This window comes from Bacillus sp. NPDC094064 (assembly GCF_050279585.1).
GTDB lineage: Bacteria > Bacillota > Bacilli > Bacillales > Bacillaceae_G > Bacillus_A.
In genome coordinates, this window is sequence record NZ_JBNNUI010000007.1 from 231,498 (window position 1) to 272,579 (window position 41,082).

At 36.1% G+C, this 41,082-nt stretch carries 36 protein-coding genes and 3 pseudogenes (2 of these 39 running past the window's edge); 27 read left to right on the top strand and 12 right to left on the bottom strand.

Going from position 1 to position 41,082, the window contains the following annotated elements; translation table 11 throughout:
* On the top strand, window position 1 holds a 1-nt sliver of the coding sequence (locus ACQKNI_RS17715) for a hypothetical protein (RefSeq protein WP_088232679.1). It extends 389 nt beyond the left edge of the window; only 1 of the gene's 390 nt is visible here; its start codon lies beyond the left edge, outside the window; the stop codon is cut by the window's left edge — 1 of its three bases falls inside, at window position 1.
* Window positions 1-215, top strand: a pseudogene (locus tag ACQKNI_RS17720) (DAK2 domain-containing protein) (its annotated part extends 4 nt beyond the left edge of the window); the annotation flags it as partial. The gene ACQKNI_RS17715 and the pseudogene ACQKNI_RS17720, both read left to right, overlap by 5 nt.
* A gap of 227 nt (window positions 216-442) precedes the next feature.
* Window positions 443-625 (top strand): annotated as a pseudogene (locus ACQKNI_RS17725) (GMC family oxidoreductase); the annotation flags it as partial.
* Window positions 626-781: 156 nt separating this feature from the next.
* Complete coding sequence (locus ACQKNI_RS17730) at window positions 782-2,521, top strand: S-layer homology domain-containing protein (RefSeq protein WP_427282563.1); 1,740 nt, start codon at window positions 782-784, stop codon at window positions 2,519-2,521.
* Between the two features lie 412 nt (window positions 2,522-2,933).
* Window positions 2,934-3,566: a DUF6241 domain-containing protein gene (locus tag ACQKNI_RS17735; protein WP_098357207.1), complete on the top strand. Its 633-nt coding sequence runs from the start codon at window positions 2,934-2,936 to the stop codon at window positions 3,564-3,566.
* A 294-nt stretch (window positions 3,567-3,860) separates the two neighbouring features.
* Entirely contained in the window at window positions 3,861-4,982 is a 1,122-nt protein-coding gene (locus ACQKNI_RS17740; RefSeq protein ID WP_098357206.1) for an S-layer homology domain-containing protein, read from the top strand.
* 90 nt (window positions 4,983-5,072) lie between these two features.
* On the opposite strand, the gene ACQKNI_RS17745 is transcribed toward ACQKNI_RS17740, so the two are convergent.
* Complete coding sequence (locus tag ACQKNI_RS17745) at window positions 5,073-5,537, bottom strand: hypothetical protein (RefSeq protein ID WP_098357205.1); 465 nt, start codon at window positions 5,535-5,537, stop codon at window positions 5,073-5,075.
* 205 nt (window positions 5,538-5,742) lie between these two features.
* Here ACQKNI_RS17745 and ACQKNI_RS17750 point away from each other — a divergent pair, with 205 nt between their 5' ends.
* The 3 genes from ACQKNI_RS17750 (at window position 5,743) to ACQKNI_RS17760 (ending at window position 8,845) form a co-directional block, all read left to right on the top strand.
* The gene (locus ACQKNI_RS17750) at window positions 5,743-6,054 is read left to right on the top strand and encodes a YbjQ family protein (RefSeq protein ID WP_088232674.1); all 312 of its coding nucleotides are present in this window, start codon (window positions 5,743-5,745) and stop codon (window positions 6,052-6,054) included.
* Between the two features lie 512 nt (window positions 6,055-6,566).
* Entirely contained in the window at window positions 6,567-7,757 is a 1,191-nt protein-coding gene (locus ACQKNI_RS17755) for a hypothetical protein (protein WP_088232673.1), read from the top strand.
* On the top strand, window positions 7,754-8,845 hold the full coding sequence (locus ACQKNI_RS17760; protein ID WP_088232672.1) for a hypothetical protein: 1,092 nt from the start codon (window positions 7,754-7,756) through the stop codon (window positions 8,843-8,845). Before ACQKNI_RS17755 ends, ACQKNI_RS17760 begins: the two co-directional genes overlap by 4 nt.
* 135 nt (window positions 8,846-8,980) lie before the next feature.
* Here the strand turns inward: ACQKNI_RS17760 and ACQKNI_RS17765 are convergent, their stop codons facing one another.
* Together ACQKNI_RS17765 and ACQKNI_RS17770 are read right to left on the bottom strand one after the other, a co-directional pair.
* Complete coding sequence (locus tag ACQKNI_RS17765) at window positions 8,981-9,286, bottom strand: hypothetical protein (RefSeq protein WP_088232671.1); 306 nt, start codon at window positions 9,284-9,286, stop codon at window positions 8,981-8,983.
* Window positions 9,287-9,401: 115 nt separating this feature from the next.
* Complete coding sequence (locus ACQKNI_RS17770; protein WP_141552104.1) at window positions 9,402-10,394, bottom strand: zinc-dependent alcohol dehydrogenase family protein; 993 nt, start codon at window positions 10,392-10,394, stop codon at window positions 9,402-9,404.
* A 162-nt stretch (window positions 10,395-10,556) separates the two neighbouring features.
* Between ACQKNI_RS17770 and ACQKNI_RS17775 the strand changes: the two genes are divergently transcribed.
* Together ACQKNI_RS17775 and ACQKNI_RS17780 are read left to right on the top strand one after the other, a co-directional pair.
* A complete protein-coding gene (locus tag ACQKNI_RS17775) occupies window positions 10,557-10,751 on the top strand; it encodes a hypothetical protein (RefSeq protein WP_098357203.1) in 195 nt (64 codons plus the stop codon).
* A 154-nt stretch (window positions 10,752-10,905) separates the two neighbouring features.
* Window positions 10,906-11,154 (top strand): 3'-5' exonuclease, encoded by a 249-nt coding sequence (locus tag ACQKNI_RS17780; RefSeq protein ID WP_098357202.1) that lies wholly within the window; start codon window positions 10,906-10,908, stop codon window positions 11,152-11,154.
* A 55-nt stretch (window positions 11,155-11,209) separates the two neighbouring features.
* On the opposite strand, the gene ACQKNI_RS17785 is transcribed toward ACQKNI_RS17780, so the two are convergent.
* Window positions 11,210-11,350 (bottom strand): YflJ family protein, encoded by a 141-nt coding sequence (locus tag ACQKNI_RS17785; RefSeq protein ID WP_000273535.1) that lies wholly within the window; start codon window positions 11,348-11,350, stop codon window positions 11,210-11,212.
* A gap of 151 nt (window positions 11,351-11,501) precedes the next feature.
* Between ACQKNI_RS17785 and ACQKNI_RS17790 the strand changes: the two genes are divergently transcribed.
* On the top strand, window positions 11,502-11,864 hold the full coding sequence (locus tag ACQKNI_RS17790) for a hypothetical protein (RefSeq protein ID WP_141536072.1): 363 nt from the start codon (window positions 11,502-11,504) through the stop codon (window positions 11,862-11,864).
* A 26-nt stretch (window positions 11,865-11,890) separates the two neighbouring features.
* On the opposite strand, the gene ACQKNI_RS17795 is transcribed toward ACQKNI_RS17790, so the two are convergent.
* A complete protein-coding gene (locus ACQKNI_RS17795) occupies window positions 11,891-12,076 on the bottom strand; it encodes a YhzD family protein (protein ID WP_000539550.1) in 186 nt (61 codons plus the stop codon).
* Between the two features lie 208 nt (window positions 12,077-12,284).
* Between ACQKNI_RS17795 and ACQKNI_RS17800 the strand changes: the two genes are divergently transcribed.
* The 3 genes from ACQKNI_RS17800 to yhaM are packed head-to-tail and all read left to right on the top strand — an operon-like array spanning window position 12,285 to window position 17,433.
* Window positions 12,285-13,526, top strand: a complete 1,242-nt coding sequence (locus ACQKNI_RS17800; protein WP_088232668.1) for a metallophosphoesterase family protein — start codon at window positions 12,285-12,287, stop codon at window positions 13,524-13,526.
* Window positions 13,523-16,447, top strand: coding sequence for an AAA family ATPase (locus ACQKNI_RS17805; protein ID WP_427282564.1), 2,925 nt, complete (start codon window positions 13,523-13,525; stop codon window positions 16,445-16,447). Before ACQKNI_RS17800 ends, ACQKNI_RS17805 begins: the two co-directional genes overlap by 4 nt.
* 41 nt (window positions 16,448-16,488) lie before the next feature.
* A complete protein-coding gene (gene yhaM / locus ACQKNI_RS17810; protein WP_071711193.1) occupies window positions 16,489-17,433 on the top strand; it encodes a 3'-5' exoribonuclease YhaM in 945 nt (314 codons plus the stop codon).
* Between the two features lie 54 nt (window positions 17,434-17,487).
* Here the strand turns inward: yhaM and ACQKNI_RS17815 are convergent, their stop codons facing one another.
* Window positions 17,488-18,369: a helix-turn-helix domain-containing protein gene (locus tag ACQKNI_RS17815; protein WP_088232666.1), complete on the bottom strand. Its 882-nt coding sequence runs from the start codon at window positions 18,367-18,369 to the stop codon at window positions 17,488-17,490.
* 971 nt (window positions 18,370-19,340) lie between these two features.
* On the opposite strand from ACQKNI_RS17815, the gene ACQKNI_RS17820 reads away from it, so the two are divergent.
* Window positions 19,341-20,285, top strand: coding sequence for a ring-cleaving dioxygenase (locus tag ACQKNI_RS17820; RefSeq protein ID WP_088232665.1), 945 nt, complete (start codon window positions 19,341-19,343; stop codon window positions 20,283-20,285).
* 46 nt (window positions 20,286-20,331) lie between these two features.
* The gene (locus ACQKNI_RS17825) at window positions 20,332-21,309 is read left to right on the top strand and encodes a ring-cleaving dioxygenase (RefSeq protein ID WP_088232664.1); all 978 of its coding nucleotides are present in this window, start codon (window positions 20,332-20,334) and stop codon (window positions 21,307-21,309) included.
* 498 nt (window positions 21,310-21,807) lie between these two features.
* Here ACQKNI_RS17825 and ACQKNI_RS17830 read toward each other — a convergent pair whose 3' ends face one another.
* The gene (locus tag ACQKNI_RS17830) at window positions 21,808-22,773 is read right to left on the bottom strand and encodes a hypothetical protein (RefSeq protein ID WP_088232663.1); all 966 of its coding nucleotides are present in this window, start codon (window positions 22,771-22,773) and stop codon (window positions 21,808-21,810) included.
* A gap of 828 nt (window positions 22,774-23,601) precedes the next feature.
* On the opposite strand from ACQKNI_RS17830, the gene ACQKNI_RS17835 reads away from it, so the two are divergent.
* On the top strand, window positions 23,602-25,554 hold the full coding sequence (locus tag ACQKNI_RS17835; RefSeq protein ID WP_088232662.1) for a bifunctional metallophosphatase/5'-nucleotidase: 1,953 nt from the start codon (window positions 23,602-23,604) through the stop codon (window positions 25,552-25,554).
* A 325-nt stretch (window positions 25,555-25,879) separates the two neighbouring features.
* On the opposite strand, the gene ACQKNI_RS17840 is transcribed toward ACQKNI_RS17835, so the two are convergent.
* Window positions 25,880-26,044 carry a Tn3 family transposase gene (locus ACQKNI_RS17840; protein ID WP_140417494.1) on the bottom strand — a complete coding sequence of 55 codons (165 nt, stop codon included), beginning with the start codon at window positions 26,042-26,044 and terminating at the stop codon, window positions 25,880-25,882.
* Between the two features lie 158 nt (window positions 26,045-26,202).
* Between ACQKNI_RS17840 and ACQKNI_RS17845 the strand changes: the two genes are divergently transcribed.
* Together ACQKNI_RS17845 and ACQKNI_RS17850 are read left to right on the top strand one after the other, a co-directional pair.
* Window positions 26,203-27,075, top strand: coding sequence for an alpha/beta fold hydrolase (locus tag ACQKNI_RS17845; RefSeq protein ID WP_140417493.1), 873 nt, complete (start codon window positions 26,203-26,205; stop codon window positions 27,073-27,075).
* A 79-nt stretch (window positions 27,076-27,154) separates the two neighbouring features.
* Window positions 27,155-27,355 (top strand): sporulation YhaL family protein, encoded by a 201-nt coding sequence (locus ACQKNI_RS17850; RefSeq protein WP_088232660.1) that lies wholly within the window; start codon window positions 27,155-27,157, stop codon window positions 27,353-27,355.
* A gap of 219 nt (window positions 27,356-27,574) precedes the next feature.
* Here ACQKNI_RS17850 and ACQKNI_RS17855 read toward each other — a convergent pair whose 3' ends face one another.
* Window positions 27,575-28,075, bottom strand: coding sequence for a DUF1269 domain-containing protein (locus tag ACQKNI_RS17855; protein WP_088232659.1), 501 nt, complete (start codon window positions 28,073-28,075; stop codon window positions 27,575-27,577).
* 295 nt (window positions 28,076-28,370) lie between these two features.
* Between ACQKNI_RS17855 and glpP the strand changes: the two genes are divergently transcribed.
* The 7 genes from glpP (at window position 28,371) to ACQKNI_RS17890 (ending at window position 36,689) form a co-directional block, all read left to right on the top strand.
* Window positions 28,371-28,931, top strand: a complete 561-nt coding sequence (gene glpP / locus ACQKNI_RS17860; RefSeq protein WP_088232658.1) for a glycerol uptake operon antiterminator GlpP — start codon at window positions 28,371-28,373, stop codon at window positions 28,929-28,931.
* Between the two features lie 227 nt (window positions 28,932-29,158).
* On the top strand, window positions 29,159-29,980 hold the full coding sequence (glpF, locus tag ACQKNI_RS17865; RefSeq protein ID WP_088232657.1) for a glycerol uptake facilitator protein GlpF: 822 nt from the start codon (window positions 29,159-29,161) through the stop codon (window positions 29,978-29,980).
* 13 nt (window positions 29,981-29,993) lie between these two features.
* Entirely contained in the window at window positions 29,994-31,484 is a 1,491-nt protein-coding gene (glpK, locus tag ACQKNI_RS17870; RefSeq protein WP_427282565.1) for a glycerol kinase GlpK, read from the top strand.
* Window positions 31,485-31,617: 133 nt separating this feature from the next.
* Window positions 31,618-33,300 (top strand): aerobic glycerol-3-phosphate dehydrogenase, encoded by a 1,683-nt coding sequence (gene glpD / locus ACQKNI_RS17875; protein WP_427282566.1) that lies wholly within the window; start codon window positions 31,618-31,620, stop codon window positions 33,298-33,300.
* 1,164 nt (window positions 33,301-34,464) lie between these two features.
* Entirely contained in the window at window positions 34,465-34,998 is a 534-nt protein-coding gene (locus tag ACQKNI_RS17880) for a sigma-70 family RNA polymerase sigma factor (RefSeq protein ID WP_427282567.1), read from the top strand.
* Between the two features lie 4 nt (window positions 34,999-35,002).
* Window positions 35,003-35,410 carry a PadR family transcriptional regulator gene (locus tag ACQKNI_RS17885; RefSeq protein ID WP_088232652.1) on the top strand — a complete coding sequence of 136 codons (408 nt, stop codon included), beginning with the start codon at window positions 35,003-35,005 and terminating at the stop codon, window positions 35,408-35,410.
* Window positions 35,411-35,417: 7 nt separating this feature from the next.
* Window positions 35,418-36,689, top strand: coding sequence for an FtsW/RodA/SpoVE family cell cycle protein (locus tag ACQKNI_RS17890; RefSeq protein ID WP_088232651.1), 1,272 nt, complete (start codon window positions 35,418-35,420; stop codon window positions 36,687-36,689).
* A 98-nt stretch (window positions 36,690-36,787) separates the two neighbouring features.
* Here ACQKNI_RS17890 and ACQKNI_RS17895 read toward each other — a convergent pair whose 3' ends face one another.
* The 3 genes and pseudogenes from ACQKNI_RS17895 to ACQKNI_RS17905 all read right to left on the bottom strand — a co-directional run.
* Window positions 36,788-37,351, bottom strand: coding sequence for a hypothetical protein (locus tag ACQKNI_RS17895; protein WP_088232650.1), 564 nt, complete (start codon window positions 37,349-37,351; stop codon window positions 36,788-36,790).
* An 86-nt stretch (window positions 37,352-37,437) separates the two neighbouring features.
* Window positions 37,438-39,771, bottom strand: coding sequence for an RNA polymerase recycling motor HelD (gene helD / locus ACQKNI_RS17900; protein WP_088232649.1), 2,334 nt, complete (start codon window positions 39,769-39,771; stop codon window positions 37,438-37,440).
* A 780-nt stretch (window positions 39,772-40,551) separates the two neighbouring features.
* Window positions 40,552-41,082 (bottom strand): annotated as a pseudogene (locus ACQKNI_RS17905) (hypothetical protein); the annotation flags it as partial.

Sequence of the window (41,082 nt, forward strand, 5' to 3'; positions counted from 1 at the left end):
ATGCGCTTGCTCCATGTGTAGACTCTTGGCTAGACAGCGCCTGAAACGAAGTAGACGTAAAAACTGCCTTTGAAAAAGGCGCAGAGTATACGAAAGAAATCGTAGCTCGCATCGGCCGCGCTGGTACCGTTGACGAAAGAAGTTTAGGATATCCAGATGCAGGTGCGCATGCGCTTGGGGTTATCTTTACGGAGATTGCTAGTAGTTTGAGATAGGAATTAGAAGATCCCTTCTACCTTTAGGTGGAAGGTTTTTTTAGTTGATTTCTCATCCTGTAATGGTAGTTTACGTTAACTTCACATCAATACGATATACAAAAATCCGCAAGAACTGTTACTAAGACATGCTGACAAATTATGCTGGACAAGCATAGATAAACATACAAGCAAAACAGTCTATTTCACATTGAATATACTATCATGAATTAAGGAGGTTATTGATTTTGTCTTCACATTGTGAAAATGAATTTGATTATATCGTGATTGGTGCGGGAACTACCGGAGGGGTAATCGCTAAAAAATTAACGGATGATACATGTACATCCGTGCTAGTGCTTGAAGCGGGAACGAATATGGAGAATAGCAGTCCTTCTATTGCAGTAGCAGAAGTTCGAGCGAATGATAATGAGGTTTTATGTTAACTCAATAAAATATACAATATGAATTTTTGCATATTTTAAAATTTAATGTATCCTCTAAAAACTATTGATTGTATAATGTGTCTTGGCATAGCCTTTTAGATTTTTCGACAAAAAATAGAAGACGTATTGGGAGAAGACATTATGTACACAAAACTATTAAAATCAATTACATCATTATCACTTATTGGTGGTGCTTTATTATATACAAATGGCAGTGATGTGAAGGCTGCGGAGGCGGGCATTTTTTCTGATGTGCCCACATCACATTGGTCGTATACTGCGATTCAAGATTTAGCGAGTAAAAATATTATTTCTGGTTATGGAAATGGGATATTTGGTTTTGGAGATGTTGCGACGAGGGAGCAAGTAGCGGCTTTAGTGTATCGTGTTATGCTTCCGAATAAACAAGGTGGAACGTTTAGTAGCAATAATTCTCTTTATATATTAAAAGACGGATCTAAGTTTAATAATCCTTATGGCGATATTAACCAAAACTCTACGATGTTCCCTGAGGAAATTTTAATGTTAACGAATGCAGGGGTATTTAAAGGGGATGAGAAAGGGAATTTTAGACCGAAAGCTCCTGTGAATCGTGCAGAAATGGCGCAAATTCTTACAAATGCTTTTCATCTTTCGGCGAAACAAAACCACACATTTAGCGATGTTCCAAAAGATTTTTGGGGCGGAAATGCGATTAGTACGGTACAGTCAAACGGGATTGCATCTGGTACAGGCGAAGGGAAATTTGAGCCATATAGTGTGGTAAAACGTGAACAATATGCACAGTTTTTATATAATACTTTGAAATATAAAAAGCCTGAAGTTGCGGGGCAAGATACAGGGGATGCGGCGTTATTAGCAGCGTTTAAAGAGGAAGTACAAACGCGTATTAATGCATACGAAACGAACATTACACTTCCGTATAAAACGAAAAATAGTAATACACAAGAAGTGATGAATACACTTTTTAACGCATACAAAGAAATGGCAAGTAAAAATGAGTATACAAATTATAATAGATCGAATGTTTCATACGGACTTTCTGGATCACCTGGAAATTATACATTTACGCTAAAAATTACATATCGTGAAACGAAAGAACAAACGGAATATGTAATGCAACAAGCGAAGGCGATCGTTTCTTCTATTACTCAAGTTGGAATGGATGATCACGAAAAGGTGAAGGCGATTCATGATTATGTCGTAAAACATGTTTCTTACGATACGTCTTATAAAGCTTACACAGCATATGAAGCACTCGTAAATCGTTCTGCGGTTTGCCAAGGTTACGCACTATTAACCTATCAATTATTAAAAGAAGCTGGTATTGAAAATCATTTTGTGACAGGAACTGGGGACGGACAACCTCATGCTTGGAATTTAGTGAAAATCGAAAATAAATGGTACCACCTTGATACGACATTCGATGATCCAGTGCCAGATGAGCAGGGCCGCGTAACGTATTCATATTTCAACTTATCAGATGAACAAATTGCAAGAAATCATGAGTGGAACAGAAGTGATTATCCGCAAGCTACAACGAATTATTATGGTACATTAACAAATAAAATTGCGGCAGGTAGTACGAAAACTCCTGTATATGAGCAAATATTAAAAGACACGAAGCTGAGCTATTTAGGAAATAAATACATCGCAAATAACTACAATGAATTAAAAACTAAAATGCAGCAGCGTTATAGCGCAAAGCCAGAGAAAATTGAAGTGCTTTATAAGCAATCAATGAATGGTGCACTGCAAGATGTGAAAAAGGCAATTGGAGAAATCGGTTATCCGAAAGGGTCAAATCGAGTTTCTTATAAAGCAGAGCCGTATAATGCGAAAGAAGGATATTCTTTAGTGACGATTACGTTTACGTACTAAGAAAGAAAAACTCGCTTATCATAAGATCACGGATTCGGTTTTGAAGTGCAAAATTGCAATTTGCGGATAAATAATAAAATTAGCTTTCGAATTAACAAGATACACAATCATTAGCGTTAAAATTGCTCAGGGCATAAAAGCTCTGAGCGTTTATTATACATTGACTTATTGAACTAACGTCACGTTAATCACTTAAATATTGCCAGGATGGATAGAAAAATACATATAACTGCTGAAGTAAATAAGATGACAGAAGTTACAAGATTTCTCCTGACGTTAGTAAGCGCTTTCTTTTTTTATATATTTCGACAAAATATAACAATGTAAAAATGAATCGTTTGTTACTATAAGATGAGAAATCTTACATTTTAAAAAGCTATTGAAAATAACTACTACAGATAGGCGGAAAAAAATGAAACGAAAGTTACTTCCGGTGTTAACATGCGGTACATTGCTTATGGGAATGGCTGCTTGTAGCTCAAATGAGAAGACTACAACTGAATCAAAATTTAAACAAGAAGAAAATGTTCAGGAAAAAACGAAAGTTCAAACCGTTCAAAAGCAACAAAAAGATAGTTATGTAGTAAGTGAAGATGAATTATCTAAAGCGGCACAGTCGATTGGAGAAATCAAAAACGAGCAAAATATAAATGACATGATGATACATATGTCTTTACAAAAACTAACATTCAATGGGAATAATCTTCATGTTCCTGGTACCCGTGATGTAGGGCGATGCCAAATGACGAAAGAAAACATTCAATACTTAAAAAATAACTTAAATATTATTAATAATAATGAAAGACCAAAATATGAATCTATTCTGAACAAATGGTACGATGGAAAATTCGAATCTGCAGTTGAAGACTTTAGAGAAATTCATTATTTACGTTCTGGAACAAAGCAAATTATGGAGGGATCTAAACTAGCTAAAAAAACTGATAGTGACGAAAAAGAGTTTATTTTCCATTTCTTTGGTCAAGAAGGATTATATATTCATGATAAAGAGTGGGAATATGGAAAGTCATCTCGCGATAACGGGTAGTAAAACTCCCACCAAAGCTTATAACAGTTCCATCTTTATATAGAAGGAGAAAAATAAAGGTTCACTCATATATTTTAACGGATTCAATTTACTTTATCCCGGTTGCGATTGGTATGTTTTTCGTTTTCTTGTATAAAGAAAATTGGTTATATGAAGAGAGAAAATATTAAGAAAGATCCTCTTTGGATATTTCCAAAATTAACCTGAAACAAACGTTTTTATATGTTAATATGGAAAAGGGTGTTTTCAGTATTTTCTATCAATATATTATTTTAAGGATAAGGGGATTCAATTATGAATTTTAAACAACTCATCTTAGCAGGGACAGTTATTGTATCAACAACACTAATCCCTCTAACAAATGTGCAAGCAGAAAACACGTTAGGATTTAAAGATGTTCCTGAAGATCACTGGTCTTATAAAGCAATTATGGATTTACAACAGAAAAATATTGTAGCGGGTTATGGAAATGGTATATTTGGTTTTGGTGATAGTATTACACGTGGACAAGTAGCTAGAATGATATATCTTTATTTGAATCCAGCAAATGAACCTAATACACCAAACACTTTCACTGATACTAAAGGTCATATGTTTGAAAACGAAATTTTAACTCTTAGTAAAGCAGGTATTATGAGTGGATTCGGCGATGGCACATTTGGTCCGGATAATATTTTAACACGCGAACAATTGGCTGCTGTATTAGCAAAGGCTTTTAACTTAAAAGCGACATCTACTACCACGTTCAAAGATGTAAATAAAAATTACTGGGCAACAAATGCTATCAGCGCATTACAAGAAAATGAAATTGCTGCTGGCACGGGCGATAATATGTTTGAACCTTACAAGATTGTAACTCGTGAGCAATATGCGCAATTCTTATACAATACAATTAATAAATCAGAAAAAGAGTCTACAGCTATACCGGAAGAGTTAGCAGACGATGATATTTATTATTATGAAGGTTGGATGGAGAGCTCATCTGTTCTGAAAAAATCTGTATCTAAGGAAGCACAAAATCTTGTTACTCAAATCAACACAAAATATAATGCGGAATTAAAGTATGCAGCGATAGGCGGTCCAGGTTCAGAGGTTGTTTTATTCTCTCCGGTATTAGAGGGGATTCCAGAATTTTATGGGAATTTCACTGTCGAGGGTGATGATGAAAATAACTTTACTGTTAACTTTGTAATTGATAGAGGTCAAGGTAATAAGGCATTAATGGATTTAGGGAAAAAGTGGATCACAATGATAAATCCAAACTTAGATTTGAGTACAGAGATTGATAATATAGTGGCTTCTAATACACGCACAGGTAAATTTGATATAAATAAAAACAATCTTAAAATAGAGATAAGCTTAGAGAAGCAAAATTCTAGTAGCGATCTAATGCGTGTTGAAATACATAACAAGTAAAAGAGAGTATACTTTGATATTGTGTAATAAAGATAAGGCCCACCTAGGGAAATAGGTAGGCCTTTTTAATGTACAAAGAGAAGACATCTTTTAAGATGTTTTCTTAAAAAAATCCTTCATCATTTTAACGTCTTCAATATTCAATATTACACCATCAATTTTATCTTTTTTCTCATCTTTAGCAATCGTAATTTGTTCCTTATTATCAACCCATACAAGAAACTCTTCTTTTGAGTCATCTTTATATGTAACGGTTATAGTAGAATGAGCAGATGCTCTCTTTTTTTGATCTAATGTGATTGTTTTAGGGGTGCCATTTTGTACTGCTGAAACGATAGATTGTATCATTTCTTCATTGTCTGTTTGAGATTTGGAAATATCATTATTGCTTGTGTTAAGTATTTCAATGTCTGTAATATTTGCGGAGTTTAATTGAATGGTTTGTGTATGTTCTTGCTTAGCTTGTGAAGCTTTATTTGTAGCTGAGGTGCTTGTGCAACCGATTAAAGTGAAAGATAGAACGCTAAGGGCGCATATATAAGTTATTTTCTTCATTTTATCCCCTCCTTCAATTTAATTATAACAATTTTCTGTCAATTAATGTAGTTATTGTAAGAGATAGGTAGAATAATATTTCATTCTTACAAAATTGTCACATTCATGTAAGGTAATTCAATAGATTAGATACTTTTTCCATGTCATAATAAAGACATAAGAAAACGCATTAAAAAAACTACAATGTATTAGGAGCGTGTCAGTCATGATCGTAACAACAACGTCTGGAATCCAAGGTAAAGAAATTATTGAGTATATTGATATTGTAAATGGTGAAGCTATTATGGGTGCAAATATTGTTCGTGATTTATTTGCTTCAGTTCGCGATGTTGTCGGTGGTCGTTCTGGTGCTTATGAAAGCAAACTAAAGGAAGCTCGTGATATTGCAATGAATGAAATGAAAGAACTTGCAAAACAAAAAGGTGCGAACGCTATCGTTGGTGTTGACGTAGATTACGAAGTAGTTCGTGATGGAATGTTAATGGTTGCTGTAAGTGGTACAGCTGTACGTATATAAGAAAACAAAAAAATCCCCTCGAAGCTTATGCTTTGAGGGGATTTTTTTGTAAACAATATGTATCATTTGTTCAACGCACAGCAATTAAACTAGGAGAATTATTATCATATAAAATTAGGTTATGATAGTGAGGGGGAAGCGTGGGAGAGGGGTGAGATATTTATATATTGAATTCCTCTTTAGTATTTGAGTAAAATAAGGTGTCTTAAATGTGAGTTAATTGTTGCCTTAAGTAAAAAAGGAATAGTGAAGAGGTTAATGTGACAATATAAATCTTTACACAATATAGAGATAACAAATATATAATTATATTTAATAGATTTTATTGTATGTTATACATAATAAATATATAAGAGAAAATCACTAATAATGCAATTGTAAGAAGGAGAGTAATTTAAAAATATTGAAGAAAAGAGTTATACTTAGATTTAAATGAATTAAAAATAATTGATTATAAATTATAAAGAATCCAAAAGAGACATTTGTGAATATAAAATAGGAGGAAGATTAATATGGATGTTTTGAAAGACTTGAGAGTAGACTGTTTTTCATTAATGAAGACCTATCAAATTAAAGAATATTTAGGAATAATCGAAACGGCTTATACACAAAAAGGCAATGTTGAAGGTCAACGTGTTGCTTTAAAAACGAAATCTGCCGTTACTATTAGAAACCGAATGAAATCCGATATAGTAAGAGGTACTATATTACCTCCAGTTGTAGTAGGTATTGTTGTAGGGGAAGAGGGATTTAATAAAATTGAGAAAATGCATGAAGCGGGAGAGTATGCAGAGCTAGAGGAACTAATTAATGCTGCTGACGCGAATACTATTTCGATAATAGATGGTATGCAAAGAACGACATCTATTATGGAAGCGATTGAAGAAAGTGAAGATGTGTTAGAAAGAGAAATTCGAGTGGAATTTTGGATTACAAAGAATGTAAATAGCTTACTTTATAGAATGTTAATACTTAATACTGGACAAGTGCCATGGAATTTAAAGAGACAAATTGAAGTTGTATATAACCCATTGATAAAAGAACTAACTGATCATGTAGAAGCAATGACTTTATTGAGTGTTGAGAATCCATCTAATCGTACAAAACCTGGTGAATATCAAGCTGAAAAGATAGTAGAATTATTTTTAGTATTTGGTACGAGGGAAGCGAAGGTTGATACAAAATCTGCATTAGCTGACGAATTTACTAAGTTAGATTTTATTGGAGTTACATCTGAAAATCAATTAAATAACCTATTTATTGAATTCTTGAAAATCATGATTCAATTTGATGAAATAGTTTTCAAATTAACTTTAGATTCTGAAGTGGTAGAAGACGAGAAGTTTAAGAGCGGGAAAGATTTATTTGGTAGTCAAACGTTAAAAGCAGGATTTATGTCTGCAATTGCTCAATATATTTTTGGTATCCCAGGAGAAGAGTATTCAAAAGAAAAGCAAAATGAAAAAGCGACTTATTTAATGGACTTATTTGAGCATTACTTTGAAAAATTAAAAGAGAAAAATGAAGAAGAACTAATTGAGTATATAGATTTCATAACATTAAATGAGTATATGAAAACTGTAAATAGAGGAATTGGTGATTTTGAAAGGAAATTCTTTAATAAAGCATTTGAAACATTAATAGATAAGAAATTTGAACTTGAAAACTTAACTCCATGCTGGAGAGCAGCTGGTTCAAAATGAAACGCATGACAAATTTTATCCGTATGAATAAATTGATTTTTCAAGGATTTTATGACCTTATGAATGAATACCCTAGGGAAGTTCATTTATATACCCCTAGATGGATAAGTTTGAATGATGAGGAAAAAGCCCGTTGTAATGGTCTCTATGTAAAAGATTTTTTTAGATTAGAAAATGGGCTTATTTCTTGTTTAATTGAGGATTCGATAAATAACGATAGATACTTCGCTATTATTGGTGTTGAGAAAGATATTGAGTTTTACTCTGAAATTTTAATACCGAAAAGTGTAACAAAAGAATTCTTTTTTAGAATTGTGTGTGACCTAGCAATTCAACCGAGGGAATCATCAGATAAATATAGTATTGAAAATGAATTGTTATTTGAGAGTAGTGATACAGAAGGGTATGCAGGTCATGAATATGATGTTGTGAAGAAATATTTCCCATCTGTTCATTTATTTAAAGTTCAAGAAGGTTATGTCGAATCAGATCTGCCATTAATAAATTTAACTGGTTATTTTTTATGTGAAAATAAAGAAGGAATTGGTGTAGGATATTGTGAAGAAGCGTTGGTTCAATATAAAGAGATTTTCACATTGAACTTTGAAACTTTAAATTACAATGCTTTAGTGAGAAGTTTAATAAATCTTTATTATAAAGATGTTTTTATGGATATTTATAGATGTATAGAGTATTTATATAGAGCTTATAACATAAATGAAATTAAGAAGAAGTTAGAGACAACGTTAAATTTAGACGATGTGTATAGTATGGTAACAAGCCAGTTGAGTTACAAGTTTACAGAATCAGCGAGTATAAATAAGATCTTTCAGGATATGCCTAGTAGAGTAACAACAAAGCTTAGAAATATTGAGGCTTTTGAAGGCGAAAGTAAGGAAGATGAATGGTTCTATAAGGTAAGAAATTCTTTAGTACACGGTAGAAGAATGGGAAAAGAACTACAATTAGAGGAGAAAGATTGGTTTGTTTTATTAGGTGTTAGTCTAGAAATATTAAAAATGGTTCATCAATATGCAAAAGACCATAATATTTCAGTGGATTTTATTCATCAAATTCAAAAAAATTGATGTCTTTGCGCTTACAGTCGCCCCTCAAAGTATATGCTTTGAGGGGATTTTTTCTTTTCAAGTTAAGGGTATTACATATCTTATATACAACACCATATTCTATCACCTTATCTGTTGTTTCTGAATGACAACTATTTATGAATAACTGTTTCCTGTCTTACTATAAAATTCATAGGCGAAAAAACCAAATAAATAGCCGATTCCAGCTCCTAAACCAATTGTAAACAATGAATAATTCGGGAAAAATATGTCGAGCATTATACCGATTAAACACCCTAACAGCATTCCCATTGGTATGAGACTATCTAATAAAACTTGAGCGTTTTTTGATTTTTTCTTACCTAAGGTGCCGTTATTATATTTATGTTTAAGCCTTCCAATCACATATACTACAATTCCCCCGGCTATTAAAACAGGCGCAATTGCTGTAAGTAACCACATGTTAGAGTCTCCTTTCACCTTTTAATATAATTATACCAGATACTTACAATTGGGTATTCCTGAACGTACTATCTAGTTTATTTAAAAGGCCAATCAAAAAAACTTTCAATTGTATTTAAAAACTAGTCAAAAACACTTTCCCTTTTGTTTTCTCAGCAGACTGCACAACATCAACCGCTGTTTTCACATCCGCTAAGTCATACGTAGAATGTACCGTCATAAAACGTAATTGCTTATTTTCTACTAAGCGAATTAAGTGACGAAACGTTTCTTGCCATTTGTGTGGTGACACATCTTTATTCCAATGTCGTAAATGAAATATGTTTGTGTGCACTTTTGCTTTCGTGACAATCTCTGCCCAGTTTACTTGTACGCCCGATAGAAGACCGATAGTCAAAAAATGTCCATTTGGACGTACACAAAACGCCAATTCATTTCCGTCAGGTCCTCCAATAGAATCAATCGCAGCATCTGCACCAGCTCCGTTTGTTAATTCCATAACTGTTTCGTGAAGCGGAGCAGTGGAAGTATTTATTACATAATCGGCACCCAGTTGAAGTAATTCCTCTGTATGTTTACTATTTCTTGTCACTGCAATGAGTCGGAAATTCAAAATTTGCGATAACTGTGCAAAAAGGTGACCAATAGCGGATCCGCAAGCATTCACTAATAACACGCTACCCTGTTTTAAGTTTAGTGTTTCTGTACATGTAATCCACGCCGTAAGAGGATTAATATACATTTGTGCTGCTGTAAAATCATCAATAGAATCAGGAATAGGGACTACAAAGTCAGCTGACGTCTTCACATATTCTTGCCAAGTACCTTCCCCGCGTAAAGGTAAAACGCGTTTGCCGATAAAGTCTCTAGAAACGCCCGCACCTACATCTTCTACAATCCCAACACCTTCATAACCAGGTATGTTAGGTAATGGAATTCTATGTGCATACGCTCCGGTGATCGGAATTAAGTCAGATGGATTAATCGGTCTAACTCGCATACGAACGAGAACTTCATTATCTTTTAGTGGTTCTATATTTTTATATTCAACTTGCAATACATCTTTTGGGTTGCCAAACTTGTGAAATTGAATGTGTTTTCCGTGCAAGATAGATGTTCCCCCTTAGTTTGATTGGGTTTATTATAGCATTTTTGGTTTGAGGGGTTATTTTATTGGGAATAGATTAGGAAATGAAATAGGAAGGGCAATATGAAGTGATGGAGTATATGGTATATATCGAATCATTTCGTAAAAGGGGAGGATGAGGTTATGTTGAACAAAAAGGAAGATGGTGAAGTGGTAGTTATTGATATGGCGCAAATAAAATCAGATTTTACAGTGATAGAAAACGAAACACGCTTAATTACTAAGAGACCGAAAGACGCGCAGGAATTACGTAAGATGATTGGAACTCGTACTGCTGGTGGGAGACGATTAGTAGAGTTATATGAAGAAGGTAAATAATGTGTGAAATATTTTCACTTATTTTTAATAACATGTTTTTGAATTTTTTTGTGAAAATCATTTAATGAATTGCTTAAGAAGTTTATTAAGCAAGAACAAATTTTATTCTATTATATAGTTAAGGCTTTAAAGGTTTGTGGTGGGGGAATTCTAAATGGAGCTATTTAAAGGGAAAGTTGTTTGTCCAAGATGTGATGGAAATGGTCTCGTTTATAAAGCAGAAATTAAAGATATAAATAAAGTTGTATATGTTTGTGATGAATGTGACGCAACGTGGTTTCGGAATGATAGATTTGGAATGGATAATTTTGTGGACTATGGGACATTTCTTAAGGAGAATTCATTGTCTTATATGGAGGCGAATGTTATTCATTTAGGCTATGATTGGTACAAAGGATATTGATTTTTTCATTATAAAGCAAGAAGCCACTTTAAAAGTAGCTTCTTGTATTTTTTTATTAAGCCGAAGCCTTCTTCATTCTCTCAAGTAAACTAGATAAAATATGCGTACGATACGATTCTAGTTTTTTACCTTCATAAGTACGGATACCTAATTTTTTAAGTTCTTTTACATACCAACCTTTGCTTCCGAAATACATGTAATCGCTCCCCTTCAACTTTTTTATTTGTTCTGATTGTACTTGGAGGTACGGGCAATATAATGAAGGAAATGAATTTCGCGCGAAAATGGTTAACTTTGTTGCAAAAGACATATATACTAAAGGTAGTATACAACGAGGTGGGCAAGACGTGATTATAGAGAAGCACGAAATTCAAATTGACCAAATTACGAGCGGTAAAGTGAATATCTTTACTTTCTATAGAAATAGAAAGCAAGTTGATGATCATTTTTTACAATTGCAAGAACCATCGCTTACAGCAAACTACTTCTATCATTTTCATTTTGATGTAGAAAGCTTGTATCTACTGCAGGAAGAGTTTCCGAGCGTATATCCGTACGACGGTAGTGAAACGATTCACGACTGGACGGAAAAGATGAAAGCGGAATTGCAACATCAGATCCAAACAGGTAAATGGAATAAACGCGTACGTATCGGTAATCGCATTCTAGATGTGGTGTTTACGTGGTGTGACGAAGATATAGTAGAGTGAAAAAGAAGCGGATGACGCTTCTTTTTTTAGCGCTGGAATAAAACGAGTTTACCTGCAGAAGATGTGCAGCGATGTGTTTTTTCGTGCAATCCTTTTTCTTGTAAAATAGATTCACCTTTTGCTTTCGCTTCTTTTTCAGTTGCCGCCTCAAATGATTCGTCTAATGCTTTTGAACCATCTTTTTCAAAGACTGTTAGAACGTATACTCCCATGAAAATTCCCTCCAATAATTAAAATCAGAATCTTATAACTATTTTGTCATAAATCACTAGAATATGCAAAGAAATATATGACATTGCGTGTTACAATAAGGTGAAACTTTAATCATCGGGGAGTCTTTCATACCTGATGATTATTTGTTTTCAACTATTTTAATCTTGATAAAATGAAACTTTTGAAATACAGAAAGGATCGTTATTTGTGAAACAAGTGAAGTTTATACATGCGGCAGATTTGCATTTGGATAGTCCGTTTAAAGGGATGGAAATGAATGTAGCGCAGTCTGTTTGGGAAAGAATGAAGCAAAGTACGTTTGAATCATTTGAGCGTATTGTTGATAAAGCGATTCAAGAGCGCGTTGATTTCGTATTACTAGCCGGGGATTTGTATGATGCGGAGACGAGAAGTTTGAGGGCGCAAGTGTTTGTGCGCGAGCAAATGAAGAGACTTTCGCAGTACGATATCCCTGTTTTTATTATTCACGGTAACCACGACCATTTAGGCGGAAGTTGGGCTGCAATTGAGTTTCCGGAAAATGTTCATGTGTTTACGGAGCCTTATGTAGAAGAGAAGTCATTTTATAAAAATGGTGAGTTGTTCGCTTCTATTTACGGGTTTAGTTATTTGCAGCAAGCGGTAACGGATAATATGACAGCGCAGTATACGAAAATGAGTGATGCGCCTTTTCATATTGGCATGCTTCACGGTAGTGTGGAAGGAGATGCAGAGCATAATCGCTATGCGCCGTTCCAAATTCGTGAGCTGAAAGAAAAGCAGTTTGATTATTGGGCTCTTGGCCATATACATAAACGGGAAATTTTATCGGAAGAGCCGTATATGATTTATCCAGGGAACATACAAGGGCGTCATCGTAAGGAGACGGGCGAGAAAGGTGCATACCTTATTGAACTTACGAAACAAGGAACGCAATGTTCATTTTTCCATACGGCAGATGTTGTATGGGATGAGATAGAAGTGAGTATCGATGGACTTGAAACGGTTGATGATCTTATGACGGCAGTATCAACAGCGATGAATGAATGCCGAAGAGAAGAGGAAGGGACGCTTTTAACTGCCGTATTTACAGGGCAAGGACCACTTTCTCCTTATTTACGTGATGAAAAACGCGCGGAAGAGATTTTTCATATTTTAGCAGCTGGCGAAGAGCGAAAAAATTTCGTATATGCGATGAAGTGGAAAAATGGGACGGTTTCTTTTGCAGAAATTGAACGTTTGAAAGAAGAAAATCATTTCGTCGGTAGTGTGCTGAAGGAGTTAGAAGCTTTTACAAATATGGACGGAGTGTTGCGCGCGATTTGGACATCTCCTGTAGCGCGTAATAGTATTGAATCTTTTACAGAGGAAGAGAAGAAAGAGATTCAAAAGGAAGCGGAAAATATTATTTTAGAGCAATTATTCCAGCAAGAGAGGGATAAGAAATGAGAATGGAAAAACTCCATATTTATGGGTACGGAAAATTAGAAAATGTGGAAATGGATCTTTCTTTGTTGACTGTGTTGTACGGTGAAAATGAAGCGGGGAAATCGACAATTCGCTCGTTTATGAAAAGTATTTTATTCGGTTTTCCGACGAGAGGACAGCGCCGTTATGAGCCGAAAGAAGGCGGAAAGTATGGCGGTGCGATGACTGTACAAACAGAGAAGTACGGCCGTTTGAAAATTGAACGATTGCCGAAAACAGCAGCTGGCGAGGTGACCGTTTATTTTGAAGACGGGAAAACGGGCGGCGAAGATATTTTACACGATATATTAAGCGGAATGAATGAAAGCTTATTTGACTCTGTCTTTTCATTTGATATGCATGGCCTTCAAAACATTCATCAACTAGGCGAAGCGGATATTGGTAATTATTTATTTTCTGCAAGCGCAGTCGGAAGCGATGCGTTATTGCAGCTCGATAAAAAGTTAGAGAAAGAAATGGATCAGCGCTTTAAGCCGAGTGGTCGTAAGCCGGAAATTAACGTGTCACTGCAAGAGATGAAGAAGCTTGAAGAGAAGATGAAAGAGTGGCAAGGGAAAATTGGCACGTATGAAAAACAGGTCGAGCAGTTAAAAGAAAGTGAAGAGAAACTTGCTTCAGTTCGTGCAGAGAAAGAGAATGCGGACAAACGAAAGCAAGATTATGAAATATTAGCAGCGCTAGAGCCTCTCGTTATTGAAAAACGTGCGCACGAGAAAGTGTTAGAAAACGAGAATGGGCAATTTCCTGTAAACGGAATAGCGCGTTATGAGGCAATCAAGGCAAAAATGGAGCCGCTTCAGTTGCAAGTAGATTCACTTCAAAAAAAGATTGAAACAGTACAGTCAGAAATTGATTCCACAGAAATAGATGAAGAATTTTTACAAAAAGAAAGTTACGTAGAAGAACTTCGTATGCAGCATTTGTCGTATGAAAATGCACGCCAAGAAATGCGTGACATAGCGGGAAGTATTGCGAATATAAAAGAAGAAATCGCCGAGCTAGAGCAACAAATTGGTGCTACTTTTGAAAAAGAAACGGTTCTTTCGTTTGATATGAGTTTGGCGACGAAAGAGTTAATGACGCAAACGGTGCAAAAGGCGCGCGAGTTAGAAACGCAAAAAGCACAGCTCGATGATCAGTTCAAAGTAGCGCAGGAGCAATTAGAAGAGCAAGAAGAAAATATAAGACAGATTCAGAAACAAATGTTAGCGGATGAAGAGCGAAATGTGTTAAGTGAGAAAGAGAAGTCGTTCCAAGATGCGGCGTTTATCGGTATGGGCGCAGAGAGAATGAAGCGTAAGTATGAGGAAAAAGCAGGAGCCGCTATGCAAAAGAAAAAGCAGTGGCAAAGAGTTTGTCTTCTGTTACTTCTTATTAACACGCTTGTTTTATTCACGAGCTTATTTATTGATAACCGCCCACTCTTATTTATTAGTGTCATTGTTTTTGTAGGGATTGTTCTTGCTCTTGTTTTATATAAAGATCCGGCAAGTGGATTACAAGAAGAGCTCCTTACTCTTGAGCAAAGTGCTGGCGGGAGACAAAGTGAAGAAGCGATGTCTGTTCGCTATCAACTAGAAAAAGATGAAGAGATTCGTAAGCTATTTGAGCGCGAGTCGTATAAGTTACAGCAAATGGAGCGAGCGTATGATAAAGTCGTTTCATCGTATGAGGAATGGGAGAGAGAGACGTTCCGCATTAGCGAACAAGTAGATGCATATAAAACGCGCTATATGTTCTCAGATTTTTATACGTATGCACACATATTGCCGGCGTTTGAGCGTATGGAAAAAATGCAGCAATTATACCGTGAATTAGAGAAGCAAGGCGCGCGAAAATCCTCATTATATGAAATGATTTCGCACTTTGAACATAAACTAGAAACGGTTATCGGTAGCGCGGAGTATAGTAAGCTCTATGAAGCGCAAAGTCGTATGCAACAGGAGAAAGAGAAGCTCCAAACTTGTAAGCAGCTGAAAGAGAAGCTAGCGGAATGGCAAGAAGAATATGAATTCGTGCAAGGGCAATTGAAGCAACTGTTAGTAGAACGAAACGGTTTATGGCATATTGCAGAAGCTACAGATGAAGAGATGTTTTTAGAAGCAGGTAAACTAGCGGAGAAACGTGAAGACGCCGATAAGCAAGTTGGGCGTTTATTACCACAAATTGATTTGTTAGAACAGCGTTTAACGAGTTTATCATTAGCTGAACATTATGAAGCTGACGGTTATGAAGAGAAATTAAAGCAAGAAATTACAGCTACGCAAAACTGTCTCGCGCAAGAGAAAGAGCTGACAGAGCGTATTGCGAAACATCGTATGGAAATTGCGAATTTAGAAGAAGGTAGTACGTACGGTGATTTACTGCATGAATGGGAAATGAAAAAAGCGCAAGTGCGTGAACAAGTGAAGAAGTGGGCTGCGTATGCGGCGGCAAAGACAGTGTTAACGAAAACGAAGCAATATTATCATGAAGTACATTTGCCGCGTATTTTACAAAAATCAGAAGAGTATTTCGTCTATTTAACGGGCGGACGTTATAGTAAAATCTTTTCACCGTCAGAGGCGGAACCTTTCATTGTGGAACGTAACGACGGCATGCGTTTTTACAGTCATGAACTAAGCCAAGCGACAGCAGAGCAGTTATATTTATCGCTGAGATTTGCACTCGCGAAAACATTTGAACATGATTATCCATTTATTATTGATGATAGTTTCGTGCACTTTGACGCGGTAAGGACGAATCGAACGATTGAACTTATAAAGGAAATTGCGAAAGATAGACAAGTCATCTTCTTTACATGTCATGCTCATCTACTCGCGTTCTTTACGGAAAAACAGATTATAAAATTAACGCATATGCGTAAAGAAAATGAGTTGTAGTATGCTATACTAAAAGTAACTGATTTGGTGGAGGAATTCGAATGAAAAAGAAAATTGCAGAGTATGAAGTTGGTGAACAAGTCGATGTTTTCTTGTTAATTAAAACAGCGACGAAAGGTCTCGCAAGTAATGGAAAGCCGTTTTTAACAGTAATCTTACAAGACCCAAGTGGAGATATTGAAGCGAAGCTATGGGACGTATCACCAGAAGTTGAGAAACAATATGTAGCAGAAACAATCGTTAAAGTAGCTGGAGATATTTTAAACTACAAAGGACGTATTCAATTACGCGTGAAACAAATCCGTGTTGCGAATGAAAATGAAGTAACAGACATCTCGGACTTCGTAGAAAAAGCACCAGTGAAAAAAGAAGATATGGTTGAAAAAATTACGCAATACATATTTGAAATGAGAAACCCGAACATTCAGCGTCTAACAAGACATTTATTAAATAAGCATCAAAACGAGTTTTTAGAGTATCCAGCAGCGACGAAAAATCATCACGAATTCGTATCTGGACTAGCTTATCACGTAGTGTCGATGTTAGATTTAGCGAAAGCAATTGCAACTCTATACCCATCGTTAGATAAAGACTTACTATATGCAGGCGTGATTTTACACGACCTTGGTAAAGTATTCGAACTATCTGGCCCAATTTCTACAACGTATACGTTAGAAGGAAATTTACTTGGCCACATTTCGATTATGGTGAACGAAATTGGGAAAGCGGCAGAGGAACTACAAATCGATGCAGAAGAAGTATTAATTCTTCAACATATCGTTCTGTCTCACCACGGAAAAGCAGAGTGGGGTAGCCCAAAACCACCTTTAGTAAAAGAAGCAGAAATTCTGCATTACATCGATAACTTAGATGCAAAAATGAATATGATGGACCGCGCATTAGGGCGCACAAAACCAGGCGAATACACAGAACGTGTCTTTGCTCTTGATAATCGTTCGTTCTATAAACCGTCGTTCCATAATTAATAGTGTGAATCAAATGGCCTCATTAAGTATTAGTAAGCTTAGTGGGGCTGTTTTTTAATTTTGCTTTTCAAAATATTGTTCTTTAATTATTTTTAACTTGTCTTCGTTTTCTGTTAGTTCAAATATAAATAACGCTTTTTCCATGTTAGTAGCAATATCTTTTTCATTAGATTGTTTAAGTTTCAATAAATTCCAAGCTTTCCCATAGTATAGTTCACCCAATAGGTAGAAAGTATTTAGATTAATAGCTAATTTGATGCCCATATCATTGTATTTTATTGCCTCTTCATGTTGATGTTCATGGCCTAAAATTTTTGCTAAATTAAAAATGATTTTTAATTTAATTTCTTTATCTTTAGGAAAATCTAGCTTATTAAAATGAGTTAAACATTTTTTTAAGATAGTAATGCTTTTTTCGTATTCATTGTTGTCCCAATGAAATATAGCCATCGTCTGCATCATATCTATTTCTCTTTCTGATAAAAAATCAGAATTCGTTATAGTTAGTTTTAAAGCATTGTTTAAAAGTTTTAAAGCAGTTTTTGTTGATTTATGTACATAAAATCTAGCAATTGATTCATGCCATATTAGAAATTGTTGATCTTCTTTTGATTGGAAATTATTCTCGTTTTTTTCTTGTTCCACTATTTCATAAAGTTCTTTATATTGTTTTTGCTTTGTGCAATCTCTCATTACATATTTTACATTTTCTACGTATTTTAATTTCTTATTTTGAGTTAGTGCAAATATATAATTCGGATCAATACCAAGCTTTTCAGATAATTGATACAGTAATATGCTAGATGGATAAATAATGCCTTTTTCTATTTTACTAATTTGACTTTGTGAACATATTCCGTGACATAACTCGGATTGTGATATATTTTTTTTTATTCTCAGTTCTTTAATAGTGATACCTAAATTATAAAACTCCATGTTGCCCCCTAATATGTAACACTTTATGAGTATAAGAATAATTTCTAACCTTTAATGTAATGTAAAATTAGTATGGTTGCAATTATTAATTATTTTAATATGAACAAATTTGAATGAACCTATGTTATAAATAAAATGTTACTGAAAAAAAGTTAGAAGTGGTTATTTGAAGAAATTAATAATATCGTGTTTATTGGCTACATTCCTTCTAAATATTGTAGGATGTTCTAATAAAATTGGTACACTAAGGGATAAGTCTAAAACTTCATCATCTGTGAAGTCTACACACATCAACAAAGCCTGGTACAAACATATGCAATGGGATTAAAAAAATTTGAAATGATTGGTGCTACAGGTTATAAGGGAAGTTTAATAAGTGATCAAAGCTGAAAACACTTTTACAGTAGTTACATCATAAAAGAATCCTTCCATACAGGTAGGATTCTTTTTGTTTATCCCGCTTTAATGGGCAGTAAGACCCCCACCTCAAAATTCAGCGAAAGTAAAGAATTTAGGTGGGGGTCGAGCTGCCCATTAAAGTCCGATTGGTGAGGGCTGATAATCAGTGGGGGATGAAGAAAACCCCCACTGATTAAAGTTTCACTTTATAAAATCTTTAGTTGAACAAGTAAATTAGAAGCCTTTAATAGGTAAGTAATTGTTTTATAAAAGAACCATTCACTACGCTAAAATGTTATGTAATAAAAAATATCTTGAATTCGAGATTTTATCCTTGCTTTTTAATCACTTGAGATGTAAAGTGATAGTAACGAAAGTGATTGAGTCGTATGAAAAACATACACTCAGTTGCTTTCGATTAAAAAAACAAAGTAACTTATTCAGTAAAAACTAAGATGAATTTACAAAAACATAATGAGAATAAATTGAAAAGCTAAAAACCATATTACTTGTGGGAAATGTTATTTTTTTAGTTATCACTTGACTAGTAAAACGAAGCGGAGGAATAAACAATGTATGAAATTAAAGGGCACCATCACATTTCAATGGTTACGAAAAACGCAAATGAAAATAATCATTTTTATAAAAACGTGCTTGGTTTACGTCGTGTGAAAATGACGGTAAACCAAGATGATCCGTCAATGTATCACTTATTTTATGGAGATAAAACAGGAAGTCCGGGTACAGAATTATCATTTTTTGAAATACCTTTAGTAGGAAAAACATACCGTGGTACAAATGCGATTACTCGAATTGGATTACTCGTTCCTTCAGAGGAGAGCTTGCATTACTGGAAAGTACGATTTGAGGAATTCGGTGTGGAACATAGTGAAATGACAACATATGCAAATCGTCCTGCTTTGCAATTTGAGGATGCTGAAGGTCTTCGCTTAGTACTACTCGTTTCAAACGGAGAAAAGGTGGAGCACTGGGAAACGTGGGAGAAATCAGAAGTTCCTGCAAAGCATCAAATTCAAGGAATGGGTTCTGTGGAAATGACAGTTCGTAGACTTGATAAAATGGCGAGTACACTTACAGAGATGTTTGGTTATACAGAGGTTAGCCGCAGCGAAGAGGAAGCAATTTTTCAGTCCATTAAAGGAGAAGCTTTTGGAGAAATCGTTGTGAAATATTTAGATGGTCCTACTGAAAAGCCGGGCCGCGGTAGCATCCACCATTTAGCAATTCGTGTGAAAAATGATGCAGAGCTCGCTTATTGGGAAGAACAGGTGAAACTAAGAGGTTTCCATTCTTCAGGAATCATCGATCGTTTCTATTTTAAAAGCTTATATTTCCGTGAATCAAACGGAATTCTATTTGAAATTGCGACAGATGGACCAGGATTTACAATTGATGGAGATGTAGAACATTTAGGAGAAAAACTTGATTTACCGCCGTTCTTAGAAGATAAGCGAGCAGAAATTGAAGCGAATTTAGCGCCTATTGAAGAGAAGTAATAGAAGAAAAAATATAAATTTTAAAACCATTGGAGGAGAATATAATATGAACCAATTAAAAGGAATACACCACGTTACAGCAATTACAAGTAGTGCAGAAAAGAACTATGAATTTTTCACTTACGTGTTAGGAATGCGTTTAGTTAAAAAAACAGTAAACCAAGATGATATTCAAACGTACCATTTATTCTTTGCAGATGATAAAGGTAGTGCCGGAACAGATATGACATTCTTTGATTTCCCAGGTGTCCCAAAAGGAGTACACGGTACAAATGAAATTTCAAAAACTTCATTCCGTGTGCCAACTGATGCAGCATTAGAATATTGGGTGAAACGTTTTGACCGACTTGAAGTGGAACATACAGGAATTAAAGAACAATTTGGTAAGAAAACTCTATCTTTCGTTGATTTTGATGACCAACACTATCAATTAATCTCTGATGAATTAGATAAAGGGATCGAATCAGGTACACCGTGGCAAAACGGCCCAGTTCCATTAGAATACGCAATTACTGGCTTAGGACCTGTATTTATCCGTATCGCAAACTTTACTTTCTTCAAAGAAGTGTTAGAAAAAGTTCTATTATTTAAAGAGATTGCGCAAGAAGGAGAATTCTATTTATTTGAAGTGAACGAAGGTGGAAACGGTGCATCTGTCATCGTAGAACATAATACGGTTCTTCCTGAAGCACAACAAGGTTTTGGTACAGTGCACCATGCCGCATTCCGCGTAGAAGATCGCGCTGTATTAGAAGAATGGATTGAGAGAATAGGTAGCGTTGGACTTCCTTCATCTGGATATGTAAACCGCCACTTCTTCGAATCATTATACGCACGAGTTGCGCCGCAAATTTTATTTGAATTTGCAACAGATGGCCCAGGGTTTATGGGAGATGAGCCATACGAAACACTTGGAGAAAAATTATCGTTACCTCCGTTCCTAGAGCCAAAACGTGAAGAAATCGAAAAATTAGTCCGTCCGATTGATACAGTGAGAAGTACGAAGGAATTGATTAAAGAGTAAAAATAGAGATAGTCAGTAGGGGGCAAGTAGTTTTAGCGGAGTGCTAGGACTGCTTGCTTTTTTTATTTTCGTTTTATAAGTATTTTTAGGAAACCAAAATAGTATAAAAAATAAAAATAAAGAAATCACATTAAACCAGTGATACTCAGTCTAAAACATTTTTTAATCAAATAAATAACGTTATTTCTTGTCGGTTCGAAATAAAGATTGATCAAAAATACTCAACATTCCAGCATTTTACGATAAATAAAAAGAATCCATTTTGAAAAAAATTGATCAAAACGGATTCTTATATTGTGGTATTAAGATTGATTTTTATAAAAAAGATTAATCATTTGCTGTCTATGTTGTAAAACCATCGCGCCCTTTAATCGAATAAGCCACTAATTATTTTAGCTCTCGAAAATCTTCGATTGTAAAGTACACTACACTAACTCTTCTCCACGCGAAACGAGCTCTTGCGCAATTTCAATAGTCCGTGGTTCTGTGTAATCAACTTCAGTTGGACTCATCTCGAAGGGCTCGCCGGCGTTCGTGTAGCACCAACAGGATAATCATCCCCATTATTACACCTAAGACAATGCCGGCCTGTGTAGTCAACAACCATGCCAATGGGTACTCTGGGGAGGGTGGCGCATCGAGTCGAACTGAAGATAAGGTAGAATAGAGGTTGTTGGAGAACAACGCTCCCGATGAAATCCATGTCGCTGCCATAGGAGGTAGAAACCGCCTTGATCCACGGCGGGATGATATCACCAGTATGCCCCACGCACCAGCAAAGGACCACACACCTGTATTCAATGACAGCAGGTACCACCATACATCGCGTCCCCCCATAGTTGCCGGGTCGATGCCAAAAGAGCCACCAACTGCCCAAAACACCTTGATGACACCGAGCAGAATGCAACCGGCAGCGACAATCCTAGCCAAGATGATCTGTAGTTGTAAAGTATTGCCCGGCAACTCCTTGTAGTCGGTTGTGCCACTCAGCGCCTCTGGCCAAAGTGCCATTGCATACCCCGCTAATGCAAGCGGCAGGAAGATGCCAATCCCGAAAAGTGAGATCATGACGAAGATCTGCTCGTATACCCAGAAGTCGGCGGCACCTGCTTCTTGATCCCGGATCATAGCTGCAGGGCCCAGAACCGGTGCAATCAACAAAATGGGAACGAGCAAACCGGTACCAACCCAAATGGGTAGAGCAACCAACCACGCAGGTAGCCGCTCCCCCCATGGCCTGCAAAACGCCATTGCAAGAAGAATGCCAATCGCAGCGAGAACGGCAGTTACTGCGTTTATAATGCGCCAGTTGGCGTCACCCATTTGCTCGGTTGGAAGGAAGAAACCAAAAGTCCATACAATTTTGATCAGCAGGTAAGGTGTTACTGCTATTGCCGCACTATAACCGCAGATTCTACGCAACCTCATCAATCTTGAGGCCTTCCTCTCTGCACTAATTGTCATCTTCTCATCTCCTCTACAAGTTCTAACTCACTTTATTTCATAATTATATATTCACAACTGTCCTAATGCCTTTAAACCTTCCTTGTACAACTTTCAAGTACTTATATTTTCAAGACTCCTATTAGTGCCTTCCTTACATAACATAGTTACTCTAGATTATCGAATAAAATGCCATAACTTAATTTCGATTTCCCTTTGAATAATCGCTTCCTTAATTCCATTAGATGGCCCGATTGTTGAATGGAATGAACCGCATTTTTTAACAACTTTATTATTTTTTAAACGACTTTATTGTAAACTAAACAACTTTTTATCACTTAACAGCACAAAATATTGATTATTATTTAAACCTCCTTTTTGTGGTACACACTAGAACTTATAATCTGTTTAACAATATGAAAAATAAAGTAATATCGAGGGGAATTCATATGGAGAAGTGCTTCACAGTCAATAAGTCAGATTGAAGGGAAAATAAATTGGGGGATTTTTGCTTCACTTTCATTTGTTGGTTTAATAATGATAGGTGGTTATTGCATTTATAACACCTAAATTAAATACCTTTATTATCCGTTTTAATGTGATCAAAAAAGAATAGATTGATTTATTGGACCAGTCTGTTCAAAATTAGAAAGAATTTATCCATCAATTGTTTGGATGAGTGGCGTAAGTACAACTCTGTTAGGGGTATATACTTTACTTTCTTTTATTTTTGCAACAGAACCACTACCAAAATTATCTTTTACAGTTGAGGTTTTCCAAATAATGAGTTACATTTTTAAAGTTCAAGCAACTTTATGACGGTACAAAAAGGGGAGAAATATTGTTATTATGCAAAAAATGAAATGGAAGAACTATGTATGTTATTTTGTTATTCTTATGCTTCTTGTAACAGCAGTAACGGTTAAACCAGCTATCTCTAAAGCTGAGGAATCTGATGTTAATATTACATTGTTAGGTACTGCAGATATTCATGGTAGATTTATGCCTTGGGATTATGCGCTTGATGGAGCAAATATGAGTGGAAGTTTAACGCAGCTTTATACGGTTATAAAGAATGTACGTCAAGAAAATCCAAATACCATATTAGTAGATGCTGGGGATACAATTCAAGGAAACTCAGTAGAATTATTCAATGATAAGCCACAATCTCCAATGATGGTAGCGATGAACGCAATGGGATATGATGCTTGGGCATTTGGAAATCATGAATTTAACTTTGGATTAGATACATTGAAAAAAGTTAGTGGGCAATATAAGGGAAAGACGTTAGCAGGAAATATTTACAAGGAAAATGGAGAGCGTTTTCTTCCTGCATATACGATTGTTGAAAAAGGTGGAATTAAAGTTGGGATTATTGGTATGAATACACCAATGATTAGTGACTTTGAAAAAGGGACAAATCATTTGGATGGTTTAGTGGTGAAAAATCCAGTAGAAGAGACAAAAAAGGCAATTAAAGAATTAGAAGGTAAAGTAGATGTAATGGTAGGGGTTATGCATATGGGACTAGAAAATGAGAATGGAATCCCTGGTACTGGAGTTCAAGATATTGCGAATGCTTGTCCGGAACTAAGCGCTATTTTTGCAGCACATATGCATAAACTTGTTAAGAAAGAAGTTGTAAATGGTGTTATTATTACAGAACCAGATAAATATGGAACACATATCTCACGTATTGACCTTGCTTTTACAAAGCAAGATGGAAAGCTAGTTTTAAAAGATAAAACTGCTACCGCTATACCTGTAAAAAAAGCTGATGGAACAACGGTATTATCTGATCCTACACTTGAAGAAACACTAACACCTTTTCACGAGTATGCGAGAGGAGATGCAAATGTTGTAGTGGCTCAATTAAAGGGTAGAAATCTTGTTCCTGAAAATGAAATAAAGGGTATTCCAAGTGTGCAAATTCAAGAGACACCTTTATCAGATTTCTTTCATGAAGTTATGCTCTATTACAGCAAAGCAGATGTAGTAGCCCACCAAATTGATAACGATTATGCCCGTTTGGATGTAGGTCCTATTAAGAAGAAAGATATTGCGTACAATTACCAATATGCTTTGGGAGAAATTACAGTATATAAGATAACTGGGAAAGATTTAAAAGACTACATGGAATGGGCGGCAGGGTATTTTAACTCATCTCGTGCCGGAGATGTAACAGTTAGCTTTGATAAAACCCGCCGTGCGTCTAAATACAGTACGAACGATTTCTTTGGGGGCGTAAAATACGAAATTGATTTAACAAAACCATATGGAAGTAGAATTACAAATTTAAAATCTATTCGTACAAATAAACCAATCGAAATGAACGATGTTATGACGCTGGGAATGAACGCATATAGAATGGAGGCTCTTCAGGCAAAAGGAGGAGCTTTAGAGGGACGTAAGTTTGAACAAATTTGGTCATCTAAACAAGAGAATGCATTCGGAGAAACAGGTGGAACCATCCGTAACCTTGCTATTACATATTTAAAAGAGGTAAAGGATGGTGTATACACGCCAAAAATCATGCATAATTGGAAAATTACTGGTGTAGATACACATTCTGCAGAGCATAAGGCTGTAGTGGATCTTGTAAATAAAGGGATTTTAGAAATTCCAAAAACAGAAGATGGAAAATATACAAATATAGCATCTATAAATACTAAAGATTCAATTACAAAAGAAGAGATTATAGCACTCTCACAAAAAGCTAACATTAATCCGAATCAGTTTAATCGTGTAAAAACAAAAGGTGAATTTTACAAAAAACTTAATAAGGTTATTAAAAAATCATAAGAAAGATGGTTCCGGTGCAATAAATCTATCAAACTTGTATATACTATTATCCTAAAAAGGTTTGTGATGGATATGGAAATAAAGCATGTATTCTAGTAGAAGCATGATAAGCCTGAGATTATTTTGTTAACAGTGAGATGGTACAGCACAAATTATATGAAACGTATGGAAATATAGAGAATCAACGATAAGAAAATCCCCTGTATCTGTTTAATGATCCGGGGGATTTTTTATTTTTATTAAAAGAAGAAACACGAAGTTTTTTACTTCTGTGTTTCTTCAAATTTTCGCTAACGGATTGCTGGAGTTAAAACTGGCTACAAGTTTAGACATGAGTCTTGCAGCCTACGTCCGGACGATATAATTTTTGTGCATGAATGGCTTTGAACCTTGGTATCATTTGAAAGTCTAGTACATGACAAAAAGAAAAAGCCACTTTACTTTGTACTAGGTCTATCATATCGAATGAAATAATTGACTTACTTTTCATTTGTAACTATAATGGTTACAAAATAACCATCAGTAATGGGAATGAGTAATATTTTTTTAATATAATTGTAACTACTATAGTTACAATTAAAAAGAGAACATAAAATAACCAAAAAATGTAAAAACTTTAAATAGCAACAAGAGAAAGGAGACGGAAATTTGAAACGGTTTAAGTTTTATATGATTAGCGGTATTGCGCTCGTTTTGCTTGTAGTGTGTAACTTCGTTGATAAGCCGATTGCGAAGGTTGGAGAAGTGAAAGATACTGTTATGATGAAGCTACATACGAAAGAGAGTATGGCGCAAATTGATGGGCAGACGATTTATTTTAAGCAAATTGGTGAGGGGAAACCGCCTTTACTTATGCTGCACGGGTTTGGTGGTTCTTCTGATGGGTTTAGTGATATTTATCCAGAACTTGCGAGAGACCATACGATTATCGCTGTTGATATTTTAGGATTTGGGCGTTCATCTAAGCCGGTTGATTTTGAGTATTCGTTTCCTGCACAAGTGAATTTATATTATAAGTTAATGAAGAAGCTCGGATACGATCAGTTTGCGGTGCTCGGTCATTCAATGGGCGGAGAGATGTCCCTTAATTTAGCGTATTTATATCCGGACGCAGTCACTCATCTCATTTTAGCGGACGCTACAGGAATTGAATCTTTCCAGCAAAAAGAAAGTAATGCAGTGCCGCCGCTATCAACCGATCTTCAAACGGTAACAGAGATTACGGATTATAATAAAAATGAAGTGAAAAATAGTCGCGATGATAAAGAGCATTATGATCAACTTACGAAAATGAGAGAGCGCCGCATTGCGATGGAAGCGGATAAAATTAAGGTGCCGACTTTAATTATATGGGGACGACATGATAAGAGTGTTTCTTGGGAAAATGGTGAGTTGTACCACGAGCTATTTGCAAATAGTACGTTTCATATTATTGAAAAAGGATACCACGCGCCGTTTCGTCAGGAACCGATCGAGTTTATGGAATATGTACAAGCATTTTTTGCGAAGCACCCTCAATGAAAAATAGTAAGCATAAATCCACTTCTTTCCTCATAGAGTGAAACTAATAAGGCTTGTCTAAGGAAAGGGATGAAGTGATTTGGAAACTTTACCATGGTGGGTTTATCTTGTAATTGTTGGGATCGTATTAAGTGGCTACATGGTTTTATATACTTCAAAAAAAGAGCAAGATATGGATAACGAGTTTATCGAAAAAGAAGGCGAAGTATATATGAAACGTTTAGAAGAAGAGCGAGAGAAACGGAATCAGAGTGGTGATAAGGATTCGGTTTTATTATAATTAAGGGAGAGAAGTTATCTAAAAAGATTGTGAAATACAATCTTTTTAAGATAGCTTCTTTTATTAGTGTAAAGTTGATAGGATGAAGAGTGGGGAGTATGTTGAATTAGGTATAATCGCTACAATAACGAATAATTGGATTACTAGTAAAAATGGTTATAATAAAAAACGAATCGTGGACTCTTTTAAGTACCACGATTCGCGATAGTAATGCATGCATTACTTAGATTTTAATTTTTTGCGTTCTGCCTCAATTTCGGCACGTAAAGTAGCTTCTGGATAACGATCTATTTTCCCGTTTCCTTCTTGTACAAGATTATTTAATGTATCTTCTGTCTGTTCTTCAACAATCGCAATTACCCCTGTTTTACCTGGTTTAATCGATTTTAATGTGCTTTCAAAAACAGAGTATGCATGAGTAACTTCTTTTTTATCTTTAAAGATACCGATTGTGGATCCAATTAGTCCACCTAATAATACACCGAAAGGTCCACCGAGTATGCCAACAAACATACCGATTAAACCGCCTTTATTTGTTTTATCAGCACCAGTGATATCTAAAAAGTCTTCTACTGATAATTCACCATCTATTTTGCGTTTAATAACGGCGATTTGATCTACTTTTAATTGATGCTCAAGGTGAAGTTTTTTTATAACAGAGAATGTTTTGTATGATTGTATATCTTCCGTAAATGTAAGTACAACAGCTTGTTTTTCCATATTTAAAACCTGCCTTTCTCTAAAATCATCATAACATATGTATACGATTTGGGTCTACTTCTTCCAATAAATGTTTTGTATAGCAACGTTATTCTTTAGGGGAAAGCATAATGGGCATGATTATGACACCAAAAGATGCCTGCTGATATAGTATTAGATTTTACATAGACATATCTTTTACCGATTCTTTGTGTGCTTCTCCTTCTATATAAAAATGAAGGAATTTCCCCGCACTAGCTGTTCTTTCCACTCAAATTGTGTACTATAAAGAATAGACGGGAAGGGGACAGATAGAATGGAATTTCATGAGCAGAAAATTTTGCCGGCAGTGAGGCAAATTAAAGATTTGGAAAAGCTATTACATAGTTCGTATGAGTATATCGTTATTTTAGATATTCATGTCGGTCAATTAAAGAGTGTGGTGTCACTTGCGAAGCAGCATGGTAAAAAGGTGTTTTTACATGTTGATTTGATCCATGGATTACAAAGTGATGGGCATGCGACGGAGTTTTTATGCCAAGAATATAAACCATACGGGTTGTTATCGACAAAGGCGAGCGTAATTATGAAGGCGAAGCAAAAGGGTGTTGTCGCAATTCAGCGCATCTTTTTAATTGATTCGAGTGCGATGGAAAAGAGCTGTAATTTGCTAGAAAAAACGAAACCGAATTATATAGAGGTACTTCCTGGAGCGTTAACGGATGTGATTGCTGAAGTGAAAGAGCGTACTGGTGTGCCGATTTTAGCGGGTGGTTTCATTCGTACTGTGGAGGATGTGGAAAGAGCGTTACATGCTGGTGCGACGGCGATTACGACATCGAAGAAAGAACTATGGAAACATTACCAAAAAAAGTGACGGAAATGTGACAAAATTCTGTTGACACCGCTTTCACGAGAGGTTAACATTATAGACAAGTTAATAAACGTGACGGAGAAAAGAAGAGATCCACATTTTATTGTTTCTATATACTTTTATATAGAGGCATGTAAGCTGTGGATCTTTTTCTTTTGAAAAAAACGAATGGCCATTCATTTTACCTCTATCACTTTTGAAAGCGTTTAAATTGATTGTGGAGGGATACTATGTCAGCATTTTTAGGAGAGTTAATAGGGACTGCGTTGTTAATCTTACTTGGTGGCGGCGTTTGCGCTGGTGTAAGTTTAAAGAAGTCGTTTGCGAAAGATTCTGGTTGGATCGTTATTACGATGGGCTGGGGCTTAGCGGTAGCAGTAGCAGCGTATGCAGTTGGATCAATTAGTGGGGCACATTTGAATCCAGCTTTAACGATAGGACTTGCGTTTAAGGGAGCGTTCCCATGGAGTGACGTACCAATGTATATCGCAGCACAAATGATTGGGGCAATTATCGGGGCAGTTCTTGTATATTTACATTACTTACCACACTGGAAAGAAACAGAAGATCCAGGAACAAAGTTAGGTGTATTTGCGACAGGTCCAGCAATTCCGAACACATTTGCAAACCTTTTAAGTGAAATGATTGGAACATTCGTTTTAGTATTTGGTATATTAGCAATTGGAGCAAATAAATTTGCAGACGGATTAAATCCATTTATCGTAGGTTTCTTAATTGTAAGTATTGGTTTATCATTAGGTGGAACGACAGGATATGCAATTAACCCGGCTCGTGATTTAGGTCCACGTATTGCACACTTCTTCCTTCCGATTGCAGGAAAAGGCGGTTCAAACTGGAAGTATGCATGGATTCCGGTAGTTGGTCCAATTTTAGGTGGATCACTTGCAGGTTTATTCCATCAAGTTGTATTTGAAGGAAAACAAAATTCAGCACTTATTTATGTGATTATTGCAACTGTGATTGTACTAGCAATCTCTTATATGACAAGTAAAAAAAGCGGAAGCACTACAAATAGTAGAAAAGTAGCATAAGGGGGAAACCGATATGAAAAAATATATTCTTTCATTAGACCAAGGAACAACAAGCTCACGCGCAATTCTGTTCAATAAAAAAGGTGAAATTGTACATTCAGCTCAAAAAGAATTTACGCAACATTTTCCAAAGCCGGGCTGGGTAGAGCATAACGCGCAAGAAATTTGGGGATCTATTTTAGCAGTTATCGCAACTTGTTTAAGCGAAGCAGACGTAAAACCAGAACAAATCGCTGGTATCGGTATTACGAACCAACGTGAAACAGCGGTTGTATGGGATAAAGAGACTGGCAAACCAATTTATAACGCAATCGTATGGCAATCTCGTCAAACAGTTGAAATTTGTGATGAGTTAAAAGAAAAAGGTTATAGCGAAATGGTTCGCGAAAAAACAGGTCTTTTAATTGACGCATACTTCTCTGGTACGAAAGTAAAATGGATTTTAGATAACGTTGAAGGTGCAAGAGAGAAAGCGGAAAACGGCGAGTTATTATTCGGAACGATTGATACGTGGCTTGTATGGAAACTATCTGGTGGTAAAGCGCACGTAACAGATTATTCAAATGCATCACGTACATTAATGTTTAACATTCACGACTTACAGTGGGATGATGAGCTTCTAGACATGTTAACAGTACCAAAGAGCATGCTTCCAGAAGTACGTCCATCATCTGAAATATATGGAGAAACAGTTGATTATCACTTCTTCGGTCAAAATGTACCGATTGCAGGTGTAGCTGGTGACCAACAAGCGGCATTATTCGGACAAGCTTGTTTCGGTGAAGGTATGGCGAAGAACACTTATGGAACTGGTTGTTTCATGTTAATGAACACAGGTGAAAAAGCAGTTGCTTCTGAGCACGGTCTATTAACAACAATTGCATGGGGTTTAGATGGTAAAGTAAATTACGCGCTAGAAGGAAGTATTTTCGTAGCAGGTTCTGCAATTCAGTGGTTACGCGACGGAATGCGCATGTTTAAAGATGCAAGTGAGAGTGAAGTGTATGCTAGTCGTGTTGAATCAACTGAGGGCGTATATGTTGTGCCAGCATTCGTAGGTTTAGGTACACCATACTGGGATAGCGAAGTACGCGGCGCTATGTTTGGTGTAACACGCGGTACGACGAAAGAGCATTTCATTCGTGCAACGCTAGAATCTTTAGCTTACCAAACGAAAGATGTATTATGCGCAATGGAAGCTGATTCAGGTATTGAACTGAACACGTTACGCGTTGACGGGGGAGCAGTTAAGAATAACTTCTTAATGAAGTTCCAAAGTGATATTTTAGACGTTCCTGTAGAGCGTCCAGTGATCAACGAAACGACAGCTTTAGGGGCAGCATACTTAGCTGGTCTTGCGGTTGGATATTGGAAAAACCAAGATGAAATTAAAGCACAGTGGCATATGGACAAACGCTTTGAACCAACGATGGAAGCGGAAACAAGCGAAGAGCTATATGCTGGTTGGAAAAAGGCAATTGAAGCAACAAAGGCTTTCAAATAATTATAAACAGTGTTATAATGGTGACAAGTTAATAATTCGGTAGGAGATTTGGAGAGACCACAACACGCTATAGAGGCGAAATCTATAGCGGCGTTTGTGGTCTCTTTTTTCGTTATCAAAGGGAGGAATTACCATGAAATTTTCAAGTAAACAACGTAAAGACGTATTAAACGGAGTAAATAAACAAGAGTTAGATGTGATCGTAATTGGTGGAGGTATTACTGGTTCTGGTATTGCGTTAGATGGAGCAACACGCGGATTATCAACAATTGTGTTTGAAATGCAGGACTTTGCAGCAGGTACATCAAGTCGTTCAACGAAACTTGTACACGGTGGTCTACGTTATTTAAAACAACTTGAAGTGAAAATGGTAGCAGAGGTGGGGAAAGAGCGTGCAATCGTATATGAGAACGGTCCCCATGTAACAACACCGGAGTGGATGTTACTTCCGTTCCATACAGGCGGTACGTTCGGATCATTTAGTACATCAATTGGTCTTCGTGTATACGACTTCTTAGCAGGCGTAAAACGAAGCGAACGTAGAAAAATGTTTAACCGTGAAGAAACGCTGAAGAAAGAGCCTCTTGTAAAACAAGAAGGATTAAAAGGCGGCGGTTACTACGTAGAATATCGTACAGACGATGCTCGTCTTACAATTGAAGTAATGAAAGAAGCGATTGAGCATGGCGCAAAAGCTGTTAACTACGCAAAAGTAGACAGTTTCTTATATAAAGATGGAAAAGTATGTGGTGTACGTGTAATCGATTTACTAGACGGAGAAGTATACGAAGTTTACGGTAAGAAAATTGTAAACGCAGCTGGTCCTTGGGTAGATACACTTCGTGAAAAAGATAATTCGAAAAAAGGAAAAGTACTTCAGTTATCAAAAGGTGTTCACTTAGTAATTGACCAAAAACGTTTCCCATTAGGTCAAGCGATTTACTTCGATACACCAGATAAACGTATGGTATTCGCGATTCCGCGCGGCGGAAAAACATATGTAGGTACAACAGATACGTTCTATGATAAAGACGCAGCTGTACCACAAATGACGACAGAAGATCGCACATATATCATTAATGCGATTAACTACATGTTCCCAAGCGTGAAAATTACGGAGAAAGACGTTGAATCAAGTTGGGCTGGTGTACGTCCGTTAATTTACGAAGAAGGTAAGAGTGCATCTGAAATTTCTCGTAAAGATGAAATTTGGACTTCTGAATCTGGTTTAATTACAATCGCAGGTGGTAAATTAACAGGATACCGCAAAATGGCCGAAATGGTAGTAGACTACGTAACGAACTTACTACAAAAAGAAGGTCATAGTGCATATCCGAAGAGTGATACGAAACATATGCCAATCTCTGGTGGACATGTAAGTGGCTCACACGGATTCCCAGCATTCGTTGCGAAAAAAGCAGGCGAAGGTACGAAATATGGTTTAACGACAGCACAAGCAGAAGAATTTGCGAAATTCTACGGTTCTAACGTTGACGTACTATTCGACTTAGCGAAAAAACATAAAGACGAAGCGAAAGAATACAACATGCCGCTTGACGTTCTAATCCCGCTTGTATACGCAATGGATTACGAAATGACAGCAAAACCAGTTGACTTCTTCGTACGCCGCAGAGGCGCTGCATTCTTCAACATCCACTGGGTATACGAGTGGAAAGAAGCAGTGATCAACTACATGGCTGCGAAACTAAGCTGGAGCAAAGAAGAGCAAATGAAATACACAGCAGAACTAGAAAAAGCATTAACAGACGCTGTCATTCCTGTCGATCAACAAGAGCAGGCAGCTGCATTAGCGTAAAAGAGAAAACCACCTGAAGGGGAGCCTTTAGGTGGTTTTTTATGGGCTATTCATCTGTTTATGAATTTATCCCGCTTTAATGGGCAGTAAGACCCCCACCTCAAAATTCAGCGAAAGCAAAGAATTTAGGTGGGGATCAACTGCCCATAAAAGTCCGATTGGTGAAGGCTAATAATCAGTGGGGGATGAAGAAAACCCCCACTGATTAAAGTTTCACTTTATTATATGATGTTTGAATCATAGCCATCTTTATAAGGCTGAGATTGAATTTGATGATTATATGTGGGAATGTATCAATCCTAATATGGGCGGATGAAAATTAAATAAAAGCATTAGTTAAATTAAAAAAGCAGTTAGCTTTTGCTAGCTGCTTCACTCCCTGGAGAGTGTTCGTTATATCATTTAGATAAAGATACTAGCTATTAAAAATATAGCTCCTATCAAAATTAGAGAATCAAATAAAATCAAGAACTGGTTTTTTTGTGGCTTTCGAAAGGCCTTTATTAAGCTAAAAACTGCACTCATTCCGAAACAGACGTATAACAAAATCAGTATTGTTTCTGACACACGTAACACTCCTAATATATTGATAATTTAATTATACAACGAAAAACAGATGCATGTAAGTTTTTAACAAAATCCTTATGTAGACTGATTCTATAAATAGAATGTAATAAAAAAATCCCTATCCTTAATAAGGATAGGGAAATGGTATAACAGCTTTTAGGAAGCTTACATTTAATATACTAAAAGAGTAAAAAAATGTATTTGTATAAAATTTGGTAATTAGTGTTGGTGAAGTGAAAACGAAATCGTTATTTGAGAGAAAGGAAGAAGAATGTGATTAAGGCAAGTGTATGTGTTATTAAGCATCAATTGGAATTATTGGTTGATGAAAAAGAATGTAATTGCGGAAGAGCTGGTAAATGGCCCGCAATTTACAGATAATCTACTTAGTTTTACGTATGAGCGCTTTGAAACAAAAATGCTATTTTAGTAGGAAGAGGATAATATGAAGTTAAGAGTTAGACTATGATGTGGTGTATAAAACTTGAAATAAAGGTTTAACAAAACGGTATGGACAGTGCTAACCGTAATTTTTTATAAATTTATAAAACTTTTCCATAGAGTGCTTCGTCTAATATATGGGAAGGAGGAAATGATGTGGATGAATTAATGGTAGAAGCGTTTGAAATAGAAGATAAGGAACTTCTTATCGGCGAAATAATGAACAAGTATGGACAAGAAGTGCTACAGCTTGTGTATTCATATGTGAATAATAAAGAGGTTGCTGAGGATTTAACGCAAGATATATTTGTGAAATGCTATAAATCCCTTCATACATATAAAGGGAATTCGAACTTAAAAACATGGTTATGGAGAATTGCTATTAATCATTGTAAGGACTATTTAAAAAGTTGGTATAACAAAAAGGTAATCGTGACAGAGGATGAATCTGCTTATACTTTTGTTCAACATGATAGTGTCGAACAAACTGTTATTCAAAATGCAGAGGATAGTAGGCTGGCTTCTGCAGTAATGAGTTTACCAATAAAATATCGAGAAGTCATTTATCTATTTTATTATGAAGAATTATCAATTAAAGAGATTGCGATTGTAATAGACGTGAAAGAAAACACGATAAAAACGAGACTGAAAAAAGCGAAGGAGCTTTTGAAGAAAGGATTGGAGGAATAATCAAATGGAAGATCGATTAAAAGGCCTGCGAAAATCAATGGAGAATACAACGTTTAAACATTTGAGTTTTTCTGATCAGCACAAGAAGCAGGTGCGCGAAAAAATCAATCAATCGTTCGAAAAGGAAGAGGATATCCTTTTAGCAGTGTTGCAACTTCTTATGAATGAAAAAACAGGTTATGAATTGATGCAATTGTTGCGGGGGAGAGGGATTCAAAAATTCGAAGGCAATGAAGGGTCTCTATACACTGTATTACATCGTCTAGAACAAAATCGCTTTATCCAATCTAGCTGGGATCACGCAGGAGCTAAATATTATCAATTAAACGATAAAGGAAGAAAGATGCTAAGAAAGGCAGAAAAAAATGCTACGAAGGCACAATTTATATTAAAAGGCTTAGTACAGGAGTGAGGCGAAATTGAATAAAAAAGGGGAACGTTTTTTAAAAGAAGTTACGAATCATATTAAATCAAAAGAAGCGAAGAGCTTTGTGGCAACTGAACTAGACTTTCACTTGAAACAGGCGAAGAATATGTGGATGGATAAAGGGTTAAGTGAGGAAGTTGCGGAAGATAAGGCTGTTGAACAAATGGGAAGTCCGGTTAAACTTGGGCAAGAACTTAATAAACTACATAAGCCAAAGATTGATTGGTTCTTAATTGGTTTATTAGTGGCTGCGATGGGGTTAGGGTTTTTGCCGGTTATAGCCTTTGGATATATGAATGATTTACTAATGAATAAGGTGATATCTGTTGTTCTTAGTATTGCAACAGCATTAGGGATGATGCTGATTGATTATCGGAAGTTAGAGAGATTTGGATGGTTGTTTTATACAATTGGGGTACTTATTTTGTTAATGTTATACTGTTTTCCGAATGCTGGGATGCTTGGAGAACCGATAATAAAAGTTGGTCCTATTGCAATTGACCGTTTAATGGCAGTGCCGTTCTTTTTTCTAGCTTGGGCTTCTTTTTTCAATAACAATAGATTGAAAGTTAGGTATCTTGTAGTGTTGTATTTATTTTCTTTGTATTTATTCTTAATTGGCGCAGCTTTTTCAGTGATTTTTATTTATATCACGATGGTATTCGTTATGCTTTGGTGGAGTAAGTTAGGAAAGAAAACGGCGTTAATTATTACGGTTGTACCAATCTGTTTATTGATTATAGGGGCCTCTTTTTCCTGGCCCACAGTAAAAGGAGTTTATTTGGATAGATTTTTAGGGTATTTGAATCCAGAGCGTGATGCACAAGGCGCAGGATTTATGTATATACGTTTAAAAGAAGTAATGTCGTCAGCAGGTTGGTTTGGTACATATGGAGATGTAAAGTTCATCCCTAATCCAGATACTGATTTTGTATTTGCAAGTTTGACGTATTATTATGGATATGTGCTAGCACTGATTCTTGTCTTGATTCTTTCTCTTTTTGTAGTAAGGTTAGTGTTCATATCTTATAAAATAAATGATCGGTATGGTAAATTGCTGCTCGTTGGCGGGATGACCCTTTTTATAGTTCAATTCATTTATAACGTGGGCATGATATTAGGCTTATTGCCGATTGTTTCCATATCACTACCCTTTATTAGTTATGGCGTAACACCTACTTTATTTCATGCGCTTTTAATGGGGATTGTGTTAAGTGTGTATCGCCGCAAAGATATGTCGTTTAGAATGAGAAAAACACCTTGATACTTATTATAAGTTGTATATAAAATTCATTACTATGATCAAGTACAAACGTAAATAGTTAGTAGAAGAGGGCTATGATAAATAACCCTCTTCTATGTTTAAATAAGCGAACTCGCTTTCATAGAAGTACATAATTCAGAACGAGAGATTGTTTCAGCTAGTTGTTGTAAATAGGAGTATTCTTCCGCGTCTTTTTCGGAAGTGTTCGGATCTAATAAAGGTGAAGATAGAAGTACATCAATTGTAAGTATGTCTGCATCATGAGAAATGATGTTATAACCTGCAAATACAGGTCGTTTTAAGTCCTTTACTTTTTGAATCATCTGATGGAATTTCGTAATACTTATATTGATTGTAGATAATGGAAAGCATTTTTGGGCGGGATTCTCGATGGTTTTTCTAATTTTATAATCGTATACGTAATAGTATTTTTCTTGCTGCTCAAGTGCTTGCAACTCTTTCGTTAATAAATGGTATTTGTCTGTAAGCCCAGTTGTGAGTGCATCATGTTCTTCACCAACTAATAATGTGAAAGGTCTTGGTGATGAGATTGCAAGAGGGCGGACATTTAAATCGGTAAAAGTAGGATTAGACTGTAAGATGGTATGTAATTTTTCAGTAGGAAACACGCCGTCATAAATGGCGATAAAATAATGGTTCATTTTTTCACTCCTTAACTTTTTCTAAACTGATATATTCTATTTTTAAGGTGTAAATCCTGCATAAAAAAGAAACACCTTGATTTGTATCAAGGTGTTGTAATAAGCTCAAAACTCTTCGAATCAGCCCCAAGTACAAAAGGACTAACTTCGCCAACGCTATAAAGTTGCAATTCATGCATCGCACGCGTACAAGCAGTGTAGAACAATCTACGAACGCTCTCATCGCTGTACACATCTTTAGAAGCGTTATAAATAATAACAGCGTCAAATTCGATACCTTTTGCTAAATAAGCAGGGATCACGACAATGCCTTGTTCGTATTCAGCAGAGGTGCTCTTCACAAGTTTAATATCTTCAATGTTACGAAGTGCCTCGTAAGCAGCGGCACTTTCAGCTGCAGATTTACATATAATTGCGATCGTATTATGTTGTTGTTTTTGAAGTTCAGCAACTTTGGAAGTAATACGGTCGTGCAGTTCGCTGTAATTAGAAACTGTAGTTACTGTAGGTTTCTCACCGTCACGTTCAAATGCATTAATTTTCTTTCCTTCTGGTACGAGATTACGTGTAAATTCAATAATCGGTTTTGTTGAGCGATAGCTACGAGTTAAGTTAATACCGTTTGTTTCATCTGGCCCGTATAAATTCGTAAGTGTATTGAAATTAACTGTTTCACTCGCATGAGCAAATATCGCTTGGTTAAAGTCCCCAAGTACTGTCATTTTTGCAGCAGGGAAGAGACGTTTTAAAAACTCGAACTGAAACGGAGAGTAATCTTGCGCTTCGTCTACGAGTACGTGCTTAATGGATCTGTTCGTTTGGAATCCTTCAATTAATTCTTTTAAAAGTAAAAATGGAGTCGCGTCCTCGTAATATAGTTTTCCTTCATCGAGCATGTTCACTGTTAATGAGCAAATGTCGTCCCATTCTTTCGGCTTTTCGCCAGTAACCCATGATGAATCTGTGAAGAGTTGTTTATATATGCCTGTGAAATTGATGAAGCGTAGTGTTTGAACACCTTTACGAAGTGGCTTCAATTTTTTACGGACAATCATACGTCCAAGTACTTTCGTTTCTTGTTCATAATCATTAAAGGAGTTGTCGTCAAACTCGCCTTTTTTCTGCAAGTATTTATAAGCTTTTTGATACTCATCTTTACTAAGTAGTTCAATTTCTTCTTCTACCCAAGGCTTTTTCAATTCTGTTTTTTCAAGTTCATCTATTTGTTTATTTAGCCAATCCGTTAACTTCTCAATTCGACTATGGAAGCGGAGGGAGGAATCAGTATTATAAAATTGCTCTGCGATTTCTTTAGCAGAGGCAATCAGTTTTCCTCTAAATTTCATTCCTCTAAATAGCATGCCAGACGATTCTAGAGATTGTCTGTACGTTCTAATCATCTCGAAAAATTGAGTAGATGCTTTAAAGCGAATGCTCGCATTTCTAGTTTTATAGGCAGGACTATTCGTTTCAGTTAGCATATATTCTAATTGCTCGTAAGGGTCTTCTACGTCAAATGAATTGCTTAGTCTATGATTTAAATATTCCTGGAATGTTACTTGTTGCATATTCTCTTCACCAAGTTCAGGTAGTACGTTAGAAACGTAGCTGTTGAACATAGAGTTAGGGGAGAAGAGAATAATTTGATCGGCTTTTAACCATTCGCGATATTTATATAGTAAATAGGCGATTCGCTGCAGGGCAGCTGACGTTTTACCACTACCAGCGGCTCCTTGAACGATAAGTAGTCGTCCTTCGTCGTGCCTTATAATTTCATTTTGTTCGCGCTGAATCGTCGCAACGATACTTTGCATATGTTTGTTCGTACCTTTTCCGAGCGCTTGTTGCAAGATTTCATCACCAATTGTAAGGCTCGTATCGAACATAGAATCAATTACGCCGTCTTGAATAATGTATTGTAGCTTTTTCTCCACATTGCCGTGGATTACGCCTCCTGGTGTACTGTACTCAGCCGGTCCTGGTGGATAGTCGTAGTAGACACTTGAAATTGGCGCGCGCCAATCATATATGAGAAAGTTTTCTCCGCTTGCGTCGGTAAGGGTAGCCACGCCGATATAAATTTGCTCTGCGGCTTGTTCGCCTTCTTCTGTAAAATCAATGCGTCCGAAGTAAGGTGCTTTCTGCATACGTTTTAGTGCAGCAAGTCGATTGAAAGTGTGCTTATGTGTAATTTGTGTTACAGCGAGTGATTGGGCTTGTTGTCTTAAGTTGATAACTGTTTCAAGATAATCATCAAAAGTATCAGTATTAACTTTTACATCATCCCAAAAGTGCTTACGAATGTTGATTACTTCTGCTCGGCGTCTGCCAGTTTCGTTTTCTAGCTTATCAATTTGTTGCGCAATCGTTTCGATTACGGTATCCAATCGTTTTTGCTCTAAATCAAGTTTTTTGTTCATACGCTAAGCACTCCTTTAAAAGTGAAAAATAGAGGTTGACTGAAAATGAATTTTGTTGTACAATTAAGATACGGATAAATACATTCTTTTATTTTTGAAGAATGCGTTTCTGTACTAATTTAACATAGTTTTTGAATTTAATCAATGATAATGAGATAAACCTTGGTTCCGTGCTGCGCGAATCGAGGTTTTTTTATGTTTTTCTCTAAGAGGGAATCGTAATTATTGTCAGTAAGTCGATTTAATTGAAAAATCGCTAATAGGGGTAGCACCACATCGCTATCAAGCTAAGCTTATGCGAAGTCAATTTTAGACGAGATTTTTTCTTTTTTATAAAGGGTGTTAGATAAAGTATTAGCTAAGAGAGCTAATTGAAATGGATAAATATAGGATTTAAGTAGATGTGAGGGCTGAAATTTATCCCAGTTTTCACTTTATATCTAAAAACAAATAAGAGAATAATCGTTTGGAAAACGATCATTCTCTAACAGATTCAAAAGCAATAACAGGCATATTATCTCTATAGGGTAAACACAGTGTAGTGAAATGTGAATTTATAAAACGGTAAGAGTCAATGGTAAGCGGACTTTATAAATAACACTACCACCCCCTCATTTTTTGAGAGGGTGGTAGATCAAAACGATTATATTTTGACATGTCAATAAGGTTTGGGTGTTGTAAATAAGTCGATTTTTTAATGCTTACTTTGTTTTGGTTACTGTTGATTAATATTTATATACCATTCTTCAATTGTTTTTTAAAGTTTACAACAATTGAAATTTAAACAGAAGGTCCATCTGCGAATTTAATTATGAGTAAATCAGCTGAAGAACCTCCACTTCCTCCATTAGAGATAGTTCTAGATCCTGTATTACTATTATTTAGAGTAAGAGTAAGTGGGGTAGTTGTTACATTAATTAGTGCTCCACCTGCGACATTTCCTCCATCTGTTGTAGGCGTTGAAGCTGCAGTAGCAAAATTGACAGCATTTGTTACTATAACGAAAGCACTCGGGCCAGTTGTTACAGCAACATTAAAAGCTGCATAGTAAAGACCTGTTTCATTAATAGTCACAGTAGTTGTACCATTGAAGCTAAAAGCAGTTCCAACACTGTTAACACCATTAAAAATAATTGGTTCAAGATCAGCCAAAGTCTGATCTGTGTTACGTGAAACTTCAATAAAACTAGATAAAATTGGTCCTGCAGGTGCAGTAACTCCAGTAGGACCAGTAACTCCAGTAAGACCAGTAGCACCAGTAGCACCAGTAGCACCAGTAGGACCAGTAACTCCAGTAACTCCAGTAAGACC

What these genes read in the sequence shown, in the direction of transcription:
- ACQKNI_RS17815 (WP_088232666.1), bottom strand. Translation starts at nt 18,369, where the DNA reads ATGGAGTTTTATAATTTAGGTATCACTATTAAAGAACTGAGAATAAAA.
- ACQKNI_RS17835 (WP_088232662.1), top strand. Translation starts at nt 23,602, where the DNA reads ATGCAAAAAATGAAATGGAAGAACTATGTATGTTATTTTGTTATTCTT.
- ACQKNI_RS17840 (WP_140417494.1), bottom strand. Translation starts at nt 26,044, where the DNA reads ATGAAAAGTAAGTCAATTATTTCATTCGATATGATAGACCTAGTACAA.
- glpF (WP_088232657.1), top strand. Translation starts at nt 29,159, where the DNA reads ATGTCAGCATTTTTAGGAGAGTTAATAGGGACTGCGTTGTTAATCTTA.
- ACQKNI_RS17805 (WP_427282564.1), top strand. Translation starts at nt 13,523, where the DNA reads ATGAGAATGGAAAAACTCCATATTTATGGGTACGGAAAATTAGAAAAT.
- ACQKNI_RS17755 (WP_088232673.1), top strand. Translation starts at nt 6,567, where the DNA reads ATGGATGTTTTGAAAGACTTGAGAGTAGACTGTTTTTCATTAATGAAG.
- ACQKNI_RS17730 (WP_427282563.1), top strand. Translation starts at nt 782, where the DNA reads ATGTACACAAAACTATTAAAATCAATTACATCATTATCACTTATTGGT.
- glpP (WP_088232658.1), top strand. Translation starts at nt 28,371, where the DNA reads ATGGAATTTCATGAGCAGAAAATTTTGCCGGCAGTGAGGCAAATTAAA.
- ACQKNI_RS17885 (WP_088232652.1), top strand. Translation starts at nt 35,003, where the DNA reads ATGGAAGATCGATTAAAAGGCCTGCGAAAATCAATGGAGAATACAACG.
- ACQKNI_RS17795 (WP_000539550.1), bottom strand. Translation starts at nt 12,076, where the DNA reads ATGGGAGTATACGTTCTAACAGTCTTTGAAAAAGATGGTTCAAAAGCA.
- ACQKNI_RS17820 (WP_088232665.1), top strand. Translation starts at nt 19,341, where the DNA reads ATGTATGAAATTAAAGGGCACCATCACATTTCAATGGTTACGAAAAAC.
- ACQKNI_RS17735 (WP_098357207.1), top strand. Translation starts at nt 2,934, where the DNA reads ATGAAACGAAAGTTACTTCCGGTGTTAACATGCGGTACATTGCTTATG.
- ACQKNI_RS17750 (WP_088232674.1), top strand. Translation starts at nt 5,743, where the DNA reads ATGATCGTAACAACAACGTCTGGAATCCAAGGTAAAGAAATTATTGAG.
- ACQKNI_RS17740 (WP_098357206.1), top strand. Translation starts at nt 3,861, where the DNA reads ATGAATTTTAAACAACTCATCTTAGCAGGGACAGTTATTGTATCAACA.
- glpD (WP_427282566.1), top strand. Translation starts at nt 31,618, where the DNA reads ATGAAATTTTCAAGTAAACAACGTAAAGACGTATTAAACGGAGTAAAT.
- ACQKNI_RS17895 (WP_088232650.1), bottom strand. Translation starts at nt 37,351, where the DNA reads ATGAACCATTATTTTATCGCCATTTATGACGGCGTGTTTCCTACTGAA.
- ACQKNI_RS17785 (WP_000273535.1), bottom strand. Translation starts at nt 11,350, where the DNA reads ATGTATTTCGGAAGCAAAGGTTGGTATGTAAAAGAACTTAAAAAATTA.
- ACQKNI_RS17745 (WP_098357205.1), bottom strand. Translation starts at nt 5,537, where the DNA reads ATGAAGAAAATAACTTATATATGCGCCCTTAGCGTTCTATCTTTCACT.
- ACQKNI_RS17780 (WP_098357202.1), top strand. Translation starts at nt 10,906, where the DNA reads ATGGAGCTATTTAAAGGGAAAGTTGTTTGTCCAAGATGTGATGGAAAT.
- glpK (WP_427282565.1), top strand. Translation starts at nt 29,994, where the DNA reads ATGAAAAAATATATTCTTTCATTAGACCAAGGAACAACAAGCTCACGC.
- ACQKNI_RS17830 (WP_088232663.1), bottom strand. Translation starts at nt 22,773, where the DNA reads ATGACAATTAGTGCAGAGAGGAAGGCCTCAAGATTGATGAGGTTGCGT.
- ACQKNI_RS17855 (WP_088232659.1), bottom strand. Translation starts at nt 28,075, where the DNA reads ATGGAAAAACAAGCTGTTGTACTTACATTTACGGAAGATATACAATCA.
- ACQKNI_RS17765 (WP_088232671.1), bottom strand. Translation starts at nt 9,286, where the DNA reads ATGTGGTTACTTACAGCAATTGCGCCTGTTTTAATAGCCGGGGGAATT.
- ACQKNI_RS17760 (WP_088232672.1), top strand. Translation starts at nt 7,754, where the DNA reads ATGAAACGCATGACAAATTTTATCCGTATGAATAAATTGATTTTTCAA.
- ACQKNI_RS17775 (WP_098357203.1), top strand. Translation starts at nt 10,557, where the DNA reads ATGTTGAACAAAAAGGAAGATGGTGAAGTGGTAGTTATTGATATGGCG.
- helD (WP_088232649.1), bottom strand. Translation starts at nt 39,771, where the DNA reads ATGAACAAAAAACTTGATTTAGAGCAAAAACGATTGGATACCGTAATC.
- yhaM (WP_071711193.1), top strand. Translation starts at nt 16,489, where the DNA reads ATGAAAAAGAAAATTGCAGAGTATGAAGTTGGTGAACAAGTCGATGTT.
- ACQKNI_RS17825 (WP_088232664.1), top strand. Translation starts at nt 20,332, where the DNA reads ATGAACCAATTAAAAGGAATACACCACGTTACAGCAATTACAAGTAGT.